At 71.2% G+C, this 57277-nt stretch carries 52 protein-coding genes, 1 tRNA gene and 1 pseudogene; 30 read left to right on the forward strand and 24 right to left on the reverse strand.

What is annotated here, in order from left to right:
* Positions 1 to 38: 38 nt before the first annotated feature.
* Entirely contained in the window at positions 39 to 407 is a 369-nt protein-coding gene (locus VNF07_13305; protein HVB07215.1) for a hypothetical protein, read from the reverse strand.
* An 84-nt stretch (positions 408 to 491) separates the two neighbouring features.
* On the reverse strand, positions 492 to 971 hold the full coding sequence (locus tag VNF07_13310; GenBank protein ID HVB07216.1) for a regulator of G-protein signaling domain-containing protein: 480 nt from the start codon (positions 969 to 971) through the stop codon (positions 492 to 494).
* Positions 972 to 1125: 154 nt separating this feature from the next.
* Here VNF07_13310 and VNF07_13315 point away from each other — a divergent pair, with 154 nt between their 5' ends.
* From VNF07_13315 to VNF07_13325, 3 genes are all read left to right on the forward strand, one after another.
* A complete protein-coding gene (locus VNF07_13315; GenBank protein HVB07217.1) occupies positions 1126 to 2628 on the forward strand; it encodes an MmgE/PrpD family protein in 1503 nt (500 codons plus the stop codon).
* 155 nt (positions 2629 to 2783) lie between these two features.
* Positions 2784 to 4121 carry a hypothetical protein gene (locus tag VNF07_13320; GenBank protein HVB07218.1) on the forward strand — a complete coding sequence of 446 codons (1338 nt, stop codon included), beginning with the start codon at positions 2784 to 2786 and terminating at the stop codon, positions 4119 to 4121.
* Between the two features lie 714 nt (positions 4122 to 4835).
* Positions 4836 to 6077: an ATP-binding protein gene (locus VNF07_13325; GenBank protein ID HVB07219.1), complete on the forward strand. Its 1242-nt coding sequence runs from the start codon at positions 4836 to 4838 to the stop codon at positions 6075 to 6077.
* Between the two features lie 178 nt (positions 6078 to 6255).
* Here the strand turns inward: VNF07_13325 and VNF07_13330 are convergent.
* The 7 genes from VNF07_13330 to dnaA all read right to left on the reverse strand — a co-directional run bounded on the left by VNF07_13330 (position 6256) and on the right by dnaA (position 15144).
* Positions 6256 to 6329, reverse strand: a tRNA-Ile gene (locus tag VNF07_13330).
* Between the two features lie 57 nt (positions 6330 to 6386).
* Positions 6387 to 8846: a DNA gyrase subunit A gene (gyrA, locus tag VNF07_13335; GenBank protein HVB07220.1), complete on the reverse strand. Its 2460-nt coding sequence runs from the start codon at positions 8844 to 8846 to the stop codon at positions 6387 to 6389.
* Between the two features lie 88 nt (positions 8847 to 8934).
* Entirely contained in the window at positions 8935 to 10878 is a 1944-nt protein-coding gene (gene gyrB / locus VNF07_13340; protein HVB07221.1) for a DNA topoisomerase (ATP-hydrolyzing) subunit B, read from the reverse strand.
* 80 nt (positions 10879 to 10958) lie between these two features.
* Positions 10959 to 11321: a DUF721 domain-containing protein gene (locus VNF07_13345; GenBank protein ID HVB07222.1), complete on the reverse strand. Its 363-nt coding sequence runs from the start codon at positions 11319 to 11321 to the stop codon at positions 10959 to 10961.
* Positions 11321 to 12397: a DNA replication/repair protein RecF gene (locus VNF07_13350; protein HVB07223.1), complete on the reverse strand. Its 1077-nt coding sequence runs from the start codon at positions 12395 to 12397 to the stop codon at positions 11321 to 11323. The genes VNF07_13345 and VNF07_13350 overlap by 1 nt, the downstream gene beginning before the upstream one ends.
* Positions 12394 to 13518 carry a DNA polymerase III subunit beta gene (gene dnaN, locus VNF07_13355; GenBank protein HVB07224.1) on the reverse strand — a complete coding sequence of 375 codons (1125 nt, stop codon included), beginning with the start codon at positions 13516 to 13518 and terminating at the stop codon, positions 12394 to 12396. The genes VNF07_13350 and dnaN overlap by 4 nt, the downstream gene beginning before the upstream one ends.
* 249 nt (positions 13519 to 13767) lie before the next feature.
* Positions 13768 to 15144: a chromosomal replication initiator protein DnaA gene (gene dnaA / locus VNF07_13360; protein HVB07225.1), complete on the reverse strand. Its 1377-nt coding sequence runs from the start codon at positions 15142 to 15144 to the stop codon at positions 13768 to 13770.
* A 170-nt stretch (positions 15145 to 15314) separates the two neighbouring features.
* Here dnaA and rpmH point away from each other — a divergent pair, with 170 nt between their 5' ends.
* From rpmH to VNF07_13385, 5 genes are all read left to right on the forward strand, one after another.
* Positions 15315 to 15449, forward strand: a complete 135-nt coding sequence (rpmH, locus tag VNF07_13365; protein HVB07226.1) for a 50S ribosomal protein L34 — start codon at positions 15315 to 15317, stop codon at positions 15447 to 15449.
* A 337-nt stretch (positions 15450 to 15786) separates the two neighbouring features.
* On the forward strand, positions 15787 to 16017 hold the full coding sequence (gene yidD / locus VNF07_13370; protein HVB07227.1) for a membrane protein insertion efficiency factor YidD: 231 nt from the start codon (positions 15787 to 15789) through the stop codon (positions 16015 to 16017).
* A 10-nt stretch (positions 16018 to 16027) separates the two neighbouring features.
* On the forward strand, positions 16028 to 17104 hold the full coding sequence (locus tag VNF07_13375) for a YidC/Oxa1 family membrane protein insertase (GenBank protein ID HVB07228.1): 1077 nt from the start codon (positions 16028 to 16030) through the stop codon (positions 17102 to 17104).
* Between the two features lie 8 nt (positions 17105 to 17112).
* Positions 17113 to 18009 (forward strand): RNA-binding cell elongation regulator Jag/EloR, encoded by an 897-nt coding sequence (jag, locus tag VNF07_13380; GenBank protein HVB07229.1) that lies wholly within the window; start codon positions 17113 to 17115, stop codon positions 18007 to 18009.
* A gap of 94 nt (positions 18010 to 18103) precedes the next feature.
* Positions 18104 to 18640, forward strand: coding sequence for an RsmG family class I SAM-dependent methyltransferase (locus VNF07_13385; GenBank protein ID HVB07230.1), 537 nt, complete (start codon positions 18104 to 18106; stop codon positions 18638 to 18640).
* A gap of 16 nt (positions 18641 to 18656) precedes the next feature.
* Here VNF07_13385 and VNF07_13390 read toward each other — a convergent pair whose 3' ends face one another.
* The gene (locus VNF07_13390; GenBank protein ID HVB07231.1) at positions 18657 to 19142 is read right to left on the reverse strand and encodes a hypothetical protein; all 486 of its coding nucleotides are present in this window, start codon (positions 19140 to 19142) and stop codon (positions 18657 to 18659) included.
* A gap of 165 nt (positions 19143 to 19307) precedes the next feature.
* Between VNF07_13390 and VNF07_13395 the strand changes: the two genes are divergently transcribed.
* A complete protein-coding gene (locus VNF07_13395) occupies positions 19308 to 20135 on the forward strand; it encodes an AAA family ATPase (GenBank protein HVB07232.1) in 828 nt (275 codons plus the stop codon).
* Positions 20122 to 21039, forward strand: coding sequence for a ParB/RepB/Spo0J family partition protein (locus VNF07_13400; protein ID HVB07233.1), 918 nt, complete (start codon positions 20122 to 20124; stop codon positions 21037 to 21039). The genes VNF07_13395 and VNF07_13400 overlap by 14 nt, the downstream gene beginning before the upstream one ends.
* A 306-nt stretch (positions 21040 to 21345) precedes the next feature.
* On the opposite strand, the gene VNF07_13405 is transcribed toward VNF07_13400, so the two are convergent.
* From VNF07_13405 to VNF07_13435, 7 genes are all read right to left on the reverse strand, one after another.
* On the reverse strand, positions 21346 to 22359 hold the full coding sequence (locus VNF07_13405) for a peptidoglycan-binding protein (protein ID HVB07234.1): 1014 nt from the start codon (positions 22357 to 22359) through the stop codon (positions 21346 to 21348).
* A gap of 35 nt (positions 22360 to 22394) precedes the next feature.
* Positions 22395 to 22718, reverse strand: a complete 324-nt coding sequence (gene trxA / locus VNF07_13410) for a thioredoxin (protein HVB07235.1) — start codon at positions 22716 to 22718, stop codon at positions 22395 to 22397.
* Positions 22719 to 22819: 101 nt separating this feature from the next.
* Entirely contained in the window at positions 22820 to 23812 is a 993-nt protein-coding gene (gene trxB / locus VNF07_13415; GenBank protein ID HVB07236.1) for a thioredoxin-disulfide reductase, read from the reverse strand.
* Entirely contained in the window at positions 23799 to 24128 is a 330-nt protein-coding gene (locus tag VNF07_13420; GenBank protein HVB07237.1) for a hypothetical protein, read from the reverse strand. The genes trxB and VNF07_13420 overlap by 14 nt, the downstream gene beginning before the upstream one ends.
* Before the next feature lie 24 nt (positions 24129 to 24152).
* Positions 24153 to 24992 (reverse strand): DegV family protein, encoded by an 840-nt coding sequence (locus tag VNF07_13425; GenBank protein HVB07238.1) that lies wholly within the window; start codon positions 24990 to 24992, stop codon positions 24153 to 24155.
* 12 nt (positions 24993 to 25004) lie between these two features.
* Entirely contained in the window at positions 25005 to 26615 is a 1611-nt protein-coding gene (gene murJ / locus VNF07_13430) for a murein biosynthesis integral membrane protein MurJ (protein ID HVB07239.1), read from the reverse strand.
* On the reverse strand, positions 26612 to 28741 hold the full coding sequence (locus tag VNF07_13435) for a hypothetical protein (protein HVB07240.1): 2130 nt from the start codon (positions 28739 to 28741) through the stop codon (positions 26612 to 26614). The genes murJ and VNF07_13435 overlap by 4 nt, the downstream gene beginning before the upstream one ends.
* 59 nt (positions 28742 to 28800) lie before the next feature.
* Here VNF07_13435 and VNF07_13440 point away from each other — a divergent pair, with 59 nt between their 5' ends.
* Together VNF07_13440 and VNF07_13445 are read left to right on the forward strand one after the other, a co-directional pair.
* Entirely contained in the window at positions 28801 to 29841 is a 1041-nt protein-coding gene (locus tag VNF07_13440; protein HVB07241.1) for a histone deacetylase, read from the forward strand.
* Between the two features lie 31 nt (positions 29842 to 29872).
* Positions 29873 to 31285, forward strand: coding sequence for a CCA tRNA nucleotidyltransferase (locus VNF07_13445; GenBank protein ID HVB07242.1), 1413 nt, complete (start codon positions 29873 to 29875; stop codon positions 31283 to 31285).
* Positions 31286 to 31292: 7 nt separating this feature from the next.
* Here the strand turns inward: VNF07_13445 and VNF07_13450 are convergent, their stop codons facing one another.
* Both VNF07_13450 and VNF07_13455 read right to left on the reverse strand, forming a co-directional pair.
* Entirely contained in the window at positions 31293 to 32369 is a 1077-nt protein-coding gene (locus VNF07_13450) for an inositol-3-phosphate synthase (protein HVB07243.1), read from the reverse strand.
* A 22-nt stretch (positions 32370 to 32391) separates the two neighbouring features.
* Positions 32392 to 33096, reverse strand: coding sequence for a PadR family transcriptional regulator (locus VNF07_13455; protein ID HVB07244.1), 705 nt, complete (start codon positions 33094 to 33096; stop codon positions 32392 to 32394).
* Positions 33097 to 33230: 134 nt separating this feature from the next.
* On the opposite strand from VNF07_13455, the gene VNF07_13460 reads away from it, so the two are divergent.
* Entirely contained in the window at positions 33231 to 33644 is a 414-nt protein-coding gene (locus tag VNF07_13460) for a DUF5318 family protein (protein HVB07245.1), read from the forward strand.
* Between the two features lie 61 nt (positions 33645 to 33705).
* Entirely contained in the window at positions 33706 to 34527 is an 822-nt protein-coding gene (gene panB, locus VNF07_13465; GenBank protein HVB07246.1) for a 3-methyl-2-oxobutanoate hydroxymethyltransferase, read from the forward strand.
* A gap of 21 nt (positions 34528 to 34548) precedes the next feature.
* Here the strand turns inward: panB and VNF07_13470 are convergent, their stop codons facing one another.
* Positions 34549 to 37107 (reverse strand): hypothetical protein, encoded by a 2559-nt coding sequence (locus VNF07_13470; protein HVB07247.1) that lies wholly within the window; start codon positions 37105 to 37107, stop codon positions 34549 to 34551.
* Between the two features lie 251 nt (positions 37108 to 37358).
* On the opposite strand from VNF07_13470, the gene rpsF reads away from it, so the two are divergent.
* The 10 genes and pseudogenes from rpsF to VNF07_13520 all read left to right on the forward strand — a co-directional run bounded on the left by rpsF (position 37359) and on the right by VNF07_13520 (position 47450).
* A complete protein-coding gene (gene rpsF / locus VNF07_13475) occupies positions 37359 to 37712 on the forward strand; it encodes a 30S ribosomal protein S6 (GenBank protein HVB07248.1) in 354 nt (117 codons plus the stop codon).
* 18 nt (positions 37713 to 37730) lie between these two features.
* On the forward strand, positions 37731 to 38192 hold the full coding sequence (gene ssb / locus VNF07_13480; protein ID HVB07249.1) for a single-stranded DNA-binding protein: 462 nt from the start codon (positions 37731 to 37733) through the stop codon (positions 38190 to 38192).
* Positions 38193 to 38450: pseudogene (gene rpsR, locus VNF07_13485) on the forward strand (30S ribosomal protein S18).
* Between the two features lie 221 nt (positions 38451 to 38671).
* Positions 38672 to 39118 carry a 50S ribosomal protein L9 gene (gene rplI, locus VNF07_13490; GenBank protein HVB07250.1) on the forward strand — a complete coding sequence of 149 codons (447 nt, stop codon included), beginning with the start codon at positions 38672 to 38674 and terminating at the stop codon, positions 39116 to 39118.
* 198 nt (positions 39119 to 39316) lie between these two features.
* Positions 39317 to 40705, forward strand: a complete 1389-nt coding sequence (dnaB, locus tag VNF07_13495) for a replicative DNA helicase (protein HVB07251.1) — start codon at positions 39317 to 39319, stop codon at positions 40703 to 40705.
* A 114-nt stretch (positions 40706 to 40819) separates the two neighbouring features.
* Positions 40820 to 41848: a potassium channel protein gene (locus tag VNF07_13500; GenBank protein ID HVB07252.1), complete on the forward strand. Its 1029-nt coding sequence runs from the start codon at positions 40820 to 40822 to the stop codon at positions 41846 to 41848.
* A 98-nt stretch (positions 41849 to 41946) separates the two neighbouring features.
* A complete protein-coding gene (locus VNF07_13505; protein HVB07253.1) occupies positions 41947 to 42939 on the forward strand; it encodes a glycosyltransferase family 4 protein in 993 nt (330 codons plus the stop codon).
* Complete coding sequence (locus tag VNF07_13510; protein ID HVB07254.1) at positions 42936 to 45065, forward strand: glycogen debranching N-terminal domain-containing protein; 2130 nt, start codon at positions 42936 to 42938, stop codon at positions 45063 to 45065. Before VNF07_13505 ends, VNF07_13510 begins: the two co-directional genes overlap by 4 nt.
* A gap of 67 nt (positions 45066 to 45132) precedes the next feature.
* On the forward strand, positions 45133 to 45831 hold the full coding sequence (locus VNF07_13515; protein ID HVB07255.1) for a response regulator transcription factor: 699 nt from the start codon (positions 45133 to 45135) through the stop codon (positions 45829 to 45831).
* A 41-nt stretch (positions 45832 to 45872) separates the two neighbouring features.
* Positions 45873 to 47450 (forward strand): HAMP domain-containing sensor histidine kinase, encoded by a 1578-nt coding sequence (locus VNF07_13520; GenBank protein HVB07256.1) that lies wholly within the window; start codon positions 45873 to 45875, stop codon positions 47448 to 47450.
* Here VNF07_13520 and VNF07_13525 read toward each other — a convergent pair.
* Positions 47405 to 50182 (reverse strand): hypothetical protein, encoded by a 2778-nt coding sequence (locus tag VNF07_13525; GenBank protein HVB07257.1) that lies wholly within the window; start codon positions 50180 to 50182, stop codon positions 47405 to 47407. The genes VNF07_13520 and VNF07_13525 overlap by 46 nt on opposite strands.
* A 292-nt stretch (positions 50183 to 50474) precedes the next feature.
* Between VNF07_13525 and VNF07_13530 the strand changes: the two genes are divergently transcribed.
* Both VNF07_13530 and VNF07_13535 read left to right on the forward strand, forming a co-directional pair.
* Positions 50475 to 51086: a transposase gene (locus tag VNF07_13530; GenBank protein ID HVB07258.1), complete on the forward strand. Its 612-nt coding sequence runs from the start codon at positions 50475 to 50477 to the stop codon at positions 51084 to 51086.
* Positions 51087 to 51346: 260 nt separating this feature from the next.
* On the forward strand, positions 51347 to 52429 hold the full coding sequence (locus tag VNF07_13535) for a Gfo/Idh/MocA family oxidoreductase (GenBank protein ID HVB07259.1): 1083 nt from the start codon (positions 51347 to 51349) through the stop codon (positions 52427 to 52429).
* Positions 52430 to 52440: 11 nt separating this feature from the next.
* Here the strand turns inward: VNF07_13535 and VNF07_13540 are convergent, their stop codons facing one another.
* A complete protein-coding gene (locus tag VNF07_13540; GenBank protein HVB07260.1) occupies positions 52441 to 53433 on the reverse strand; it encodes a hypothetical protein in 993 nt (330 codons plus the stop codon).
* Positions 53434 to 53607: 174 nt separating this feature from the next.
* On the opposite strand from VNF07_13540, the gene VNF07_13545 reads away from it, so the two are divergent.
* The 4 genes from VNF07_13545 to VNF07_13560 all read left to right on the forward strand — a co-directional run bounded on the left by VNF07_13545 (position 53608) and on the right by VNF07_13560 (position 55448).
* Positions 53608 to 54246, forward strand: a complete 639-nt coding sequence (locus VNF07_13545) for a PhoU domain-containing protein (protein HVB07261.1) — start codon at positions 53608 to 53610, stop codon at positions 54244 to 54246.
* A gap of 70 nt (positions 54247 to 54316) precedes the next feature.
* The gene (locus tag VNF07_13550; protein HVB07262.1) at positions 54317 to 54715 is read left to right on the forward strand and encodes a hypothetical protein; all 399 of its coding nucleotides are present in this window, start codon (positions 54317 to 54319) and stop codon (positions 54713 to 54715) included.
* Positions 54712 to 55092, forward strand: coding sequence for a DUF3817 domain-containing protein (locus VNF07_13555; protein ID HVB07263.1), 381 nt, complete (start codon positions 54712 to 54714; stop codon positions 55090 to 55092). Before VNF07_13550 ends, VNF07_13555 begins: the two co-directional genes overlap by 4 nt.
* The gene (locus tag VNF07_13560) at positions 55092 to 55448 is read left to right on the forward strand and encodes a DUF952 domain-containing protein (GenBank protein HVB07264.1); all 357 of its coding nucleotides are present in this window, start codon (positions 55092 to 55094) and stop codon (positions 55446 to 55448) included. Before VNF07_13555 ends, VNF07_13560 begins: the two co-directional genes overlap by 1 nt.
* Here VNF07_13560 and VNF07_13565 read toward each other — a convergent pair.
* Together VNF07_13565 and VNF07_13570 are read right to left on the reverse strand one after the other, a co-directional pair.
* On the reverse strand, positions 55445 to 56218 hold the full coding sequence (locus VNF07_13565; GenBank protein ID HVB07265.1) for an ABC transporter ATP-binding protein: 774 nt from the start codon (positions 56216 to 56218) through the stop codon (positions 55445 to 55447). The two genes, VNF07_13560 and VNF07_13565, sit on opposite strands and share 4 nt — an antisense overlap.
* Positions 56218 to 57277: iron ABC transporter permease (locus VNF07_13570; protein ID HVB07266.1), on the reverse strand; the 1060-nt coding region annotated here is incomplete at its 5' end. The genes VNF07_13570 and VNF07_13565, both read right to left, overlap by 1 nt.

Below are 57277 nucleotides of genomic sequence, written 5' to 3' on the forward strand. Positions count from 1 at the left end.
TTTCCGAGGACTCTGCCCCGGGGGTTCCCGGGGGACGGCTACTTCTTCTTCTTGTACCAGGCCTCGGTCGCCGAGGCGATCTTGAGGACGACCTCCTCGCGGCGGGCGTCCTCCTTGTTCACCTTGTCGACGAGGTCGGTGAGGGCGTCGAAGATCTCCTTCACCTTCGCGTCGACGTCCTTCGCGTCCATGTCGGAGAGGATGATCGAGCCGACAGCCGCAGTGCCCCCCTGCACCGCACGGAGGTCGTGGGTGAGCCCGACCTCGAAGGGGAACTCGGCGGCCTTCGCGGTCTGGTCGTAGATCTCACGCCAGGACTTCTCGACGGGGCCGTCGAGGGGGATGATGAGCATCGCGAGGTTGTTCTCTCGACGGATCAGCGGTTCGGTGTCAACAATGTTCGCCATCGCACTTCCTTCCTAGCCAGGGTATTCGCCAAACACAGCGGGGGACGCAGCTCGCCGCGTGGTCCGAGCCTGCGTCGCGAGCGGTCAACGTCCTTCGACGTTGTCCCAGTCGATCTCCGCGGCCAGCTCGGTCTGGACGGTGCCGCAGATGCCGACAAAGCGCTTGTACGAGTCGTTGTTCGTCATCGAGTAGATCTCCGCGTAGGCGGCGTCGTAGAGGTTCGGCGGGCCGATCGGCTCGTCCTCGTCGTCGAAGATCTCGGCGAGTGCGGACCGGTTGGTGGAGCTGAGGTTGACCTCCTGGGGGGAGCCGGCCTTGCCGTGCTGCTCGTAGATCTGCTTGGCGAGATCCATGCTTCCGTTGCTCTGGAAGGCCTGGACCTTCGCGAGGAAGTCGAGGTTCTCGGTGACGTAGTTGTTGGCCGCGAAGAACTGGTAGACGCCGGCCCAGCCTTCGTCAGCGAGGCACCCGGAGAGCTCGCCGGGAGGGTTCACGTCGCGGATCCGCTCCACCATCCACTCGGGGGCCTCGGCCTTCCATTGCTCTGCCTTCTCCAGCGGCACGGGGTCATCACCTTTCGTTCGGCGGCTTCGCGTGGACTGTAGCGGGAGGGCCGAGGATGCGATAGGGGTGCGGGAGGCGATCCGCGCCGTTGTTTTTGCCACCCCCACGCCGCTACCTGCCCCCGTTGACCTGGCGCTCTAGGGTCGACCGTTGATGATCGAACACGAGCTTCGGGTGCACCGCAGCAGCGAGGATCTCCCACGGGAGCGCCAGCTCGCGTGGCGGATCGCGGAGATCGCCGCGGATCGCGTGCCGCTCGACAGCGACGTGGCGGAGGCGGTGGTCAACCGGCTGATCGATGACGCCGCGGTGGCCGCGGCGTCGCTCGGCTACCGGCCCGTCGTCACCGCCCGCAGCCAAGCGCGCTGCTACCCCTCGCGGCGGGGGTCGACGATCTACGGCTGCCCGCTCGAGGAGCACGTCGCGCCGGAGTGGGCAGCGTGGGCGAACGGCGTGGCGGTGCGCGAGCTCGACTTCCACGACACCTTCCTCGCGAAGGAGTTCTCCCATCCCGGCGACAACATCCCCGCCCTCCTCGCCACCGCCCAGCACTGCCGGGCGACCGGGGAGGATCTCGTGCGCGCGATCGCGACCGCCTACGAGATCCAGATCGACCTGGCGCGCAGCATCTCGCTGCACGCCCACAAGATCGACCACGTCGCGCACCTCGCCCCCGCGGTCGCAGCGGGCCTCGGCACGCTGCTGCACCAGCCGGTCGAGGTGATCTACCAGGCGGTCCAGCAGACCCTCCATCTCGCCACCGCGACGCGCCAGGTCCGCAAGGGCGAGATCTCGAGCTGGAAGGCCTACGCCCCGGCCTTCATCGGCAAGACCGCGATCGAGGCGATGGACCGGGCGATGCGGGGGGAGACCTCGCCCTCACCCATCTACGAGGGCGAGGACGGGATCATCGCCTGGATGCTCGACGGTCCCGAGGCGCGCTACTCGGTGATCATCCCCGACGCGGGCGAGCCGAAGCGGGCGATCCTCGAGAGCTACACCAAAGAGCACGCCGCTGCGTACCACGCGCAGGCGCTCATCGACCTCGCCCGCAGGATGCGCCCACGCATCGCGGAGCTCTCCGAGATCACCGAGATCACGATCCGCACCAACGACTACTCGCACACCGTCATCGGCACGGGATCCAACGACCCGCAGAAGCTGAGCCCGGACGCGAGCCGCGAGACCCTCGACCACTCGAGCATGTACATCTTCGCGGTCGCTCTCGAGGACGGCAGCTGGCACCACGAGCGTTCCTACGCCGCCGAGCGCGCGCACCGGCCGGAGACGATCGCCCTCTGGCACAAGATCCGGACCGTCGAGGACCCGGAGTGGACCCGCCGCTTCCTCGCCACCGAGCGCCCCGAGAACGCCTACGGAGGCCGCGTCGTGATCTCCTTCGCGGACGGTACCTCGCTCTCCGACGAGATCGCCGTGGCCGACGCGCACCCGCTCGGGGCGACTCCCTTTGACCGTTCGCAGTTCCTCGCGAAGTTCCGGCGCCTCGCGGAGGAGGTCGTCCCCGAGCAGGAGATCGTGCGGTTCCTCTCTCGTGCGGAGGCGGCCGAGAGCCTCCCCGAGGGAGCGACCGGCGTGCTCAGCTTCGCGGTCGACCCCGCCCTGCTCGCGGATGCCCCCGGGGGGTTGCTCGGCTGACCCGGTGACAGCGGCGGCCCCACAGCCGATGGCGGGCGCGGAGGGCTCGGCCGCTCGCGCGCCAAACCGCCGATCGCGCGCTCGCTCGACTTACTGTCTCACTCACTGCAGCTTTCATCTCTGTCGCGAGTCGGCGTCAAGCGAGGCGGGTGTAGATGCGAACCACAGTCCGGATCGCGATGTTCACAGCGACCCTGCTCGCCGTCCCGGTGGCGCTTTGCGGCGTCGCCGGCGCGCAGTCCCGCGCCGCGGTGCGTGTCGGCCACAACCCGAGGCCCCTTCCCTGTTCCAGCTCGGCGCCCGTCGCGATCAGGCTGAGCATCTCGGCGGGGGCGTCCCTGCAGATCGCCGCCGGCCAGACGCTCGGCACGGCCGGGGCCACACAGCTCGCCCAGCAGTTCGAGGTCGGCATTGGCGATCTCTGCACGGCGCACGCACCCGCCAAGGCCAGCGCCGAGTTCGCCGTCATCAGGACGATCTACGCGACCAACAAGAACGCCGCGGTGGCCGACCTCCTGCAGTGGGCGAAGAACCCCAACGGCCCGACCACGAGCCCGCCGCGCCGCGCCGGGCACGCCATCGCCCACCGCGCCGTCGCGCACACGACCGGACCCTGTCCTTCCCTCAGCCCCACGATCGACGTCAGCTCGGCCTCCGGGGTGACGAGCGACCTCGCCGCGCTGCAGTTCCTGCAGGCGCTCGGCTTCGACGACAACAACGACTTCAGCGACCTCGTGAAAGACACCCAGCAGCAGCTCGAGCAGTGGGTCAACGGGGCCAACCCGACCACCGTCGGCGACTGGCTCGGCATCGCCGAGGCCGCGCAGCTGCTCGGGGACGACTCCCTTGCCAACTCGGCGATCGGAAAGGCTCAGGGCCTCGCCGCGAGCGCGCTCAAGAAGGCGACCCCCTCGGACCCCTGCTCGGCCTCCCAGCAGGAGCTCGACTGCTATCAGCAGGCGGCCGCCCTCTCGCAGATGCTCGGCGACTCCGACGTCACGAGCCCGGCCGCGCTGGTCGCCAAGTGCCAGGCGCGCTGGTCGATCGAGGTCACGATCTCCGGTGGCTCCGCCGGCTCGACCTCGACGATCCACTACTCGACCGGCGAGTTCGTGGTTTCGAAGACCGGCCTCATCTCGCCCCCGCCGAACGCCGGCAAGAGCTGGCCGGGGACCTTCACCGGCGCCTTCAGCACCGGCAACTGTCCCGGCCAGCTGCACGCCTTCCCGACGGCCTTCACCTACAGCGTCACCGGCCAGGTGCACGGGACCGCGTACGTGCTGGTCCTGAACGCGCCGAACCTGCACATCTCGCTCGAGAAGACGGGGAGCTCGATCTGCATCAATGCCGCCTACGGGATCATCAAGCTGATCCTGCCGATCTTCCAGAAGTGGCCGGTGGAGGTGAACGTCCCCGCCGGGCAGACCTCGGCGACCTCGACGATGTCGAGCGGCGGCACCACCATCACCACCTCGCTGAAGAAGCTCACCTGAGGGTGCCGGCCGGCCGGCCGGCGGGCTAGCGGCCGGAGACGTCCAAGCGCTGCGCCGGCGAGCGCTCGGCGGGCGGCGGCGGGGAGGGCGCGGTCGCAGTTGCCTGCTGGGCCTGCTCCACCGGCGCCCCGAAGCGCAGCAGCAGCCCGCCGAAGGCGATCGAGCAGAGGGGCGAACCATGCCCAACCGAGCGCCAGCCCGGCGATCACGCCGGTGAGCCAGTGCACGTCGAGGAAGACCCGCGTGCAGGCGATGCCGATCGCGAGCGCTACCGCGGCGGCGAGGCCCGCCTGTGCGCGCGGGGACCGGCCGATGCCCGCCAGCAGTGCGAAGGCCGCGAAACTCGCCGCTGCCGCGGCGGCGTGCCCGCAGGGGAACGACCCGCCGCTGAACACACCGGAATGACACTCGAACGTTGTCGCGCGGGATAGACGCGGGACAAGGATGCGGTGGCTCGGCCGGCGTCCGACGCCGTTAAGTCTGTGAACTGGGAATCGTTCGGTGGCGTGTTCGCAGTTTGTGCTCTGACGACTAGGACTTTTTGTCCGGCTCTCCCATCCAGGGATCCCACACGCTATCCGCGGAGGCTCCACATCTCTCGCGTGTTTGTCCAGGTCAGGATGCCCGGACCCGACAATCGCCACGCGGCCCCCTTTCCACGAGGGAGCTATAGATTCCTATACAACGACTCGTTTATAGGGTAATATAGCCGCCATGAGGGATAGCCCCTATACGCCTGGTGCCGGACATAGCCCACTTGTGCTGGCCGGCCGTGACAATCTGATTGTCGATTGGCGGTCGATGCTCACCGATCTCCAGATCGATGGGCGCAAGCGGGCCAAGGATCTGATTCTTTCCGGACCTCGCGGCATCGGGAAGACCGTCCTGCTCACAAAATTCGAATCACTAGCAGCCGAACAGGGTTTTGACGCCATCCCGATCCAGGCCGTCGCCAGTGGACGGCTGATCGCCAGTCTCATGTCGCGCGCTGATGAGCAGATCCGTGCGCAGCGGGGGCCCTGGGAGCGGGCGAAGAGCGCACTGGAGCGGCTCGGGGGAGTCACTCTCGGAGCGGCGGGATTCAGCGCCGGCGTCACGTTGAATCCCTCACCTCAACAACCACTGCCGGATCCGGGGATGTTTGCAGCAGCTCTCGCCCTGCTTGCCAACGGACTCAAGTCCGAGAGGGGCAACGGCGGACTTCTCATCACCATCGACGAATTGCAGGTGGCTCGCGGAGAAGACCTCGCCCTTCTTGCCGCGACACTTCAACGTCTGAACGTCGAACATCCCGAAGCGCCCGTTGCCTTTGCTGGCTGCGGCCTTCCGAATACTTCCGAAGCGCTTCGCGAGGCAGGCGTGACCCATCCGGACCGCCTCTTTGATTTGCAGCCATTGACTGTCGACCTCGACGAGTCGTCTGCGCGATTCGCGATTGTGGAACCTGCACGGCAGCGTGACGTCATCTGGGCCCCGTCAGCGGTTGATGCGATTGTTCATGCCACGCACGGCTATCCGGCACATTTGCAGTTGCTCGCAGACCAGACGTGGCTTCAAGCAGATGGACCCGACATCGCCGAGGCGGATGCGCTCGTCGGAGTCTCATTGGGCGAGAACGAGATCAAGCGCCGTACGCTCGACCCGCGTTGGCTGCGTGCGACCGACCGGCAGGCAGAGCTGCTGGCTGCGATTGCCGTATCCCAAGAAAGCGGCGGAGTGGGTACCGCAACGACACAAGACGTCTCTCGCTCGCTTGGCAAAGCTCAGAGCGAATGGTCAACGGTACGCGCCGACCTCGTCACCGAAGGTGATATCTACGCTCCGCGCCGTGGACGGCTCTCGTTTACCGTCCCGACATTCGCAAAATACGTACTGGAGAACTACGAAGACCGTCGACTTGATGCGACTGTTGAAATGCTCACACTCAACGAGATGCGGAACAATAACGCCCCCTGACGCCGGGTGATCGTGGTCCGACTGCCCTGATCGGCCGGGCTCTCCGATCGCCCAGGGTCATCGCACGCCGCTGGCATCGGTCAAACCGGACATGATCGTCGCTCGCCAGCGTCGCATTCTGCCTGGCCAGAGGTACAACTGCGAAGACAAGGCGTGCGAACTGCGAACACGCCTTCGGTGGGGCTAGCTGGAATCGAACCAGCGACCTCAGCATTATCAGTGCTGCGCTCTAACCGACTGAGCTATAGCCCCTACAGCCCCAGTTGGGAGTTCACAACCTACACCAGGGGCCCGGCCTTCCTCCTGGGCTCACTCGTCGTCGTCGCTCGAAGCGAGCGGCGCGACAGCGGCGACCGAAGCCCCCTCGTCGAGGTTCATCACCCGCACCCCGGTGGCATCCCGGCCCTGCGCGGCGATGTCCCGGACGGTGATGCGGATCACCACGCCGGCACTGGAAGCGAGCAGTAGCTCGTCGTCCAACCCCGCCATCAGCGCGCCCACGACGTAGCCACGGCGCTGGGTGAGCTTGATCCCCCGCACCCCCTGGCCGCCGCGGCCCTGCACGTTGAAGTGGTCGAGCTTGGTCCGCTTCCCGTACCCGGCATCGGTGACGAGGAGGAGGTCGCTCTCGGGGGCCGCGACGTCACAGGAGACGACCTCGTCCCCGGCGCGCAGCCGCATGCCGCGCACCCCGCCGGCGCTCCGTCCCATCGCCCGCACGTCGGCCTCGTTGAAGCGGATCGTCATGCCGTTCTTCGAGACGATGAAGACGTCGTCACCTCCGCCGGTCGCGACGACCCGCACGAGCTCGTCCCCGGCGGAGAGGTTGATGGCGATGAAGCCCTCGCGTCGCGACTTGTCGTACTCGCTGAAGGGGGTCTTCTTCACCGTCCCGGCCTTCGTCGCGAAGAGCAGGTAGCGGTCCGGATCGAAGGCGCGGGTCTCGACGATCGCCTGGATCTTCTCCTCCCCCTCGAGCGAGATGAGGTTGACGACCGGGGTGCCGCGCGCGGCGCGCTCCTTCACGGGGACCTCGTAGGCGCGCAGCCGGTAGACCTTGCCGCGGTTGGAGAACAAGAGGAGGTGCGCGAGCGCCGAGGTGTGGACGATCTCGGTGACGAGGTCCTCCTCCTTGAGGCGCGCACCTTGCACGCCGCGGCCGCCGCGGGACTGGGTCCGGAAGGCGTCCGCGGCGACCGCCTTGATGTAACCGGCGCGGGTGAGGGTGACGACGATCGGCTCGTCCTCGATCAGGTCCTCGGCGCCGAGCTCTCCCGGGTCGTGCACGATCTGGGTGCGGCGCTCGTTGGCGAACTTGTCGCGCACGAGGGCGAGCTCGGTGGCGATCACGTCGCGCAGCCGGGCGTCGTCGCCGAGGATCGCCCGCAGCTCCGCGATGGTCGCCTGCAGCTCCGCCATCTCCTCCTCGAGCTCGGAACGGCCGAGGCGGGTGAGGCGGCCGAGGGTCATGTCGAGAATGTGGTTGGCCTGGTCCTCGCTGAAGGAGAAGGGCTCGGCCATCAGCCGGGTGCGGGCGTCGCCGCGGTCGTCCGAGGCGCGGATGGTGGCGATCACCGCGTCGAGCATGTCGATCGCGCGCAGCAGCCCCTCGACGATGTGCGCCCGCTCCTCGGCCCGGTCGAGCCGGTACTGCGAGCGGCGCGTCACCACCTCGACCTGGTGGGCGACGTAGGCGCGCAGCGCCTGGTCGAGGGTCACGAGGCGGGGGACCCCGTCGTCGAGGGCGAGCATGTGGATGCCGAAGCTCGTCTGCAGCTGGGTGTGCTTGTAAAGGTTGTTGAGGACGACGTTGGCATTGGCGTCGCGCTTCAAGGTGATCACGAAGCGCGTCGCATGGCCGGCGGAATCGTCCTGGGTGGCGCTGATCCCGGAGAGGTCGCCGCGCTCGATCGCCTCGGCGACCTGCTTCTCGATCGATTCGACGGCCGTCTGGTAAGGGATCTCGGTGACGACGATCTGCGCCGTGCCCCGCTCCTCTTGGATCTCGGCGACGGCGCGCAGCTTCACCGAGCCGCGCCCGGTGCGGTAGGCGTCGAGGATCCCGGAGCGCCCGAGGATCTGCGCCCCCGTCGGGAAGTCCGGCCCCTTCACGAAGGCCATCAGGTCCTCGGTGGTCGCCTCGGGGTGGGTGAGGAGGTGCTGGGTGGCGTCGATGACCTCACCCAGGTTGTGGGGCGGGATGTTCGTCGCCATCCCGACGGCGATCCCCTGCGAGCCGTTCACGAGCAGGTTCGGGAAGCGGGCCGGGAGGACGACCGGCTGGTCGTCCGAGCCGGAGAAGTTCGGGATGAAGTCGACCGTCCGCTCGTCGATCCCCTCGAGGAGGTGCATCGCGAGCGGGGCGAGGCGGCACTCGGTGTAGCGCATCGCCGCCGGGCCGTCGTTCGGGCTCGGGGAGCCGAACTCGCCGTGGCCGTCGATCAGCGGGTGGCGGAGGCTGAAGTCCTGGACCATGCGGGCCAGCGCGTCGTAGATCGCGGTGTCGCCGTGCGGGTGGAACCGCGCCATCACGTCGCCGACGACCGTCGCGCACTTCACGTGCGGTCGGTCGGGCCGGCGCCCCGAGTCCCACATCGCGTAGAGGATCCGGCGGTGGACCGGCTTCAGTCCGTCGCGCAGGTCGGGCAGCGCGCGCGAGACGATGACCGACATCGAGTACTCCAGGAACGAGCGCTCCATCTCGAGCTGGATGTCGACCGGCTCGACGCTGCCGCCGTCGCCGGGGGGCGGTGTGCTCACGAGGGACATGGCCCGCGTCGCCTCCTCACTGCGTTGAGTTGGTTCGTGTCAGGGAGCCGCACGACCTCAGCGGTTCCCGGCGCGCCCGTGGGGCGCGTCAGAAGTCGAGGAATCGGACATCCTTCGCGTTCGTCTGGATGAACCGTCTCCGCACCTCGACGTCGTCGCCCATGAGCACCGAGCAGACGTCGTCGGCGACGATCGCGTCCTCCATCGTCACCTGCAGCAGCGAGCGGTGCGAGGCGGACATCGTGGTGTCGCGCAGTTCGTCCCAGTCCATCTCGCCGAGCCCCTTCAACCGCTGGAACTCCTTGTTGTGGTTGGGATGCTCGGCGAGGAAGCCGTTCCGCGCGACGTCGTCCTTCAGGTAGATCTTCGAGTTGCCGACGAGCGTCGAGTACAGCGGCGGCTGCGCGACGTAGACGTGGCCGCTCTCCACGAGGGGGCGCATCTGGCGGAGGAAGAGGGTGAGCAGGAGCGTGCGGATGTGGGAGCCGTCCACGTCGGCGTCGGCGAGGATGATCACCTTGTGGTAGCGGATCTTCGCGACGTCGAACTCGTCGGCGAGGCCCGCGCCGATCGCCATGATCAACGCCTGGATCTCGAGGTTCTTCAGCATCTTGTCGACGCGCGCCTTCTCGACGTTCAGGATCTTGCCGCGGATCGGGAGGATCGCCTGGGTGCGCGGGTCGCGGCCGCGCTTGGCCGAGCCGGCCGCGGAGTTTCCCTCGACGATGAAGATCTCCGAGTCCCGCGGGTCGCGCGAGGAGCAGTCGACGAGCTTGCCCGGTAGCCCCGCGCCGTCGAGTGCCGACTTGCGGCGGGTGAGGTCGCGGGCCTGGCGCGCCGCGAGGCGGGCGCGCGCCGCGAGGAGCGACTTCTGCACGACCTGGTTCGCCTCACGGGGGTTCTCCTCGAACCACTCGGCGAGCTTCTCGTTGGTCGCCCGCTCGACGAGGGAGCGGATGGAGACGTTGCCCAGCTTGGCCTTGGTCTGACCCTCGAACTGCGGGTCCACGAGGCGGACCGAGATGATCGCGGTGAGCCCTTCGCGGATGTCCTCGCCCTGCAGGTTCTGGTCGGAGTCCTTCAGCGCGTTCTTCGAGCGGGCGTAGCGGTTGACGATGTTCGTCAGCGCCTTCTTGAAGCCCTCTTCGTGCATCCCTCCCTCGATCGTGGCGATGCCGTTCGCGAAGGAGTAGAGGCTCTCGTAGTAGGTGGTGTTCCACTGCAGCGCGATCTCGACCTGCTGGTCGGCCTCGGTCTGCTCGAGGAAGGCGACGCGCCGGAAGAGGGCGTCCTTGGACTCGTTGAGGTGGCGGACGAAGTCCTCGATCCCCCCCGAGTACTTGAAGGTCACCTGCTGCTCGTGGCCGGCGCGCTCGTCGGCGAAGCGGATCTCTAGCCCGCGGTTGAGGAACGCCATCATCTGCAGCCGCTCGGTCACGGTCTGCGCGCGGAACTCGGTCTCGTCGAAGATCGAGCCGTCGGGCCAGAAGGTCACCGTCGTGCCCGTGCGGTCACGCGGTGACGGGCCGACGTCGGTGAGCGGTCCGCTCGGGGTGCCCCCGTCGACGAAGGTCATCGCGTGGTGCCGACCGCCGCGGTCGATCTCGAGCTCGAGGCGGGTGGAGAGGGCGTTCACCACCGAGACGCCGACGCCGTGCAGGCCACCGGACATTTTGTAGCCCGAGCCGCCGAACTTCCCCCCGGCGTGCAGCACCGTGAGGACGACCTCGGCCGCCGACTTCGAGGGATCGCCAGGAAGGGGGTCGGTGGGGATGCCACGGCCGTCGTCGGCGACGCGACAGCCCCCGTCCGCGAGCAACGTGACGTCGATGCGGGTGCAGTGCCCCTGCATCGCCTCGTCGACCGAGTTGTCGACGACCTCCCAGATGAGGTGGTGGAGACCCGACGTCGACGTCGAACCGATGTACATCCCGGGACGCAGGCGCACCGGCTCCAGACCCTCGAGTACCTGGATGTCGCTCGCTTCGTACGAGGGCGTGACCCCGTCCTCGTCGTCGCGCTTTGCTACCACAGACGCGTCTCCTCAAGTGGCCGATGTCCGGAGCGCCAGCGGCCGATTCCGTCGGGCGGAAGCCGTGGCGAATGCAGCACTCAGTCTACGGCAAATCCCCCTCGGACATGGACCTTTAGGGCGCGAACTCCACAATCCGGAAAGGCCTTCCGCAGCCCTTCGACGAGCGGTTTCTCGAGGAAGGCGAGCTTGGTCGACCATGCCGGATGGTCGACCTGGAGGGTGAGCACCCCGTCGCGCACCGCCGACGGCCGGCAGTGCGTCGCGACCTCCTCGCCGGCGATCGTCACCCACTGCTGGGTGAGCGCGGCGATGAGCCGCGCTCCCTCGAGCGGGCTCGCCGAGAGGTAGGCGTCGATCGCCTCACCGAGGCGGCGGGGAGGAGGCCCTCCTTCTTCGGGGAGCGGGCGCATGCCGCCGCTCCGGGGGGGCTTGGGCGCCATCAGAGGAGCTTCCCCGCGCGTAGCTCGACGAGGGTGGCCGCTTCCGCCTGCGCCGGGAGTGGGCCCGCGGTCGTGAGCACCGCTTGACCCTCGGGGAGCTCGGAGAAGAGCGCGCTCGCCGTCTGGGAGTCGAGCTCGGAGAAGGCGTCGTCGAGGAGGAGGATCGGGCGCGAGCCGACGTGCTCGGTGACGACCTCGTGTGCCGCGAGCCGCAGCGCGAGGGTGCTCGCCCGTTGGCGGCCCTGGCTGAGGCGCGAGCGCGCGTCGAGCTCACCGAGGCTGATCTGCAGCTCGTCGCGGTGCGGCCCGATGGTCGTCGCCCCTCGGCGGAGATCCTCGGCGCGAGAGCGCCCGATCGCTTCAGCGAGGGTCCCCTCGAAGGAGCGGTGGTAGCCGAGGCGCAGCTCCCCGGGCAGACCGGTCAGCCGGGAGAAGGCCGCGCTGGCAAAGGGCTGGAGCTCGGCGACGAGTGTCTCGCGCGCCTCGACGACGATCGTCCCGGTCGTCGCGAGCTGCTCGTCCCAGACGTCGAGGGTGTGGGCGCTCTGTTCGTCGAGGCGCCCTCCCACCTGCTTCAGCAGCGTGGCCCGCTGGCGCAGCACGCGATCGAGTGCCTGACAGGTCGCCGCGAGGCGCGGGTGCGCCATCACGAGCACACCGTCCAGGTAGTCGCGGCGCTCATGGGGCCCCCCTTTCACGAGCACGAGATCGTCAGGGGTGAAGATCGTGACCTGTAAGGCCTCCAAGAGCTCGGCGGCGCGCTGCACGCGCTGACGGTTGAGATAGGCCTGGTCGCGTCGCGGCGGCGCGATCTCGATCTCGACGAGCGTGCGTCGGCCCGACTCTTCAATCTCCGAGCGGAGGATCGCCCGCGCTGCGCCGTTCTGCACCAGCGCCTCGCGCGGGCTACCGCGGAAGGACTGCTGGGTGGAGCAGTAGCTGATCGCCTCGAGGATGCTCGTCTTGCCGGCACCGTTCTCCCCGGTCACGACGGTGAGGCCGCTCGGGTCGGGGACGAAGTCCAGCTCGCTCAGGTTGCGGAAATCCCGCACCTCCAGCCACTGCAGCTGGCTCAGGAGACCCGCACCGGCATGAGGAGGTAGCGGTAGTCGTTCTCACCGAGACCGCGCACCGTGGCCGGCTTGCTCGAGTCGATGACCTCGACGATGACGGTGTCGGAGCGGATCGCCTCGATCCCCTCGAGGAGGTAGTTCGGGTTGAACGCGACCGTGAGCTCCTCACCGGCGAAGCGCCCGTCGATCTGCTCGGCCGCTCGGCCGCTCTCCGCGGTGAGCACGGTGAGCTCCGCCCCTCCCTCGCTGAACGCCATGCGGACCGGAGTAGTTGCATCTTTCGTGTCACGAACCATAAGGCGGACGCGGCGCAGCGCGGAGGCGAGCTCCTCGCGCCCCACCTCGAGGGAATGCGGATAGCTCGGGGGGAGGAGGCGCTCGTAGTCGGGAAAGGGCCCCTTCAAGAGGCGGGTAGTGAGTTTCACCTCGCCCATCTCGAACACGGCGTCGAGTTCGCTGTGGCGGAAGACGAGGGGCGTCTCGGTGTCGTCGCCGGCGCTGCCGACGAGGCGTTGGATCTCGGCCAGTGCCCGCGCCGGGATCAGCACTTCCGAGCCGGGGGCGAGCGCGCTGATCCCCTCGAGATCACAAAAGGCCAGCCGGTAGGAGTCGGTGGCGACAAGCCGCAGGCCGGCGTCAGTGGCGACCATGAGGACACCGGTCAGCTGGGGCGCACGGGTGTCATCGGTGAGCGCGGCCCTCACGACCTGCCGCAAGCCCTCGGCGAAGCGGCCCGCGGGGAGGGTGATCCCCTCCGCCATCGGAGAGGAGAGGCGCGTGATCTCCGCGCCGAGGGGCACCCGGATCACGAACTCCGCGCGGCCCGAGGTGATCCGCACCTCCTCCTCGCCCCCGTCGACGCTCACCGCCCCGGGCTCGAAGGCGCGGATGATGTCGCCCACGAGACGCGACGGAACGAGCGTGTTCCCGTCGGACTCGCCAGCCACGGTGATACGGGACTCGATCACCAGGTCCGGGTCCGATCCGGTCACCTCGAGGCGGTTGCCGTGCAACACGAGCTGGATGCTCGGCGACCCCATCCCGAGCGTGCTGCGAGGCGACACCGCGCGACCGGTGGTCGTCAGTGCTTCAAGGAGTCCGTCTCGCTCGGTGCGGAACTTCACGGTGTGTGGATGTCCTTCCTCAAGAAGGGTTATAGAAATCTAGTAGTGGTAGTAGTGCTGTGGATTGTGGACGACCACTGATCGTCGCAGGTCGTTGGGTAATTATCGATCCCCAACGTCGCGTACGTCGTCCGCAGGGGTCAGTTGGTGGCCCGGGGGGACTGTGGTTATCGCGGCCTGTGTCCCCCGCGCGCAGGGTCCGTGTCCCCAGGAAGGTCGCAAGGTGGTCCACCGGTTTCCCTACCGCGGTCAGCTGCCGTTGCGGATCTTCGTGATCAGCTCGGTGACCTGCTCGTAGATCTGACGCCGCTCGCGCATCAGCCCGCTGATCTTGTCGACGGCGTGGATCACGGTGGTGTGGTCACGCCCGCCGAACTCGCGGGCGATCGCCGGATAGGAGAAGTCGGTGAGGTCGCGGAAGACGTACATGCTCACCTGACGGGCGTTGACGAGCGGTCGGCGCCTGCTCGGGCCACAGATCTCCTCGATGTCGAAGCCGAAGTGCTCGGAGGTCGCGGCCAGGATGTGCTGGGCGGTGATGCGCCGGGGCTGATGGCCCGCGATCACGTCGGCGAGGACGTTCTCCGCGAGCTCGCGGGTGAGCGGCTGGTGCGTGAGGTTCGCGTAGGCGATGACGCGATTCAGCGCGCCCTCGAGCTCGCGGATGTTGTCCTTGATGTTCGAGGCGATGAACTCGAGCACGTCGTCGGGAACGATCACCCGCTCGTGCTCGGACTTGGAGCGGAGGATCGCGATGCGCGTCTCCAGCTCGGGCGGCTGCACGTCGGCGGTGAGGCCCGAGAGGAAGCGGCTGCGGAGACGGCTCTCGAGCGTGGCGATCGAGCCCGGCGGCCGGTCCGAGGTGAGCACGAGCTGCTTCGAGGCGTCGTGCAGCGAGTTGAAGGTGTGGAAGAACTCCTCCTGGAGCGACTCCTTGCCCTCCAGGAACTGGATGTCGTCGATCAGCAGGACGTCGCACTGGCGGTAGTGGCGCTTGAAGGCCCCGGTCGTGTTGTTCCGGATCGCCTCGACAAACTCGTTCATGAATGTCTCGGTGGAGACGTAGCGGACGTGCAGTCGGGGGAAGTTCTCCGTCACGTAGTTCCGGATCGCCTGCAGGAGATGGGTCTTGCCGAGGCCGGTGGCGCCGATGATGAACAGCGGGTTGTACGCCCGCGCCGGCGCCTCCGCGACCGACAACGCCGCGGCGTGCGCGAAGCGGTTGGAAGCGCCGATCACGAAGCCGTCGAAGCTGTAGCGGGGGTTCAGCGAAGAGCCGCCGTCGGTCGGTGAGGCCAGCGCCTCGTCGGCGATCTCCGGGCTCACCCGCCCCGAGGGGCTGAACATCTTCCCCCCGTCGGCGACCTCCTTCTCGTCGTCGGCTTGGATCTCGAAGCGGACCGAGATGTCGGTCCCGCCAACGTCGACGAGCGCCTCGCGCAGCAGCCCGGAGAAGCGGCTCTCCAGCCGGTCCCGCACGAGGGTGTTCGGCACGGCGAGGACCAGGGTGTTGTTCACCACTCCGAGCGGCCGCACGCCGGCGAACCACGTCTTCCAAGTCGCCTCGGTGAGCTGCGTGCGGATGGCGGTGCCGCAGCTCTCCCATAATTCCTGCACATCGGTCACGACAACTCGCCCTCCGGGCCGGGGTAGTTCTCCACAAGGGGGTCCACATCTGTGGACTACGGGGCGAATCTCGGAGAGCGACATCGTACCGTTTCGCCCGCCCCGACGCCCTGGGCCGAAGGCCCCCGTTCGCGCTATAGTTCTCGCCTCTTACTCAGGGGATTTGTCGGATGAAGCGGACGTTCCAGCCCAACAACCGCCGTCGTGCGAAGCGCCACGGTTTTCGTCACCGGATGGCGACGCGCGCCGGCCGGGCGGTGCTCCAGGCGCGCCGCCGGCGCGGTCGGGTGCGGCTCTCGGCTTGAGCAGCCGCCCCGGCGCCGTCCGGGGGCACCGCATCTACCAGGCACTCGCCCGCAGCTCACGACGGGCGTCGCTGCCACCCGTGCGGGTACACTTCCTGCCGTCGAACGACGACGGTGCCGCGGTCCGGGTTGCCTACTCCATCAGCCGCAAGGTCGGTGGGGCCGTCGTCAGGAACCGCTGGCGGCGGCGCCTTCGCGCGATCGTCGCCGAGGCGTCACCCCGGCTGACACCCGGGGCGTACCTCATCGGCGTTGCGCCGCAGAGCGCGGAACTCACCTACAGCGAGCTAAGAGACCGAGTGATCGACAGCATGACGAGGGCAAGCGGGTCTCCGCGATGAACGCTCGAGGCCCGCTCCCGAGGAGACTCCTCATCGGCGCGATCCACGGCTATCAGGCCGTGCGCGCCGGGAAGCCCTCCCCCTGCCGCTTCGTCCCCACCTGCTCGGCGTACGCGATCGAGGCGATCGAACGCCACGGCGTGCTTCGCGGAGGCCTGCTCGCGGCTGGCCGCATCGGCCGCTGTCACCCCTTCGGGAAGCGGGGCTTCGACCCCGTGCCCGGTTAGGAGCTCCCCCATGTTCCTCGCCTCCACGATCGGCCAGATCGGCCATCCCTTCTACGAGATCTTCGCCTGGATCCTCGCGACGGCCTACTCGCTCATCCCGAACTACGCCGTTGCGATCGCGCTGCTCACGATCGTGGTGATGCTCGCGATGTTCCCGATCAACGTCCGCGGCCAGCGCGGGATGATGAAGATGCAGCTCCTCGGGCCGGAGATGAAGAAACTCCAGGCCAAGTACAAGGCCTCGCCGGGTCTCACGGTCGGCGAGAAGCAGGAGCTCCGGCAGCGCCAGCAGGAAGAGATGATGGCGCTCTACAAGGAGCACAACGTCAGCCCCACCGGTGGCTGCCTGCCGATGGTCCTGCAGATGCCGGTCTTCCTTATCCTCTACGGGACGATCCGCGGCCTCATCCACACCGTGAAGGGCGTCCCGCTCCCCCTCTACGTCGCCCACACCTCCCGCATCTACCAGGCGGTGCGGGCGGACCACGGCCACCTCAACGCCTTCGGGGTCAACCTCGCCGACTCCGTGCGCTCGGGCGGCCTCTCCTTCGCGCAGAAGCTGCCCTTCATCGCGCTGATCCTCGTGGCGATTGCGTTGCAGTACATCCAGATGAAGCAGCTCTCGGGGCGCAACGCGGCCGCCGCGGCCGCCAACCCGCAGATGCAGCAGATGCAGAAGATCTTCCCCCTCATCTTCGCGGTCATCTACATCTCGATCCCTGCTGGGGTGAACGTCTACTTCATCGTTTCTGCGCTCTTCCGCATCGGCCAGCAGGAGCTCATCTACCGCCGGGACCCACACATCCAGAGCGCCGTCGCGCAGCTGCGCGAGCGCGGCAACGGCAAGCCAGACCAGGGTCGTTCCAACGTGGTCGCGCCGCAGGCGAAGAGCCCCGGCCTTCTCTCGCGCTTCACCGGGATGGGGCAGCTGACGCCGGCCGCGGAGGGGGGCACCGCGCCCTCCCCCTCCCCGCGCAACGCGACCGGCGGCCCACGCGGCCGCGGCGGGAAGCCCTCCCCGAAGACCAACCCGGGGCCGAAGGCCCACCCCCGCGCCCAGGGCAAGCGCCCCCGGCGGGCCCGCTGATGGAATGGGTGGAGACCACGGGACGCACCGTCGCGGAGGCGACGGAGAGCGCCCTGGACGAGCTCGGGGTCGACGAGGCGGACGCGGAGATCGTCGTCGTCGAGGACGGCCGGGCAGGGATCTTCGGCCTGCTGAGAGCCGACGCACGCGTGCGGGCACGCGTCCGCCCCGCCCCGCCCCGCCCGAAGCGCACGCAGCGGAACCGGCGGCGCTCCGGCCGCGAGGGCGGACGCGACGCCAACCGGCCGCCCTCCGCGCCGGCCGAGCGGGGCTCCGGCCCCGCGGCACCGCGCCACGAGGACGGCGAGGTGACCGCGGGAGCGGCTTCCTCGCGACGTCGCAGGCGGGGCGGTGGAGGCGGCGGGCAGTCGACGCTGCGCCCCCCGCGCCCCCCGAGTGAGAATCGACCCGCAGGAGAGGAACCCGAGATGACGATCGAACAGCAGGCGGAGTTGGCCCAGTCCTTTGTGAGCGGCCTCGTGGAGCGCTTCGGCCTCGCAGCCGGCGTGACGGTGGCGACCGAGGAGGGCGAGATCACGGTCGAGGTGACCGGAGAGGACCTCGGCCTGCTGGTCGGCCAGCGCGGCGCGACCCTCGACGCGCTGCAGGAGCTGACGCGAACGGTCGTCCAGCGGCGCACCGACGAGCACACGGCGCGCCTCACCGTCGATGTCGCCGGCTTCCGCCAGAAGCGGGCGGCCGCGTTGGAACAGTTCGCACGCCAGATCGCAACCGGGGTGCTCGAGAGTGGAGAGGCCTACGCCCTCGAGGCGATGTCGGCCGCGGACCGCAAGATCGTCCACGACGCGATCAACGACGTCGAGGGGGTCTCGACGACCTCCGAGGGCGTCGAGCCACGCCGCTACGTCGTCATCCGTCCTGACGGCGCGCACAGCGACGAGTGATCCCGCCGGGTGGACGGCCCCGAAGGGGCTGACCGCCGAGCTTGTAGCAGCGCAGCGGGTCGGCGCGATCGGCCCCGGTTCCCTCGCCGCGCATATCGAGCACGCGCTCGGTTTCCTCGCCGCGCTCTCCCCCCTCGACGAGGGGAGTGCGCTCCTCGACCTCGGGAGCGGCGGCGGATTGCCCGGGCTGGTGATCGCGCGGGCGCGTCCCGACCTGAGGGTGACGTTGCTCGACGGCCGCACCGAGCGCGCTTCCCAGCTGCAGAGCGCCGTTGGACGCCTCGGCCTCGGCGAACAGGTGCGCGTGCTCGCCGCACGGGCCGAGGAGGCCGCGCACACCGCCGAGCGCGCCGCTTTCGACGCGGTCGTCGCCCGCAGTTTCGGCCCTCCGCCCGTCACCGCGGAGTGCGCTGCCGGGTTCCTTCGCATCGGTGGGCGACTGGTGGTCTCGGAGCCACCGGAGGAGGCGCCGGCCGGCCGGTGGCCCGTCGGCCCGCTCGCCGAGCTCGGGCTCGAGATGACGACGACCTCCGCGGAGCGCTTCCACTACGCGGTGCTGCGCGCCGTGGCCGCCTGCCCGAAGCGTTACCCGCGTCGCACCGGCGTGCCGCGCAAGCGCCCGCTGTACTGAGGCGAGCGATGCGGGCTCACGACGCACCGTCCGGGAGCGCCCCACGGAGCCCGGCGAAGATGGCGTCGAGGCTCGCGGGGAGCGGGCCGCGGGTGGTCCCGGAGGGACGGCCCTGCGGCTCTCCTTGCGGGGGCGCCGCCCCGGCCTCGGGCGCCGCCCCCCCGTCGTCGGTGGCGCCACCGATCCCGTAGCGCTCGCACATCTCCCGGAAACGCCCGAAGCTGTAGCCGTCGAGCTCCGGCGTGAGCCAGCGGACGAGCAACGGGAAGAGGTCGTCGCGGAGGAAGCGGCCGCGCGCCATCCACTGGAAGTAGTCGCGGCCGCCGTGGTGATACGGGCCGTACAGACGTCCTCCGGGGAAGGTGCGGTCGATCCACCGGAACAGATCCTCGTGGCGGAGGTGCATGCGCAACGTGACCTGGGGCTGGCGGCCGTCACCGCCGAAATGCCCTTCACCGACGAGCAGCCCCGTGAGCAGGGCTTCCTCTGCGGCGGTCGCCATGCGCGCTCTCCCTTCTTGTTTCACCGTCAGGTTACACGTGAAACGTCGGGGGCGGCGGATGCCTGGGTAGCGCGGCCACCGGCGAATTCCGCTTGACCGTTGGGACGACGAAAGGGAGGATGGTGCGATGTCTCGCGCCAGCCGCCCCCGCGGCTCCCCTCGTCGATGACGTCCACCGATGCATCCCTCGCCTCCGACGCAGAGCCCGCTCCCGTGGAGCGTCGCCGAGGCGCCCGTGTCTTCGCCGTCGCGAACCAGAAGGGTGGCGTCGGCAAGACAACCACCACGGTCAATCTTGGCGCGGCGCTCGCTGATCTCGGCCACCGGGTCCTGATCATCGACCTCGACCCCCAGGGGAACGCGACCACCGGCCTCGGTATCGAGGCCCGCAACTTCGACAACTCGATGTACGACGTGCTGCTGCACGATGTGGCCCTCGAGGACTGCATCGAGCCGACCAGCATCCGCAACCTCTTCGTCGCGCCCGCGACGATCGATCTGGCCGGGGCGGAGATCGAGCTCGTGCCCGCCTTCAGCCGTGAACTCCGCCTGCGGAAGGCGATCGAGGTCGTCGCCGACGACTTCGCCTACGTGTTGATGGACTGCCCGCCTTCGCTCGGGCTGATCACCGTGAACGGTCTCGCCGCCGCATCGGAGGTGCTCGTCCCGATCCAGTGCGAGTACTACGCGCTGGAGGGGCTGGGACAGCTGCTGCGCAACGTGGAGCTGATCCGCTCCAACCTCAACCCGACCCTTAACGTCTCCACGATCGTGCTCACGATGTACGACGCCCGCACCAAGCTCGCCGAGCAGGTCGCGACGGAGGTCCGGAACCACTTCGGGGACACGGTCTGCCGCACGGTGATCCCCCGCTCCGTCCGCATCTCCGAGGCGCCGAGCTTCGGCGAGCCGGTGACAGTCCACGATCCGTCCTCGCGGGGCGCGATCGCCTACCGCGAGCTGGCGAAGGAGGTCAGCGGTGGTCCGGCGTAGCGGTCTCGGGAGAGGGCTCGGGGCGCTCATCCCGCCGGAGTCCTCCACCCGTTCGGAGAGCGCGACCCTCCAAGAGGTACCCCTCGCGCTGATCCGGGTGAACCAGTACCAGCCCCGCAAGCACTTCGACGAGGAGGCGCTCTCCTCCCTCGTTGACTCGATCCGCGCCGTCGGGGTGCTGCAGCCGGTCCTCCTCCGCAGGGCCTCGGACGAGGAGTTCGAGCTGATCGCCGGCGAGCGGCGCTGCCGCGCGGCCCGTCGCGCCGGCCTGCAGACGATCCCGGCCCTGGTCCAGGTGGTGACCGACGCAGCGAGCCTCGAGCGGGCGCTCGTCGAGAACCTGCACCGCGAGGACCTCAACCCGATCGACGAGGCCGCCGCGTACCAGCAGCTCATCGAGGACTTCAACTTCACCCACGACGAGGTCTCGCGACGGGTCGGCCGCTCGCGGGCGGCTGTGAGCAACGCGCTGCGCCTCTTCCAGCTACCGGCGACCGTGCAGCGGCTCGTGCGCGACGGGACGCTGAGCGCCGGCCACGCCCGCGCCCTGTTGATGACGCCCGACCGCGAGGTCCAGGAGCGCCTCGCCGCCGAGGCGGTGGCCAACGGGACCTCGGTCCGGGCCCTCGAGGAGACGGTGCGCGAGCACGTGCGCGCCGTGGAGGCCGCCGAGGCCGAGGGCGCGGCCGCCGAGGCCGAGGACGCGCGCCCGCGGCCGCTGCGCTCGGCACTCCGCCCGCCAGGGGTGGTGGAGCTCGAGGCGCTGCTCGCCGACCACCTCTCGACCCGCGTCAAGGTCGACATGGGCGGCCGCCGAGGTCGGATCGTGGTCGAGTTCGCGACCCTCGACGACCTCGAGCGCATCTATAGGGCGATGCTCGGCGAAGCCTCCACTACAGGCTGAGCGTCGGGCGCGGCGACGCCCGCCCAGGTCGCTGAACTGGACCTCCGCTCCACGCGATGCAAAGTGCGACGGCAGGATGACCGGCCGAGCGCGCGAACGCGACCAATGCTGAGTCAACCGCTAGTGCACCTTGATCCACAACCTCATGCACAGGTTGTGGATTGTCGCTCTGCCGTTACCTGCGCGTGGCCGAGAAGATATAAAGACGCGCGCAGCACGACGCCGCGTCACTACCCAAGGCAGTTTCTGCCTAAACATCGCGACTTCCGCGCGACATCGCTGGCGCTTCACGCGGAACGAGAGGTCTCAGGCGGAGGCGGCGAGCCAGTCGGTGAGGCAGTCGACGACGCCGCGTGCGAGCGCGCTCACCCGTTGCACGACGACCGTCGGCCGGCCGAGCTGGAGCTCGACCGCCGGCATGCGGGTCTCGCGCAAGATGGGCAGTGCGATCCCGCAGGTGCCGCCGTCGTCGAGGTCGAGGATCCCCGGCAGCACCGCCTGCAGTCGCTCGGCCAGGGAGCGACTCGTAACTGATTCGTAATGGAATCCCCGGTAGTAAGCGGAGGTGCAGCTCGCGCGGTCCGGGTGGATCCGCAGGCTCACGAAGCAGTCGGCACCGGCGGCGTTCGCCGTCGCCGCCTGGCGGGTGGGGTCGGGGTCGTGGAGCTCGAGGGCGGTGGCGCCCCGCTCGCGAAGCGCTCGGGAGAGCGAGAGCGCGCCCACCATGAACCCCCCGTCTTCGCCGACCGCGACGCGGTGTCCGGCGAGGGTCACCTTCCCGGAGTGGACGCGCAGCCGCTCGCTGATCGGACTCACGAGGTCCGCCCCGCCGACGGGAGGCTGGAACCGCCGGAGGTCGGCGACGGTCTCCCGTCCGCAGGTGCCGTCGACGGGGAGGCCGGCGTTGCGCTGGAAGTTCTGCACGGCCTCGGTGGTGTCATCGCCGAAGATGCCGTCGATGCGACCGGGGTCGAAGCCGAGTGCGGAGAGGCGGCGCTGCAGCTCGGCAACGTCGTCGCCACGCAGCATCGGCGCCTGGCGGTAGAGGAGGCGGTCGCCGAGGCGGTAGCCGGCCTCGACGAGGGCGGACCACGTCACCGGCTCGCAGACACCCGAGGCGGCGAGGCCCCGCCCTCGCTGGAAGGTCGCGACGGCCTCGGTGGTCGCCGCCGCGTAGACGCCGGGCGGGTCGGTGGCGGGGAGGTCGAGCTCGGCGAGTCGCGACTGCAGGTCCAGCACCGCCGAGCCGCGGTCGCCCGTGCGCAACGGCAGCGCCGCCGATCCCTGCTCGAGCTGGGTCGAGGTGATCGGGGGCCGCACGGCCTCATGGTAGAGGCCGCGGGCCCCGTCGTTTCTTACAGCAGGGGTTCCAAATCGGCGAGCAGCGCCGTCTTGGACTTCGCCCCGACGATGCGCAGCGCCGGCTCACCGTCCTTGAACAGGATCAGCGTCGGGATGCTCATCACCTCGAAGCGCTGGGCCGTCTTCACGTTGTCGTCCACGTTGAGCTTCATGACGCGGATCGAGCCGCTCTTCTCCGTGGCGATCTCGTCGAGGATCGGCGCCACCATCTTGCAGGGTCCGCACCACTCGGCCCAGAAGTCGACCAGGATCGGCGTCTCCGACGCCCGGATCTCCTCGTCGAAGGTGCTGTCCGTGATTGCTGACGCTTGTGACACCGTTCCTCCTTGTCCTTCGGTCGACGGTCGCGCTGCACCTGTTGCCGCCGACCTACTGCATAGAACGCCGTTGCCGGCGCGCGCATTCCTCGATGTGGGGCTCAGCCCCCGAGCCGGTCGTGCTCGTCCTCGAGGAAGCGCTCGACGTCGATCGCCGCCATGCACCCCGAGCCGGCAGCGGTGATCGCCTGGCGGTAGACGTGGTCCTGGACGTCGCCGCAGGCGAAGACGCCTTCGACGCTGGTCCTCGTCCCGTCGTGGGTCACGAGGTAGCCGTTCTCGTCCATGTCGAGCTGCCCGGCGAACAGTGAGGTGTTCGGGGCGTGGCCGATCGCGACGAAGACGCCGGAGAGGGCGATCTCCTCCTGCGCGCCGGTGACGACGTCGCGCACGCGCAGGCCTTCGAGCTTCTGCTCGCCGAGCACCTCGGTCACCACCGAGTCCCAGCGGAAGGAGATCTTCGGGTTGGCGAGCGCCCGGTCCTGCATGATCTTCGAGGCGCGGAGCTCCTTGCGGCGGTGGATGACGAGCACCGAGCTCGCGAACTTCGTGAGGAAGATCGCCTCCTCGAGGGCGGAGTCGCCACCGCCCACGACGCCGATCGGGAGGTCCCGGAAGAAGAAGCCGTCACAGGTCGCGCAGGTGGACAGGCCGTGACCGAGCAGCCGGCTCTCGCCCTCGACGTTCAGCAGGAGCGAGCGTGCGCCGGTGGCGACGATGACCGAACGGGCGCGGTAGTCGGGCTCGTCGCTCTGCGAGCCCTCCTTCCAGATGGCAAAGGGACGCGCCGAGAGGTCGATCTTGCCCGCCCGCTCGGTGCGGATCTCCGCGCCGAAGCGCTCCGCCTGCCCGCGAAAGCCCCGCATGAGTTCGGGCCCCATGATCCCCTCGGGGAAGCCGGGGAAGTTCTCGACCTCGGTGGTGAGCATCAGCTGGCCGCCGGGCTGGTCCGACCCGGAGGAGGGCTCGCCCTCGAGGGCGAGCGGCGCGAGGTCGGCACGCGCCGCGTAGATGGCGGCGGTGAGCCCCGCCGGCCCGGAACCGAGGACGACCACCTCCCGGACTTCGCCCTCGCGGTCCTCAGTTGACGACATCGTCCCTCCTCACCTTCGCACTCATGCGCAGGAGGAACAGCCCGCCGGCACCGAGCATTCCCCCGATGAGGAAGTCACCCGCCCAGACCCGCCCCCGGAAGATGTCCTGGTCAACGAGGTGGAGGAGGCCGACCCCGATCGCGAGCAGGACGCCGAGGGCGATCACGAGCGCGGCGAGGGCGCTGATGGCCGTCGTCGACACCTTGAGCAGCGGCCGCAGTGAATGGTCGCGGATGAGGTCGACCAGCTCCTCGACGCGGTGCGCCAGCTGATTGGCCAGATCCTGGTGGTTCCCGGTCGGTTCCTCGCTTGCCATGGGGGAAGGTTACGGCGGCCGGCGCTAGGCCCGGCGGTAGCAGAGGCCGATCGTCCCCGAGCCCGTGTGCGCACCGATCACCGGGCCGATGGCCGTCACGATCGTGTCGGCCCGCGGGAAGACCTCGGCGAGGGGGTCGAGGATCTCGTCGAGGTCGCCGGCGGCGGCGTGCACCACGGCGAGCGCGGCGAGGGGGCCCGCGGCGGCGGCCTTGTCGACGAGGTAGCGGAGCGACCGGGCGCGGGTGCGTTGCTTGGACTCACCCTCGACGGCGCCGTCACGCACCTCGATTACCGGCTTGATCGAGAGCAGGGAGCCGATCAGCGCTTGTGCCGAGCCAATCCGCCCGCCGCGGCGGAGCGTCTCGAGGTTCTCGAGGGTGCCGAAGACCGAGATCGATTCAACCGCCCGCTCCGTCGCCCCGACGAGGGCGCCGAGGTCGGCGCCCTCGGCCGCGAGCGCTGACGCGTGCAGCACGAGCAACCCCTCGCCCATCGTCGCGAGCCGCGAGTCGACGACCGAGACGGGGATCTCCGCGGCGACCTCGGTCGCGCCGGCCCGTGCCGCCTGGAAGGTGGCCGACAACCGGGAGGAGATGGTGACGCACAAGACGCCGCTCGCGCCGTCGGCGGCCGCGGCGCGGAAGGCCTCGGCGAAGAGCCCGGGCGAGGGCGCCGCCGTCTCCGCGAGCGAGTCGGTGGCGTTCGCCAGCTTCCAGAACTCCTCGCCCGGGAGCTCCGCCAGTTCGGCGGGGTCATGGTCGCCGAGGCGCACCTCGAGGGGGACGGTGCGGATTCCGGCGCGCTCGCTCAGCTCCTTCGGGAGGTCGCTCGCGCTGTCGGTGACGATCTGCACTCCGGCCACGGTCTTCTCCCCTCAGCGGCGCGGTCGGCGGGAAGTCTGCCAGCCGGCCATCGAGGCCGCTACGCCCGCGCCGCCGAGGTAGACGAGGCCGCCGACGGTGACGCTCACGAGGAGGCGCAGCCAGCCGAGCAGGCCGCTCCCGCTCCCGAGCACCGCCGAGGTAAAGGCGACGGCGAGCGCCATCAGCAGGCTGAGCACGACCGCACGCAGGCAGGAGAGGGCGGTCGCCCTCCCGCCGATCGTGCCGAGGCGTCGGCGCAGCACGGCGAGCGCCACCCCCGCGCCGACGGTGTAGGCGAGGGCGTAGGCGAGGGCCAGGCCCTTCACTCCGAGGGGGCGGTAGAAGGCGAAGGCGAGGGCGATGTTGGCCCCGTTCTCGAGGACGTAGCACCAAAAGGCGGTGCGGGTGTCCTGCATCGCCTGGAAGGTCCTGATCGCGAGCACCCAGATGCAGAAGGCGGGGAGGCCAAGCGCGAAAAGCGCGAGCGTCGAGGCGGTCTGCACCGCGTCGGCGGCCACGAAGCGGCCGTGGTCGAGGACGAGGGCGATGAGCGGCTTGGCGAGGACGAGGTAGCCGATCGCCGCCGGGAGGATGAGCGCGAGCACCTGGCGGCCCGCCGAGCCGAAGGTGCGGCCGAGCGCGACGCGGTCGCCCGCCGCGTGGGCGCGCGCGAGCGCGGGGGTGGCGACGTTCACGATCGAGACGGCGACCACGGCGTAGGGGAAGAGGAAGAACTGGTACGCGTAGGAGTAGTCGGCGACCTTATTGAGGTGGTACTCGAGCGCCTGCACGACGAAGACGGCGAGCTGGTTGGCCGCCACGAAGCCGAGGGTCCACCCTGAGAGGCGCCAGATCGCGCCGAGCGCCGGGTCGTGCGGCCGCCAGATGAGCCGCAGGCGGGCGCCCGAGCGCGCGAGCGACGGGAGGAGCGCGGCTGCCTGCAGGACGACGCCCGCGGTCGTGCCGATCCCGAGCATCGCGACGTGGGCACCGCTCAGCCGGCCCGAGGTCACCTCTACGGCGCTCGCCATGCGCGAGAAGAGCAGCAGGATGGCGATGCCGACGACGTTGTTCACCACGGGGACGATCCCGACGGCAACGAAGCGGTCGCGGGTCGCGAGCACCGCGCCGAGGAGGCTGATCAGCCCGTAGGCGAGGACCTGCGGCGCGAAGTAGCGGAGGAACTCGACGGCCAGCGCCCGTTGCTGGGCGTTGCCCGAGGTGGTGGGGGTGCCGAGCGAGTAGAGGTCGATGATCGCCGGCGCGAGCACGACGAGCAGCACCGTGCTCACCGCGAGCACGAGCACCGACATGCTGAACACGGCCGAGATCGAGCGCTCCGCCTCGCGGCGGGGACGGTGGGCGAGGCGGTCGACGAAGACCGGGACGAAGCTCGCCGTGAGGATGCCGCCGAGGACGAGGTCGTGGACGATGTTCGGGGTGTTGTTCGCGAGGTTGTAGGCGTTCGCGCTGTTGCTCTTGCTCCCGCCGAGCGCGTAGACGACCGCGACCAGGCGCAGCAGCCCGGTGACGCGCGAGGCGATGGTCCCCGCGCCCGTCCGCAGCGACGCGCCCGCCCGTCGGCTCGCGGCGAGCTGCGGGCTCTCCTCCGGTGCTGTCACTCCGGCGCGAGCACGCCCGCCGGCAAGGCCCGGCGCCGCCGGCTCCGCAGGATCGAGCGGATCCACCACGCGAGGAGCACGGCGAGCGCCGCCACCGAGAGGGCGATGGCCTCGCCGGAGATCGCCGTCGAGCGCACCGAGAAGTCGCTCGAGCGGAAGAGCACCACCGAGCCGCGGGGCGAGACGAGCTCGAGCGCGAGGTCGAAGGCGCCGGAGGTGCGCGCCGTCACGGTGATGTTCTCGCTGTTGTCGCCGGCCTGCAGAGAGAGCGGCTCGGAACGGTTGGCGGTCCCGGGAAAGGAGAGCGCGTCCTCGGCCGAGGAGAGGCGGAGCACCACGCGCAGGGGCCCGGGCGCGGGCCATGCCACCTTGATCGTCACGGGGATCTTGCCGCGCAGCGAGGTGAGGGCGACCCGGCGGCTGCTCGAGATGCTGAGGGAGCGGCGGAACTCGGGGAGGATCCCGTTCACGGCTGCGGTGAAGCGCAGCCGTGCCCGCTCGGAGAGGTCTGCTCCCTCGGAGACGAGGATGTCGTCCTCGAGGACGTTCTCGCGCGTCGTGTCCAGTCGGGCGATGGAGTGGTACACGGCTAGCGCACTGTGGGCGCTGTCGATCGCCCTCGCCGGGAGCGCGTCGAGGGTGCCGGACGGTTGCAGGGGGGCGCTGCTCGCGTTCCATGTCGCGCCATTCGAGCCGGTAGGGACCTCGTCGAAGAGCGAGGTCAGCGTCGAGGTGGAGAGGATCGGGTTGGCGCTGAGACCACCGAGCACCGTGTCGAGCAGCGACTTCACCGTCGACGCACCGCTCGGAAGGGAGCCCGGGGCGACGACGACGGCGCGGGGCTGAGTGAGGGCGGGGTCGTCGAAGTAGATCTGGGCGAGCTCGGCGAGCAACTCGTGGCCGGCGAGCACCGGGTCGTCACCTGGTGCGGAGAGCTCGTCATCGAGCGCGGGGTAGCTCGGAAGCGCCAGCGGTGCCGAGCCGGCGGGGTTCTTCCGCTCCGAAAACAACGAGAAGGGCGCGGTCTGCAAGTGCGGGAGGGAGAAATCGATGTCAGCTGCGGGTACGACGAGCGTCCCGACTCCCGCGGCCGCGAGCAGACCTAGACCCGCATCGCTGAGCCGACCGGTAGTGACATAGGGGGCGGTGGGGTCGATGGCGATGCCCGGGAAGGCGACTCCGGCGGCGCCCGCGGCACGCGAGAGCTGCGCGGCGAGGTCGCCGCCGAGACCGGCCGCGGCGAGCGCCGAGACGTTCGTGGGCGTGAAGGTCGTCCGTAGAAGCTCGACGTTGCCGTTGTTGCTCCCGCGGGTGAGCACGCCGCGCAGCATCGTGAGGCGACCGCGCGCCGCGCGCCGGGTGGCGGCCGCCTCTTCGAGGGCGACGAGGAGCTGCGGGTAGAGCGCGACCGAGACGGTGGTACGCGTGTGGCTGTTGAGCGCCGAGATCTCCGCGCCGAGCGTAGCGAGGGAGCCGCCCGAGAGCGCCGCCGCGTGCGCGGGGTTGAGCGCGGGGCTGGTGCCGATCGGCAGGGCGAGGCCGACGCGGAGCGGGACCGTCGCGGCCCCCGAGATGTAGATCACGTGGGTGGTGAGTCGGGTGAGCACCGTGCCCTCGGCGCGGGTGACGAGGGCGACGGTGAGGGGGTAGACGCCGGCCCCCCCATTGAGGACAAGCGTTGGGAGCACACCCGGGGCGGCGGGCGCGCTCGTGGCGATGTTGAGGGCGAGCGAGGCCGCGACCTCAGTCGGTGCCGTGTCATTCTTCGCGAGCGGGAGCGATCCGCCCACGACCCCAGGCGACGCGGGGAGCGTGGGGAGCGTGCCAAAGGAGTTGACAGTCTTGATGCTCGGATAGAGGAAGAGCTCAAAGCCGAGGTCGGTCGCGGGGAGTGGTGACTGCACCGAGAGGTCGACGGTGAGGGTGCCGCCCGCTTGCACCACGGTCGGGCTCTGGGAGGTGAGGCGGAGCGTGCTCGTGGTGATCGCGGCGCTCAGGTGGCCGCGCCGTGCCGCCGTAGCCGGCACGGCGGCGGTGACGAGGGCGACGAGGGCCGCGACGGTGAGGAGGGCGCCACGGCGTGCTCTACGCGACGCGCTCGGCGCGGCTGACCCCGTTCCGTCCACCTCGGGGCGAGAGCCTATCGACGGGCAGGCCGTTGATCAGGGCGAGTACGTTGCGGGCGATGGGCGTCCTGTTCGGCGCGCACGACGCCTACCTCCTGCACGACCCCGGGGCGGGTCATCCGGAGTCCCCCCGCCGGTTGCGGGCGGTCGCCGAGGGGATCGCCGCCGCCGGCTTCGCCGAGGGGGTGGTGCCCTTCGAGCCGCGGCGGGCGACCGACGTCGAGCTCGACCGCGTCCATCACCCGCGCTACGTCGCCGCGCTGGCACGCCTCTGCTCGGCCGGCGGTGGGAGGCTCGACCCGGACACCGCTGTGGTCGCTGCCTCCGAGGAGGCGGCGCGCCGCGCCGCGGGGGCGGGGCCGGACGCCATCGCCCGGCTCCGCGCCGGAGAGGCCGACGCTGCGTTCCTCGCGCTGCGCCCCCCCGGTCACCACGCCCGGCCTTCCGGGGCGATGGGCTTCTGCCTCTTCAACAACGTCGCCGTCGCCGCCGCGGCACTCGTCGCGGAGGGCGAGCGGGTGCTGATCCTCGACTGGGACGCGCACCACGGGAACGGCACCCAGGAGGCCTTCTACGAGGAGCCGGAGGTGCTCTTCTTCTCCCTCCACCAGTACCCCTACTACCCGGGGACGGGGGCTCTCGACGAGGTGGGCGCCGGAGCCGGCGAGGGGCGGACGATCAACCTCCCCTTCCCCGCCGGGACGTCTGGGGACGCCTACCGGGCCGCCTTCGACGAGGTGCTGGCGCCGGCGGCGGAGCAGTTCGCGCCCACCTGGCTGCTCGTGTCGGCGGGTTTCGACGCGCACCGGGCTGACCCGCTGACCGACCTCGGCCTCACCTCGGGGGACTTCGCCGACCTCGCGGCGCGCGCCGCGCGCCTCGTCCCGCCGGGGCGACGGCTGTTCTTCCTCGAGGGCGGGTACGACCTCGAGGCCCTCGGCCGTTCGGCGGCGGCGACCCTCGGCGCCCTCCTCGGGGTCGACTACCGCCCCGAGCCCCCTACCGCGGGCGGCCCCGAGGGGGGTCCGACCCTCGCCGCGCAGGCGGTGGCGCGCGCCGCCGGTCAGCTGCACGAACGCTCCGAGCGCCGCCGGTCTTGAGCGTCGCGCGGGGCGGGTAGCTTCGCGGCCCGTGGTTCCCGAGCGCCTCCGGCTGGTCATCGAGGAGTGCGCGCCGCTCGCCGAGCGCTTCTCATCGGCGGGTCACCGTCTCTACCTGGTCGGCGGCACGGTGCGCGACGCGATCGCCGGACGCCCCGGGGAGATCGACGAGAGCCTCGACGAGGTCGACTTCGACCTCACCACCGAGGCGCTCCCCGACGAGATCGAGCGCCTCCTCTCGGGGTGGGCGGACGCGCTGTGGACCCAGGGCAAGCGCTTCGGCACGATCGGCGGGGCGAAGGGCGCGCGTCGCTACGAGGTCACGACGCACCGCGCCGAGGCCTATTCCCCCGACTCGCGCAAGCCCGAGGTGCGCTTCGGGAGCGACATCCGCACCGACCTCTCCCGCCGGGACTTCACGGTGAACGCGATGGCGCTGCGCGTCGACGGCGGCGTCCCCGAGCTCATCGACCCCTTCGACGGCCTCGGCGACCTGATGAGCGCCCACCGCCTGCGGACCCCGCTCGATCCCGCGGTCTCCTTCTCCGACGACCCGCTGCGGATGCTGCGCGCCGCCCGCTTCCTCGCCGGCTACGGCCTCGCCCCCGAGACCGAGCTCCGCGAGGCCGTCGTCGCGATGCACGATCGCCTGTCGATCGTCTCCGCGGAGCGCGTCCGCGACGAGCTGAACAAGCTCGTCGAGCTGCCCGACCCCGAGGCGGGGCTGTGGTTCGTCGTCGAGACGGGACTCGCCGACGAGTTCCTCCCCGAGCTCCCGGGCCTCGCCCTTGAGCAGGACCCGATCCACCGCCACAAGGACGTGCTCGCGCACACGATCGCGGTCGTGGGGAAGACCGCCCCCGACCGCATCCTCCGCCTCGCCGCCCTGCTGCACGACATCGGCAAGCCGCGCACCCGCGCCTACGGCCCCGGCGGGGTCTCGTTCCACCACCACGACGTCGTCGGGGCGCGCATGGCGCAGCGGCGCCTCGTGGCCCTCAAGTACTCGGGCGCCGAGGTCGAGGAGATCACCCGCCTCGTCGAGCTCCACCTCCGCTTCCACACCTACAAGATGGGCTGGACCGACGCCGCGGTCCGGCGTTACGCGAACGACGCCGGCCCGCTGCTCGACCGGCTGAACGCGCTCACCCGCGCCGACTGCACGACGCGCGACGCGCGCCGTGTCCGGGAGCTCGAGCAGCGGATGGACGAGCTCGAAGAGCGCCTCGCGGAGCTGCGCGAGCGGGAGGCGCTGGAGGCGATTCGCCCCGAGCTCGACGGCGCGCAGGTAATGGCGCACCTCGGCGTCGCCCCCGGCCCCGTCGTCGGCCGCGCCCTCGCCGCCCTGCTGGAGGTGCGGCTGAACGACGGCCTGCTCGGCGAGGAGGAGGCCTACCGGCGCCTCGAGGAGTGGTGGCGGGAGCAGCCCGAGTCGACGGGCTGAGCGGGGATCAGCGCCCGGCGGCGAAGTCCTCGACCATCTGGTGCGCCTGCTCGTCGCGGTACTGCACCGGCGGCGACTTCATGAAGTACGCGGCGGGGCCAAGCAGCGGGCCGCCGAGGCCGCGGTCAAGGGCGATGCGCGCGCAGCGCAGCGCGTCGATGATCACGCCCGCCGAGTTCGGAGAGTCCCAGACCTCGAGCTTCAGCTCGATGCTGAGCGGCACGTCGCCGAAGTTGCGACCCTCGAGGCGGATGTAGGCCCACTTGCGGTCGTCGAGCCATGCGACATGGTCAGAGGGGCCGATGTGCACCGCGTCCGCGGCGATGCCGTTGTCGATCTGGCTCGTCACCGACTGGGTCTTGGAGATCTTCTTCGACTCGAGGCGCTCGCGCTCGAGCATGTTCTTGAAGTCCATGTTGCCGCCGACGTTCAGCTGGTAGGTGCGGTCGAGGACGGTGCCGCGGTCCTCGAAGAGGCGGGCGAGCAGGCGGTGCAGGATCGTCGCCCCGACCTGGCTCTTGATGTCGTCGCCGATGATCGGCACGCCGGCGTCGGTGAAGCGTTTGGCCCAGACCGGGTCGCTCGCGATGAAGACCGGGATCGCGTTGACGAAGGCCACGCCGGCCTCGAGTGCGGCGCTCGCGTAGAACTTCTGCGCCTCCTCCGAACCGACGGGGAGGTAGGAGACGAGGACGTCGACGGCGCGCTCGGTGAGGATGCGGGCGACGTCGACCGGCGCCGCGGGGGACTCCTCGATCGCCTCCCGGTAGTACTTGCCGAGACCGTCGAGGGTCGGGCCGCGGTCGACGTTCACGCCGAGGGCGGGGACGTCGGAGAAGCGGATCGTGTTGTTGTGGCCGGCGAAGATCGCCTTGCCGAGGTCGAGGCCGACCTTCTCGGAATCGACGTCGAAGGCGGCCACGAACTCGATGTCGCGGACGTGGTAGCCGCCGAGCTCGACGTGCATCAGCCCCGGCACCATCTCGGTCGGGTCGGCGGCGCGGTAGTACTCGACTCCCTGCAGCAACGAGCAGGCGCAGTTGCCCACGCCCGCGATCGCCACCCGGATCTTCTCGCTCCTCATCAGTGCATCCTCCTGTTGGTGTTCATCGTTCCTGTGCGGCAGCCGACGGCTGCGCGCCTCGGGTCGGGGCGCCGCTGAGGGCGCCGTCTAACGGGGTGCTCGGTTCGGGATCGGTGAGCCGCTCGGCTTCGAGGAGACGCTCGATCCAGGAGAGGTCGCTCGCCGTGGCGTCGCGGGCGTGCTCCGCGATCGCCTGCTCGTAGCGGTCGAGGGGGCGGAGGGGGTGGGCGAGGGAGCGCTCGGCGCGCGTCAGGCGGTCGTTCAGCTCCACCCGCCGGCGCTCGAGGAGGCGCACCCTGCTCGCCGGGGGGAGATGGCGCGCGAAGGCGAGGCGTACCGAGAAGCCCCGCGCGTCACCGTCGTTGGAGGGCGGGGATTCGAGGAGCTGCGCGAAGAGCTCCTCGCCGCGCTCGGTGATCTCGTAGACCTTGCGGGCGCGCGTCCCCCGGCCACCGAGGGCCGCCGCGGCCTTGGCGGTCGCCCGACGCGCCACCGTCGCGGCGCGCTCCCCACCGAGCGAGCCGGTGAGGGGGAGTTCCACGACCGCGCCAGTGTCGGGGGCGAGGGTGCGGATCGCGCCGGAGCGCTCGAGGCGGGCGAGCGCCGGGTAGAGCGAGCCGAACGAGAGATTGGCGAGCGCGCCGAAGTCGTCGCGGAGGCGCTTGCGGAGGTCGTAGCCGTGCATCGGGCGCTCCTTGAGCAGTCCCAGCAGGGCGAACTCGATCACCAAAACAGGATAACAGATGTATCGATTCGATATAAGGATCCGCGACGGCAGGAGTCTCGCGCCGGCGGTCGCCGTCTGTTGGGTCAGCGGGGGAGTACCGGTCGAGGAGGGCCCACCGGCTACCCTTCGCTCCAGTGCGCAGCCGAGGAGAGCTCACCGCGGAACGGCCGGTCACCGGCCTCGGGCAGATCGAGTATCGCCTTGCCCGCGACTCCCTCATCCGCGAGTACCGGCGAGGGCGCCTCTCGCGGGTCGACGTCTGCGACGCGCAGCCCGAGCTGCTGCGGGTTGCGACGAACCTCGGCAAGCCGACGGAGATCCCCTGCCCGATCTGCGAGGACCACGAGCTCGTTCAGGTCCTCTTCGCCTTCGGTCCCCGCCTCCCCGCGGCGGGGCGGGCGCTCGCCAGCCCGACGGAGATGCGCGGCCTCGCGCGGCGCGGCTCGGATGTCGCCTTCTACCTCGTCGAGGTGTGCACCGAGTGCCGGTGGAACCATCTGCTGCGGATGTTCAACGCCTCCGCGGCACGCCAGCGCGTCGCACGCTGATCCCGTTACGCTCGCGGGTGCCGCCGGCAGCTACCGGGCACCGGACGGCGAGGAGGCGGAGATGAGCGAGAAGGTCACCGCGCCGGCGATCGCTGCCAGGAAGCGCCGGGACGGCGCCCGGCCGATCGTCATGGTCACCGCCTACGACACACCCTTCGCCGGCATCGTCGACCGCGCCGGAGTGGACGCGATCCTCGTCGGGGACTCGGTCGCGAACAACGTCCTCGGCCTCGAGACGACCCTCCAGGTCGGCGTCCCCGAGATCCGCCACCACGTCGGGGCGGTGGCGCGAGCCAAGCCCAACGCCCTCGTCGTCGCCGACCTCCCGTGGATGAGCTACCACGTCGACATCGCGGACAGCCTCCGCAACGCCGCCGAGCTCGTGCACGCGGGCGCGGAGGCCGTGAAGCTCGAAGGCGGTCGCCGCCGGCTGCCCGTGATCCGCGCCCTCCTCGACGCGGAGATCCCGGTGATGGGCCACCTCGGTCTCACGCCGCAGTCGGTGCACTCCCTCGGGGGGATGCGCGTGCAGGCCCGCGACGCCGAGGCCGCCGAGGCCCTCGAGCTCGACGCCAAGGCGCTCGCCGACGCGGGGTGCTTCGCGATCGTCCTCGAGGGCGTTCCCGACGTCGTCGGCGCGCGGGTCACCGAGGCGATCGAGGTCCCGACGATCGGGATCGGCGCCGGCCCGGGCTGCGACGGGCAGGTGCTCGTCCTTCACGACCTCGTCGGCCTCAACCGTGGCCCCGTCCCGAAGTTCGTCCGTCGCTACGCCGACCTCGCGACCCTCGCCGAGGAAGCGGTAGCGGCCTTCGCCCGCGACGTGGCCTCCGGCGCCTATCCCGACGACAGCGAGAGCTACCACTCCTCGCGCCTCGACTGACTGCGCCGCGCCGGCGCCGGCTCAGCTCCCGGTGGCCGCGATCGCGGCGCTCGCCGTGGCCGTCGTGTAGTCGGCGCTGTCGGTCGGGGTGAAGGTGACCTGCAGGGTGTGGCTCCCGGCGGTGAGGAGGCTCCCTGCGGCCGGGGAGTAGCTGAAGGTCCCGGCGACGCTCGCCGTGGCGTCGAGCTGGGTGCTCGAGAGCGAGCTCCCGGCGGCGACGGCGGCCGGTGCCGGCCAGCTGATCACGGGGCTTGCCTGGGTCGCCACGAGGGTCGTCGCGGCCGTGGCCGTGGTGTAGTCGGCGCCGTCGGTCGGGGTGAAGGTGACCTGCAGGGTGTGGCTCCCGGCGGTGAGGAAGCTCCCTGCGGCCGGGGAGTAGCTGAAGGTCCCGGCGACGCTCGCCGTCGCGTCGAGCTGGGTGCTCGAGAGCGCGCTCCCGGCGGCGAGGGCGGTCGGCGCCGGCCAGTTGAGCGCGGGCGTCGCCGCCGCGACGGCGAGCGTGACGCTCTCGGTGATGCTCGCGAACGCGGCGGTGTTCGTCGGCGTGAAGGTGACCTGCAGGGTGTGGGCCCCGGCGCCGAGCACACTGCCTGCGGGCGGGCTGTAGGCGAAGGTCCCCGGCACGGGTGAGCGGGCGTCCAGCTGCGCGGAGGAGAGTGCGCTCCCGTAGGTGATCGGATGGGGGGCGCTCCAGCTGACGGTCGGTGTGAGCGGGTTGGCGACGACGATCGGCGTGGTCGCGGTGACCGGCTCGTAGGCCGCGGCGTCGGTCGGAGTGAAGGTCACCGAGAGGGTGTCGGTGCCCGGCGCGGGGAGGCTGCCGAGCGGCGGGTCGTAGCTGTAGGTGCCGGCGACCGAGGTCCTCGCGTCGAGCTGACTGGCGGTCAGCGCGGACCCGGCGGCGATCTCGTGCGGCGCCGGCCAGGTGATCTCCGGGGTCGAGCGGCTCGCGGTGAGCGGGACCGTTTGGGAGGCGGTCGTGTAGTCGACCGAGTTCGCGGGGGTGAAAATGACCGACACGTCCTGGGTCCCCGCGAGGAGCGGGGTGCCGAGCGGCGGCGAGTAGCTGAAGCTCCCCGGGGCCGAGGCCTTGCCGGCGAGCTCGCTCGCCCTGAGCGTGCTGCCCGGGAGCACGCCCGCCGCCGGGTTGAAGGAGATCGTCGGCTTCGCCGGGGTGACCGAGAGCGTGGTCGAGACCTGCGCGCTCGCGTAGTCGTTGCCGTCGGAGGGGGTGAAGGTGGCGCTCAATGTGTTGCTGCCGGCGTTGAGGACGGTGCCGGCGGCCGCGGGCCAGTGGTAGCTGAACGAGCCGTGCACCGAGGCTGAGGCGCCGAGCTCGTCGGAGTCGAGGGCGGTGCCGTAGGTGAGGGAGCCCGGCGAGGGCCACGAGAGCGACGGCGTCGCACGCCCGACGGTGAGGACGGCCGTGGCGTGCACGGGGCGGTAGTCCAGCTTGTCGCGCGGGGTGAAGAGCACCGAGAGCGAGCGCTCGCCGGCCGCGAGGAGCGTGCCGGGAGCGGGTGAGTAGCTGAAGGTGCCGCGTACCGAGGCGGTCGCGTCGAGCTGGCCCACGCCGAGGGGGGTGCCGTAGGTGATCGCGGTGGGGCCCACCCAGCTGACCTCCGGCGCGGCCGTGCCGTAGACGATCGGCGCGGCCAGGCGGTAGCGCCGGTCGCCGCAGTTCTCCTTACAGCGCAGGTCGATCACGGTCGCCGCCGCGGCCTCCGGCGAGGCCCTGCGGCGTGCCGCGGCGTGGTAGTAGGCGGGGGCGATGCCACCCTCGGCGAAGCCGCAGTCGGTGAGGCGCAGGCGGACCTCCGCCTCGGGGACCCAGGAGAGGCGGAAGCTCCCGTCCGCGGCGGTCAGCGTGCCGACGGCGAGGCCGCCCTCAGGGACCGCGGCGACGCAGACGTCGGAGAGTGGGTGGCCGAGCGGATTGACGACCGCCCCACGGACGACGACGGTCGTCGGCCCCCAACCGGCCCGCGCTCCCGAGGAATCACCACCGGCGGGAGCGTTCTCCGTCGCGCCCGGCCCCTGCGGCCCGACCGGGCCGGCGGGAGCGCCGGCGACGACGCTCGCATAGCCGCTCTCGGTGGAGGAGAGCTGGCCGTAACCCGTCCAGTTCGAGGAGGCGAGCGCGTGGGCGAGGCCGTCCCGGGTGGACTTCGGGTTGCGCAGGGCGGCGAGGATCGGCGCGTCGAAGCTCTGCTGCATCGTGCTCAGCGTCGCCCGGTAGCCGACCGACAGGGAGGGGTAGGTGCGCACACCGGCGCTGTTCCACAGCCCCGCCCCCGGTGCGGGCAGCTCGGTGTCGAGGGGGTTGTAGACGTTGCCGAGGTAGAAGGTCCCCTCGACGGTCGCCCAGCGCTCGAGGAAGACCACCCGCGCCTCGCCCGCGCCGCTCGCAGGCACGCCGAGATAGGAGAGGTATCCGGCGGCCCACTGCTCGAACGAGAGCGTGCTCGCCGCCGCACCCCCCGCGGTGCCGGCGAGCGTCGCAGCGGCCATCGCGGCCGCGCCGGCGATGCGGGCGAGGGCGCGAGCGCGCCGGTGGCGAGGTTTGAAGATACGGGACACGGGGTAAGTCTCTCTGGCCAGTTGAGCGCGCCCATACTGTCGGAGATCCCCCACTCCGGTCGAGGGTTTTCCGGAGTTTGATCAGGGAATTTGGGCAACCCGCCGTTGCGAGACGGCAACGGGCAACCCCCCGACAGCGCACGGCCGGCTCGGGAGGGGCTGTCACGATCGTCGGCTACGCTGCGAGAGCCATATTCACCCCTGCCCCGCTGACGGGGCCCCGCCGCACCGTCGGCGGGTCCGGAGGAGGTGTGCCGCTCGTGCGGCCATACGAAGTAGTCATCATCTTCGACGCGACTCTTGACGAGACCGTCATTCGGGAAACCACCGATGCGGTCGTGGAGTTCGTCCGTTCTCGTGGCGGATCACCTGGTCATGTCGACCGGTGGGGACGTCGCCCCTTCGCCTATGAGCTCAAGCACCGCACTGAGGGCTATTACGTGTTCATCGAGGTAAACGGCGAGCCCGCACTGCTCGCCGAGGTGGACCGGATGCTCTCGCTCAGCGACGACGTGCTCCGCCACCGGGTGCTCCGCCGCCCGGAGGGCCGTCAGCCCGCCGCCGCTGCCGCGGCCGCCGAGCCAAAGGGCGCAACGGCTGAGTAGTCGAGGATTGGAGATCACATGCCAGGCAACAGCGTCACGCTCGTAGGGAACGTCACCCGAGACCCGGAACTGCGCTTCACGCCCACCGGTCAGGCGACCGCGACCTTCGGGCTCGCCGTCAACCGCCGCTGGCAGAACCGCCAGACCCAGGAGTGGGAAGAGGCCACCAGCTTCTTCGACGTCGTCTGCTGGCGGGAGATGGCAGAGAACGTGAGCGAGAGCCTGACCCGCGGGGCGCGGGTGATCGTCTCGGGGCGGCTCGAGCAGCGCTCCTGGGAGACCGCCGAGGGCGAGAAGCGCTCGCGGATCGAGGTCATCGCCGACGAGCTCGGGCCCAGCCTCCGCTGGGCGAGCGCGCAGGTCGTGAAGAACGAGCGCCGCACCCCTGGCGAGGGCGGTCCCCAGGGTCAGCCCCGACCCCCCGCCGCCGCGCCGGAGCGCCCGGCGCCAGAACCGTACGAGGACGAGGAGCCTTTCTAGATGGCACGGAACAACGACCGGGAGCGGTCGACGCGGCGCGCACCGAAGGACAACGGCCGCCGCACGAAGAAGAAGGTCTGCATCTTCTGCAAGGACCACCTGGACCACGTCGAGTACAAGGACGTGAACCTGCTCCGCAAGTTCATGTCCGACCGGGGGAAGATCCGCGCCCGCCGTGTCTCTGGCAACTGCGCCCAGCACCAGCGGGCCGTGGCGATCGCCATCAAGACGGCGCGCGAACTCGCGCTGCTGCCGTACACGCAGCGCACGACGACTGAGCGCCCCGGCGGCCGTGGCCCCGGACGTGGTCGGCCGTCCTACGGTGGCGACCGCGCCCCCGCCGCGCCTGTCGACGGCCCCGCCGCCGAGACCGACGGCCCCGCCGGCCCCGAGGTCGAGGAGGCGCCGGATGTCGAGGACGAGGTCGGCTCGGACGCTGAGGTCGAGCTCGTCGGCGCCGTCGACGAGGGTGGTGAGGCGTGAGGGTCGTCCTGAGGGCGGACGTCCCCACCGTCGGCAAGCGCGGCGACATCGTCGACGTGAGCGACGGCTTCGCGCGCAACAACCTTGTCCCGTCGGGGCGAGCGATCGTCGCCTCGGACGGCATTGCCGCGCAGGCTGCGTCGATGCGCCGCTCGCGTGACCTGAAGGACTCGAAGGACCGCGAGGCCGCGGAGGCCATCGCCCAGCGGCTCGTCCCGCTCGCGATCACCATCCCGGCGCGTGCCGGTCGCGAGGGGAAGCTGTTCGGCTCGGTGACGCCGGGGGACATCCTCGACGCGGTCGAGGCGCAGTCGGGGATCGCGCTCGACCGGCACCGTCTCGTGAGTCATGAGCCGATCAAGACGCTCGGCACCCACGAGGTGGCGGTCCGCCTGCACAGCGACGTCGAGTTCCCGTTGCACATCGAGGTCGTCGCCGGCTGATTCCCTATCCACCGACGATCGTGACTTTGGGCCGCCCCTCGTGGGCGGCCCAATCGCTGATACAACCGGGCTTTACCCTGCGGCCATGGCCGTGCCGTCGAAGGGGTGCCCAGCGCCGAACCCCACAGGTACCCCCGCTTCGTCCCCCGGAAATGCACAGGAACCGCTCCTAGCGGTACCCAAGGCGGACGGGCCAAGGTGAGCGCCACCATGCTGCAGCCCCTCGACGAGAGTCGCCGCCGCCCCCGCGCGACGCCACCGGAGCGGGCGACGGGCGGGCGGGTCCCGCCGCACAACCTCGAGGCCGAGGAGTCCCTCCTCGGAGCGATGCTCCTCTCGCGCGACGCGATCGCCACCGCGATCGAGCGTTGCTCGGCGAGCGACTTCTACCGTCCGTCGCACGCCCAGATCTTCCACGCCATCACCGCCCTCTATGGCCAGGGCGAGCCCGCCGACGCCGTCACCGTCGCCGAGGAGCTACGGCGGGCAGGGGCGCTCGAGGAGGTCGGCGACACCGCCGCGCTCGTCTCACTGCAGTCGAACACCCCGGCGATCTCCTCGGCCGGCCGTTACGCCCGGATCATCGAGGAGCACGCCCTTCTGCGCCGCCTGATCGGGGTGTCGAGCGAGATAGCCGAGCTCGCCTTCGAACTCCCCGAGGACGTCAGCGAGGCGGTGGACCGCGCCGAGTCGATGGTCTTCGAGGTCGCGCAGCGCCGGACGACCGACACGGTGATGTCGCTCGAGGAGCTGCTCTCCCAGAGCCTCGACCGTCTCGAGGAGCTCTACGGTCGCGGCGAGTCGATCACCGGGGTGCCCACCGGCTTCCACGACCTGGACGAGCACCTCGCCGGCCTGCAGCCCTCCAACCTGCTCGTCGTCGGCGCCCGTCCCTCGATGGGCAAGACCGCCTTCGCCCTCGGGATCGCGGCGAACGCCGCGGTGCAGGGGATCCCGGTGCTCTTCTTCTCGCTCGAGATGAGCCACCTCGAGATCGCCCAGCGCGTGCTCTGCGCGGAGGCGCGCGTCGACGCGGCGCGGATGCGCAACGGCCGCCTGCTCGAGGGCGACTGGCCGAAGATCTCGAACGCCATCGGCCGCATCGGCAACGCTCCCCTCCACATCGACGACAACCCGAACGTCACGGTGATGGACATCCGCGCCCGCGCCCGCAGGATGAAAGCCCGCGAAGGGCTCGGCCTTGTGGTCGTCGACTACCTCCAGCTGATGACGGGGCGGAGCCACGCCGAGAACCGCCAGGTCGAGATCTCCGAGATCAGTCGAGGGCTGAAGATCCTCGCCCGCGAGCTCGAGATCCCGGTGCTCGCCCTCAGCCAGCTCTCCCGAAACCTCGAGAGCCGCTCGGACAAGCGACCGATGCTCGCCGACCTGCGCGAGTCCGGCGCCATCGAGCAGGACGCGGATGTCGTGATGTTCATCTATCGCGACGAGGTGTACAACAGCGAGTCCTCGGACCGGGGGAGCGCCGAGATCATCGTCGCCAAGCACCGCAACGGCCCGACTGGCACCGTGGAGCTCGCCTTCGTCGGGAACTACGCCCGCTTCGCCAACATGGCGCGGGTCTGACCGCTCGTCGAAAAGCCCTGGTCGAAAGGGCCGCCCGCGTAAGCTCGAGGCGCTCGCCGGCGACAGCGCGGCCGCGGCGGGGCCCGGGCGGCAGGACTCCCGAGGAAGGGCACCGTGGCGCGACTGCAGGAGCGGTGGAACAAGCGGACGGCCGACCCGGGGCTGGTGCTGTTCCTCGCTGCGCGGCTGCGCCCGGCACTCGCCGCCGTCGCCCTCGTCTTCGTGGGCTCGACCCTCGGCTACCTGGTGCTCGAGCGCTACAGCGTGCTCGACGCGATGTTCATGTCGATGATCACGCTCTCGACCGTCGGCTACAGCGAGGTGCACCCCCTCGACAGCGGGGGTCGGATCTTCACGATGGGTGTCATCGCGGCGGGCTTCGCGACCCTCGTCTACGCGGCCGCGACGCTCACGAACCTGTTCACCTCCGGTGAGGCGGGCAGCTACCTACGGCTGAGGAGGGGAAGACGGATGCGCGAGCAGCTGAGCGACCACGTCATCGTGGTCGGCTTCGGACGGGTCGGGCAGGCGGCGAGCCTCGGCGTCACCGAGTTCGGCTTCCCCTGCCTCGTGATCGAGCGCAACGCGGAGCGGGAACAGGCGATCCTCGACGCTGGCTGCGTCCCGATGATCGGCGACGCGACCTCCGAGAGCGACCTCGTGGAGGCCGGGATCCACCGCGCGCGGGCGCTCATCGCCGGGGCGGAGGACGACGCGATCAACCTCATCATCACGCTGACGGCGCGCGCCGTGCGCGGCGACCTGCGGATCATCTCGCGGGTGAACGAGATGGCCTGGCAGGGCCGTATCGAGAGCGCTGGGGCGAACGTCGCCCGCTCGCCCTACCGCAGCTATGGCATCTCCCTCGCCGCGCAGGCGGTGACTCCGGGCCTCCTCGAGCTGCACGCCGTGCCCTCCCTCGGCCTCTCGACCGAGGAGGTGGAGGTCTCGCCCACCTCGCAGCTCATTGGCCGCCCCCTCGAGGAGCTCTCCGGCCACGGCCACGGCATCTTCGTCCTCGGCCTGCGCCGCCACGAGCAGTTCCGGAGCTGGCACGACCTCGACGGGCCGATCGAGGCCGGCGACGTGCTCGTCGCCCTCGGCCCGAACGAGGAACTGCGCGAACTCGCGGCCCTGTGCTGAGGCGCGGCGCGGACCCTCGATAGGGTGGGCTGAGCGCGGCCGGAGCGCTGCCAGCCGAGGAGGCCTCCATTCGCGTCGGGATCATTGCGCCGCCCTGGGTGCGGGTTCCGCCGCTCGCCTACGGCGGCACCGAGACGGTGATCGACGTGCTCGCGCGCGGCCTGCAACGGGCGGGTCACGAGGTGCTGCTGTTCGCCTCGGGCGACAGCACGAGCGAGGTCCCCCGCGCCTCGGTGATCCCCGTGGCACCGGGCATCGACGCCGGGAGCGCGCTCGAGGTGGAACACGTCACCCACGCCTACGCCGCGCTCGCGGGGATGGACGTGGTGCACGACCACAGCACTCTCGGGCCGCTGCTGCACGGGGTGCGGGGCGCGCCGCCGACGGTGACCACCAACCACAACCCCTTCGTCGAGCCCTTCCTCTCCGTCTACCGCCTCCTGCAGGGCACGGTGCCGGTGATCGCGATCTCCGAGCACCATCGCCGCAGCGCCGCGCCACTCGAGATCGCGGCGGTGATCCATCACGGCCTCTTCCCCGAGGAGTTCCCAGTTGGCGACGGCGACGGCGGCTACGCGCTCTTCCTCGGGCGGATGACGCCCGACAAGGGTGCGCACCGCGCCCTCGAGCTCGCGCACCGCGCCGGCATCCGCCTGCTGCTCGCTGGCAAGCAGCACACCGACCTCGAGCGGCGCTACTTCGCGGAGTCGGTCGTTCCTCTCCTCGACAGCGAGCGGCGCTACCTCGGCGAGGTGAACCAGGAGGACAAGCTCGAGCTGCTCACCGGCGCGCGCTGCCTGCTCAACCCGATCGCCTGGCCCGAGCCCTTCGGGATGGTGATGATCGAGGCGCTCGCCTGCGGGACCCCCGTGATCACGACGGGTCACGGCGCCTCGGCCGAGATCGTGGACGACGGCACGACGGGCTTCGTCGTCGACGACGCCGACGGCCTCCTCAAGGCCCTCCGCAAGGTGGAGGCGATCGACCGCGGCGCCTGCCGGGCGGCGGTGGAGGGCCACTTCTCCGCGGAGCGGATGGTCGCCGAGCACGTTGCGCTCTACGAGCGCGTGCGGGCCGAGGCGGGACGGTGAGCGACAGCTGGGTCGTCGGGGGCGAGCCGCCGACGGGGGGGGACGCGCCCGGCACCACGACGCTCATCGACGGCACGACCTTCTGCATCTCCTCGATCACCGGGGACATCGACCCGGCACTCACCGAGGGCCTCTTCGTGCGCGACACCCGCTTCCTCTCCCGCTGGCGGATGCTCGTCGACGGCAGCCCGACCCAGCCCGTCTCGGTGGTCACCGAGGAGCCGTTCCGCGCCGCCTTCGTCTCCCGGCCGCGCCCGAGCGTCCGACGCCCCGACCCCGGCCTGCTCGTCGCCCGCCGCCGCATCGTCGGCGACGGGATGACCGAGGAGCTCGAGCTGCGCAACCTCTCCGCCGAGGCGCTGACCGTCGAGGTCACCTTCGAGGTCGACGCCGACTTCGCGCACCTCTTCGAGGTGAAGGCCGACCAGGTCCGCCCCCGCGGCTTCCACTCGGTCGAGGTCGCGAAGAACGAGATGCTCTACGCCTTCCGGGAGGACGGCCGGAGCCGCCGCCTCCGCCTCTCGATGCCCCCTGAGGTCGACGCCGGCCCCGGCGAGATCCGCCTCACGGTCGTGCTCGCGCCGCGCGAGCGGTGGCAGCGCCGCTTCGAGTTCCGCGTCGAGGTCGACGGGCGCATGGTCGCGCTTGCGCATGGCGAGTTCGCCGCCGGCGAACGCCGCCCCGCCGGTTGGCGCCGCCTCGAGGTACCGCTGCTGTACGTCGCCGACGAGCGCCTCGCGGGCGCCTGGAACGCCGCGGCGGACGATCTCGCGGCGCTGCGGATCTACGACCCCGACCACCCCGAGGAGGTCGTCGTCGCGGCCGGCGCGCCGTGGTTCATGGCGCTGTTCGGACGCGACTCGCTGCTCACGTCGTGGATGATCCTGCACGTCGAGCCGGCCGTCGCGACGGGGACGCTGCAGGCCCTCGCCCGCCGCCAGGGGAGCCGCGTCGACACCTCCTCCGAGGAGCAGCCCGGGCGGATCCTGCACGAGGTGCGCTTCCGTCTCGAGGGCCCGGGGGCCGGCGTCGCCTCGGCGTACTACGGCTCGATCGACTCGACACCGCTCTTCGTCGTGCTCCTCGACGAGGCGCGGCGCTTCGGGGCCCCGCCCGAGCTCGTCGCCGCCTTGCTCCCGAACGCTGACCGGGCCCTCGCCTGGGTCGACGAGTTCGGGGACCGCGACGGCGACGGCTTCGTCGAGTACGCCCGCCCCTTCACCCACCGCGGCCTCGTGAACCAGGGGTGGAAGGACTCGCCCGATAGCGTCTCGTTCGCCGACGGCCGCATCGCCGAGGCCCCGGTCGCCCTCTGCGAGGTGCAGGGCTACGTCTACGCCGCCTTCACTGCGCGCGCCCGGCTCGCCGCGGCGGCCGGCGACGACGCCCTCGCCAAGCACTGGGAAGGCCGCGCGGAGGCGCTGAAGGCGCAGTTCAACGAGGCGTTCTTCCTCGCCGACCGGGGCTACTTCGCGCTCGCCCTCGACGGCCACAAGCGACCGGTCGACGGCCTCGCGTCGAACATGGGCCACCTCTTATGGAGCGGCATCGTCACCGACGCGGCGGCGCCCGCCGTCGCCGAGCACCTCCGCTCGGCGGAGCTGTTCAGCGGCTGGGGTGTGCGCACCCTCGCGACCTCGATGCGTCGCTACCACCCGATGAGCTACCACAACGGCTCGGTCTGGCCGCACGACAATGCGCTCATCGCCGCCGGGCTGATGCGCTACGGCTTCACCGACGACGCCCGGCGGATCGCGGCCGGCCTCTTCGAGGCGTCGGAGGCCTTCGGCGGCCACCTCCCCGAGCTCTTCTGCGGCTTCGACCGCGCCGACTTCGCTGCTCCCATCGCCTACCCCGCGGCCTGCACCCCGCAGGCCTGGGCCTCGGCGACGGCGCTCAGCCTGTTGCGCACCCTGCTCGACCTCGAGCCCGACCTCCCCGCCGGCAGGGTCGCCTTCGCGCCGGCCCCCCTCGACAGCTGGGCGGGCCTCCGTCTCGAGGGCCTCGCCCTCGGTGACGCGCGCGCCCGCCTCGAGCTCCTCAACGGGGAGGCCGTCCTCTCCGGCCTGCCCGAGGGCCTCTCGCTGACGGGGGCCCGGCGCGCGTCGCACCCGTCGCAGGGTTGAGGCGCCCTCCGGTTCCCTGACAGGGATTCCACAGCACCGTCACAGCGGGCGGAGCGAAACTTTCTCCATGGAGCGAACGACGAACCGTGTCCTTGTCGTCGACGACGAGCCGAACATCAGCGACCTCATCTCGACGGCGATCCGCTACGAGGGCTTCGAGGTGGCGACCGCGCCGACCGGACGCGCCGCGCTCGACCAGGTGCTCTCCTTCCGGCCGGACCTCGTGATCCTCGACGTGATGCTGCCCGACCTCGACGGCTTCGAGGTCGCCCGCCGCCTGCGCCAGGAGGCGCGGCGGGTGCCGATCCTCTTCCTCACCGCTCGCGACGCCACCGAGGACAAGGTGCGCGGCCTCACCCTCGGCGGGGACGACTACGTCACCAAGCCCTTCAGCCTCGAGGAGCTGCTGGCGCGGGTGCGCGCCGTGCTGCGCCGCGTCAGCGACTCGGGGGAGGGCGCGTCGCGCCTCGTCTTCGCTGACCTCGAGCTCGACGAGGAGACCCGCGAGGTCTTCCGCGGCGAGAGCGCCATCGAGCTCACGCCGACGGAGTTCAAGCTCCTCCGCTACCTGATGATGAACCCGCGCCGCGTGCTCTCCAAGGCCCAGATCCTCGACCACGTCTGGGAGTACGACTTCGGCGGCGACGCGAACGTCGTCGAGACCTACATCAGCTATCTCCGCAAGAAGGTCGACTCCCTCGGGCCGCCGCTCATCCACACGCTCCGCGGCGCGGGATACAGCCTGCGGGTGCCCGTCTCGGTGTAGCGGTGGCGGACGCATCTGGGGCGCCGCCCCGTCGGCGGGGCTTGGCTCGCTCGCTCCACCGCCTCTCCATCCGCTCCCGCCTGGCGCTCGGCGTGATCCTCGTCGCCACCGCGGGCCTGGTCGTCGCCGACGTCGTCGTCTACCAGGAGATCTCCTCCTACCTGAACACCCAGGTGGACATCGAGCTGCAGGCCGGAGCCTCCGCGCTCGTGAGCCCCCAGAACCACATCGACATCGGCCGGGCGCAGTCGACGACCCCCCTCGGCACCGCCGCCGAGGTGATCTCCGAGACCGGCCAGGTGCTCAACTCCTCACCGGCGAGCTTCAAGGTGGCGCTCCCGCCCGGGCTGCTGGGCTCGCTCGTCCGCCAGATCAACGCCAACGTCAACGCCGACCTCGCGCTCTTCGACGCGCAGGCGCACTTCGGCAGCTCCTCCGCCTCGTACCGGGTGCTCCCCGAGTCCGCGAGCATCACCCTCCCGGCCTCCCTCAGCGTCGTGCCGGTGATCGTGCTCGTCGCGATCCCCCTCGGCCCGCTGTCGGGGACGCTGCACCGCCTCGTCGTCATCGACCTGCTCGCGACGGCGGCCCTCGTGGTCGCGCTCGGCCTCCTCGGCTACGCCGCGGTGCGCGTCGGGCTGCGGCCGCTGCGCTCGATCGAGGAGACGGCGGGGGAGATCGCCGCCGGCGACCTCTCGCGGCGCGTCGAGGCCGACGAGCTCCCGGCCGAGGTCGGCCGGCTCGGCACCTCGCTGAACGAGATGCTCGGTCAGATCGAGCACGCCTTCTCCGAGCAGCAGGCCTCCGAGGCGCGCCTGCGCCAGTTCATCGCCGACGCCTCCCACGAACTGCGCACGCCGGTGACCTCGATCCGCGGCTACGCCGAGCTCTTCCGCCGCGGCGCGGCGAGCCGCCCCGAGGACCTCGCCCGATCGATGCAGCGCATCGAGGACGAGTCGGTCCGCATGGGTGGACTCATCGACGACCTGCTCCTCCTCGCCCGCCTCGGGAGCGGCCGGCCGCTCGTGCTCGAGCCCGTCGACCTCGCCGGGATCGTCGCCGACACCGCCGCCGACGCGCAGGTGCAGGAGCCCGACCGCGTCGTCGTGGTCGACCTCATCCCGAGCGCCGTGATCCGCGGCGACGATCCCCGGCTGCGCCAGCTCCTCGGCAACCTGCTGCAGAACGCCCTCCGCTACAGCCCGGCGGCCTCGGCGGTGGAGGTGGCGCTGCGGGTCGAGGGCGAGGAGGCGGTCGTCACCGTCACCGACCACGGGACGGGGATCGACCCCGAGCACCTGCCGCACATCTTCGACCGCTTCTACCGCGCCGACCCCTCGCGGGCCCGTGACCGCGGCGGCACCGGCCTCGGCCTCTCGATCGTCTCCTCGATCGCGGAGGCCCACGGAGGGAGCGTCGCAGTCGCCTCCGCCCCGGGCAACGGGTCGACCTTCACGGTCCGCCTCCCGCTCGCGCCCATCGCCCCCGAGGACGACGAGGGGGTCTCGGGGGCTCCCAAGGTGCCGGAACCGGCCCTCCCTGCAGAGATCGTGGCGGCGAGCCCGGAGGGCGGTCAGGGGATCAGCGAGAGCGAAGTCGGAGTCCCCGGCCCCTTGTAACGGAGGAAGAGGGTGTTCGAGAAGCCGTGCCACTGCAGGCATGCACCGCTCTCGACGGCCGTCGTCGCCCGCCCTGCGAGCACCGCCCAGGAGATGTCGCGCCGCGAGCGGGCCCGCAGGTTGGAGAGGACGAACGAGCCGGCGACGGCGCTCTGCGAGCGTGTCACCTCGACGTAGCGGTAGCGGCTCGGGAGCGCGGGGAGGACGAAGCGGAAGACGCGGCCCTGGTGCGGCGGGGCAGGGACCTCGGTGAGCGCCACCGCGACCGCCCCGGTGCCCGCCGGGGCGGGGAGGAAGTCGGGGATGTAGCCGAAGGCGCAGGCGCCACCGCTGTCGTAGAGCTTGGTGGTCACCGGCGGGTGGACGAGGCGCGGCAGCCCGGCGGGGTGTCGCACGGTGTCGCGGAGCAGCACGAGCTCACCGTCGACGCTCGCCAGCGGGCGGTAGTGGTCGAGGAGGTAGACCGAGACGATGTGGTCGCGCACCTCGTTGTCGAGGTAGTCCCAGCGCGGCAGGCCGGTGACGCCGCCGAAGACGACGAGCGGCGGCCGGACGGCCTCGAGGTCGCGCACCGCCTGTTGCTGCGCCGCCTCGGTGATCGTGAGGTTGATGTCGTAAAAGCGCGAGGCCGGCGGGGCGGCGAGGAGGAAGTCGAACAGGCCGGGCGCGTTGGTGAAGTCGAAGACGGCCCGCTGGCGTCCGCCGTAGGTGGCGATGACCGTCGCGAGGTCCCGCACCAGGCCGTCGGGGAGCGCCCCGGCCTCGTAGCCGAGGCCACCCGCTCCGTTCACCGCCGGTGGCGGCGGCGCGTCGGCGGCGTTGCGGAAGTGTGCCGGCGCGGCGTCGATCGCGGAGAGCGGCGAGGAGGGGGCGACGGCGAGGACCGCGGCGACGAGCGCGAGGCCCGCCGGGCTCGCGAGGAGCAATGGGCGTCCGCCCCGCCCTAGCGCGCGGCGCAGCAGCCCGTCGAGCGCGACGACGCCGCGGTGGGCGAGGCAGCACAAGAGCGGCACCGCGACCGCGAAGCTCTCCCCGATGTGCCCGACGTCGGCGCGGCTGAGGGCCTTCGGGAAGTAGGCGAGGGTGACGAGCGCGGCGGCGACCGCCACCCAGTCCTCCAGGTAGAGCGCGCGACGTGCGCGCCACCGGACGCAGCACACGGCGAAGAGCACGAGGACCGCGGCCACCGGCAGTACGAGCTCGAGGGAGTAGCGGGTGAACCAGCCCGGGTCGCTGACGGTGAGGTGGAGGACGCCCAGCGCGTCGCGCCGCGCCGGGATCGCGTAGTTCGTGAACAGCGGGATGCCCCCCGAGAGGCTGTGCGCGCTCGCGAAGTCCCGGAAGTAGCCGATGAACCCCGAGGTCGCCCCGGCGGCGACGAGCCAGAGCGCGAAGGCGGCGGCACCGAGGAGGGCGGCGGCCGCCGCGCCCAGGCTGCGGGGGAAGTCGGCGATCCGGGGGCGGCGCTCGCGGCGGAGGCTGAACTCGACGACCACGAGCGTGACGCCGACGGCGGCCGCGGCGTAGAGCATCTCGGGGATGAGCAGGAACTGCACGAGCGCGGCGAGACCGAGGAGTGCTCCCACGCGCCAGCTCCGGCGCCGCAGGGTGGCCGCGAAGAGCGCGAGCAAGAGGGGCCAGAAGAGGTAACGGACGTCCCAGTCGGCGAAGACCCCGAGCGCCACCGCGCCACCGGCGGCCGCCGCTGCGAACCAGCGCCGTCCGAAGACGACGGTCGCGAACAGGTAGGTGGCGATCCAGTAGGCGGGCGCCCAGAGGAAGCTCAGCCCGGCCGAGGCCCCCCAGCGGGTCATCCCGAAGAGGGCGAAGCCGACGAGGGGCTTCAGCCCGTCGTCGAGGAGGCCGTGGATGAGGTACAGGTCGCGCCAGGGGAGCGCGCCGTGCAGGAGGAGGTAGCTCCCACCGAGGTACTCGCCCTCGCCGAAGGTGTCCATCCTCCCCCCCGGCCCCGGGAGGGAGGCGAGCAGCAGGAACAGCAGGAGCGGGGCGCTCACGTAGGCGACGAGACCACGGGCGATCGAGGCGAGGCTCCGCCCGCGGCGCCGCGAGCGCTCGGCGAGGAGGGCGGCGCACGCGAGCAGCACGAGCGCGAGCCACCAGGGGAAGAAGCGGTAGTGCACGGTCACCGCCCCCGGGGAGATGGTGACGACAGTCACCGCGGAGACGGTGACGAGCAGGGCGACCTGCAGGGCGACGCCCCCGAGGAGCACGCCCGCCGCGGCCGCGGGGCCGCCGATCCTCCACACCAGGACGCCGAGGAGGGCGACGAGAGCCGCGCCGCCGGCGCACCACCAGCAGGGGAGCGCGCCACCGGCGTTCGTCGCGACGGCGAGCTCGAGGCCGGCGACCCCCCCGACGAGGGCCGCGGCGGCGACCGCGCCGGCCAACGGCCGGCCTCGCTCCGCGGGAGCTCCGAGCTCGGCGAGGGTCGTCACCCGCGGCGGCCGCGCTCGGCGCGCCACCCGCAGCGGACCGAGGCGCGCGGCGAGCAGGTAGAGGCCGAGGGAGCCGAGCGGGAAGACGAGGCCGACGAAGTAGAACGCGACGAGGTAGCGGTTCGGGTCGAAGTCCGCGTAGATCGGATAGCCGACGATCGTGAGCGGAGCGCGCAGCGTCCCCCCCGACCCGGTGGCGCCGAGCGCGGCGACGGCGCCGGCGAGCAGTACCGCGAACAAGAGGCGGAGCGCCGTGCGCCCCCGCGCGTCGCTCACGGCCAGGCGAGGGCCCGGTGGCTCGGCGGTCGTGGAAGGCGGTGGCAGATCGATGGTGCGCTCCACAGAGCCGACGGCCGGGGACGGCTCACCCTACCAATGATGTTTTCCGGAGCGAACCGTTATCCACCCGGCTGGAAGGTCGCAGAAATATGGCCTGACGTGCACCGACAGGGACGGACACGCCCGCGCGGAGGGTGGGAGCCCTTGTAGACGCAAGAGCTCCTCACCGGTTCTCCGTCACGGGATGGCCGGCCACCCCTTGACCATCTGAGAAGAGAAGGGATGGACGATGACCATCGTAGAGACGCGCCCCCGTATCGTCGGGAGCGTCGACACCCACCTCGACGGCCACGTCGCTGCCGCCCTCGATCCGCTCGGTCGACTGCTCGGCACCGAGTCCTTTCCCGCGACACGCGCCGGCGAGACGGCGCTGTTCAGCTGGCTCGGCTCCTTCGGCCTGCCCGAGGTGGTCGGGGTGGAGGGCACCGGCGCCTATGGTGCCGGCCTCCTGCGCTCCCTCGTCGCCGCCGGCGTCGAGGAGACCGCACCGGGTCTCGTCGCCCTCGTCGGCGTCGGCACCGTGACCGGGGCGATGCTCCTCGCCGCCGCCGGGGACAACCCCGAACGCCTCCGCTCCGAGGCCGCCTTCGCCCACCTCTGCGGCGTGGCGCCGCTCGAGGCGTCCTCGGGGCGCTCCGCTCGTCACCGCCTGGACCGCGGTGGGGACCGTCAGGCGAACAGCGCGCTCTGGCGGATCGTGGTCGTGCGCTCGACCTGTCACCCGAGGGCCCGCGCCTATCTCGAGCGACGAGTGAAAGAGGGCCGCTCCAAGCGCGAGGTCGTCCGGTCGCTCAAGCGCTACGTTGCCCGCGAGGTCTACAAGCAGCTGCCTCGCGCCTGAGATCCGGGGCCGAGGAGCTGACTCTCAGCCTACCTGTCGCCGTCGGGCTGACTGGATGGCGACCTGTCGATCCCGGCCCCGCCCTTCTCTGGAGACCGTGGCCTCATAAGAGCCTGTCGCACCTGACCGATCATTGGTTTGCCCGGCGTCTCCACTTGACGGCTACCGATAGGAGGGTCAATGAGCTGGTGCGCGGCCGTGGCGCGCGCGCGCCACCCCCTCCCTAAGCTGCGCCGACACGATGAGCGGAGGTAGGGGCGATGGCGGTGCGAATCGGCGTGGTCGGGGTCGGCTTCGGAGTCACGGTGCACGTCCCGGCCTTCCAGTCCGAGGGGCTGGAGGTCGTCGCGATCTGCGCCCGGCACGCCGGGCGGGCCGAGGCCGCAGCGAAGCAGTTCGGCATCCCGCAGGTCTTCACCGACTGGCGGGAGCTCGTGGCCTCGCCGGACCTCGACGCGGTGAGCGTCGTCACGCCGACGGCGCTCCACCACCCGATCGCCCTCTCCGCCCTCGAGGCGGGCAAGCACGTGCTGCTCGAGAAGCCCTTCACCCTCAACCTCGACGAGGCCCGCAGCCTCGCCGAGGCCGCCGCGGCGAGCGACCGGACGACAATGATCGCCCACGAGTTCCGCTACGCCTCGGCACGCATGCGCGCGAAGGAGCTCATCGCCGAGGGCTACCTGGGCGACCTCCGCCTCGCGCTCGTGCGCCTCTTCCGCGACCCGGGGCCGCAGGGGACGCTCGCTGCCTTTCGCGGCGACCGGGACATGGCGGCGAGCAAGCTCGGCTTCCTGCACTCGCTCGGCTCGCACTACATCGACGGTCTCCGCCACCTCTTCGGCGAGGTCACCGCGGCCTCGGGGGAGATGATCACCTTCCAGCCGGACCGCCTCGGCGAGAACGGCGAGATCGTGAAGGTCGACGCCGACGACACCTTCCTGTTCCGGCTCTTCTTCGAGGGGGGCGGGGTCGCGGAGATGGTCGCCTCCCGCCAGACGCCCTTCGGGGACGTGGCGACGATGGAGTTCTACGGCTCGGCGGGGACCCTCCTCACGCCACAGACGGGGATGAACCCGCCGGCGCACGGCACCCTGATCGGCGGCCGCCGCGGTGACGCGGCGCTCGCCGAGCTCGAGATCCCCGAGCGGCTGCAGCCCTTCGTCGACGACCGCGACGACCGGCTGATGCCCTTCCGTCTCCTCACCCGCGACTTCCTCCGCGGGATCGAGAGCGGCACCTCCCCGGCGCCCAACTTCGACGACGGCTACGCCTGCCAGCAGATCCTCGACGCCCTCGAGGAGTCGAGCCGCAGCGGCGGGCGCGTCGCGATCCCGTCGCGCTGAGCTGCGAGGGGCTAGAGGACCGAGTAGGCGAAGGCGGCGCCGACGGGCGAGGCGTAGATCGGGATGTAGTCGATGACCACCGAGGGGTGGCCCTCGATCGCCGCTGAGGCGGCGATCCAGTTGCAGGTCTCGCGCGTCCCGCCCTGCGGCCCGCCCGGCGTCGGCAGGCCGGTGATCCCCCGACGCGGCGTCGAGACGTCCTGGCTGACGTCGCCGGGCTGCACGACGTAGGCGTCGAAGTGCTGCGCCCAGGCCTTCACGTCCCCCTCTTCGAGGTAGCTGAGGGCCTGCTGGTCGAACGCCTCGTCGAGGTAGGAGCCCTTCTGCCCGGGCGTGTGCCAGAGGCCGCCTGAGCCGATGATCACGACGCGCAGGTCCTCGGGGTAGGCGTCAATCATCTCGCGAACGGCCTTGCCGATCTCGTAACAGCGAGTCGCCGTGAGCTGCGGGGCGTAGTAGGCGTTCAGCAGCAGCGGCACCGTCGGGATGTCGAGGTTGGTGAGCGACTCGAGGGGTCGGATGATGGCGTGGCCCATGCCGCGCTCGGTGTCGGGTACCTCCATCATGAACGCCGGGTCGAAGCCGCTGTCGAGCAGCCCGGTGAGCAGCGCCGTGGCGAGGCCGGGGTGGCCGTCGCACTCCGTGCGCGGGATGCTCGGGTCGGGCTCGCGCGTGCCGAGCATGTTGTTCGCCGCCGTCGCCTGCCCGGAGAAGTGTTCGCCGACGAAGACGGCGATCGCCGGGTGGTTGTTGAAGTCGAAGAGCTCCTCCTGGTCGTCGCCGAAGACGACGAGGACGTCGGGGCGCAGCTCGGCGAGCTTGTCGCGCAGCGTCGAGAAGCCAGCCTCGACGCGCGCCCGCTTGGCGACGGACTCCTCGTGGCTGTCGATCGGCACGTCCTCGCGCAGCGACGCCCGCTTCTCGCGGACGACCTCCCAGCTGTCCACGTCCATGTAGCAGAACGGGGTGTGGGCGGTGTTCAGGACCCCGACCAGTTGCGCCATGGGAGCCTCCTCGAGGGTCAGGAGGCCGCATCCGCATGCCCCCCAGCTGGGGCGAGTGTAGTGCCGGGCCGCCCGCCGCTCCGGGGCGGAGGCGGGGGCGGGGTCATCGCAAGGTAAACAGAAGGTGAACAAATTGCATCAATCGCGGTGACCGCAGATAGCTTTCCAAAGGAGATGGCCGCGAGCCCCGATTCCCCCGTCCATGTCAACCAGCGCATCGCCCAGCTGTTCGCGCTGGTGACCGAGGCGCTGGCGGGGGCGACCGACGCGCTGCTGCGCACTGACGTGCTTCACGCCGAGGCGATCATCGCCGCGGACCGTTCCGTCGACGAGCTCACCGAGGAGCTGGTGCAGATCGTCTGGGGGGAGATCGCCCGCAGCGCCGGCGACCTCCCCGAGCTGCGCCGTCTCGTCTCGGTGCTCCTCATCCTCCCTGAGCTCGAACGCAGCGCCGACCTCGCCGAGCACATCGCGCAGCGAGCGGTCACCCGCCTCGGTTCGGAGATGACCGCCGTGAGCCGTGGCATCGTGCAGCGGATGTCGGACGTCGCGGTCGACATGTGGCAGGCCACGGGGGACGCCTACGCCAGCAGGGCGCTCGCCGGGGTGGCGCTCGACGCCGCCGACGAGGAGCTCGACCTGCTCCGGGACCGCCTCGTCGCCGAGGTCGCCGCCGGGGCGATGACGAGCATGGTGAGCGGGCAGGTGACCCTCCTCGGCCGCTTCTACGAGCGCCTCGGCGACCACGCCGTGAACCTCGCCCGCCGCATCGAGTCCTTCGCCGATCCGGGAGGGCCGCGTACCGCCGACTGAGCGCGCGTGGTCCATGCCGGCGGCGCGCCAAGATGGAGTGGTGCGCGCCGGTGCCGACAGCAAGGAGGCTTTGCCCACCTCGGCGCGGCGGCGTTCGCGCTGGCTCACCCGCCGCGCCCTGCTCGCGCACCTCGCGATCCTGATCTGGTTCCCGGGCTGTCTGGTCGCCGGCCGCTGGCAGGTCTCGGTAGCCCTCGCCGGTGACCACCTCGCCTACCTCTACTCGGTGGAGTGGCCAGTCTTCGCCCTCTTCGGGCTCGTCGTCTGGTGGCACCTCGTCCACGACGACCCCGAGAGCGTCGGCGGGCGCGCGCTGCTGCGCCTGCGCGCCACCCGCCCCGCCGAGACGGGCCCGGGGGCACCGGTCACCCGCCGGCCGGACGAGGAGGACGAGCGCCTCGCCGCCTACAACGACTTCCTCGAGGAGCTCGCCGCGAAGGACCGCCCGAAGTCCTGGCGCCGCTCGTGAGCGGCTCGCTCGCCCGCTACCGGGTGATGGCCTACCTCGTCGGAAGCGGGCTGCTCGTGCTGTGCCTGGTCGGTATCCCGCTCCAGTACCTCGGGAACGCGCCGGGCGTGGTGCAGGTCGTCGGGCCGATCCACGGCTTCTTGTACATCGCCTACCTGGTCGCCGCCTACGACCTCGCGCGGCGCGCCCGCTTCACCCTCCTGCAGCTCGCGGCGATGGTCGGGGCGGGGCTCGTCCCCGGCCTCGCCTTCGTGCTGGAGCGGCGCGTGGTGCGCCGCGTCCACGAGGAGGAGGCGGCGGGGCTCGTGGGCTCCCACCTCGTCCCGCGCGTCGCGCTGCGGTCGACCCCGGCGGCGCCGACCGAGGAGGGCGGGTAGTGGAGCTCCTCTACCACCTGGCGCTCCGCGCCAACTGGGAGGCGGCGCTCGCCGCCGGCAGCTACCGGATCTCCTCGATCGACAGCACCCTCGAGGAGGAGGGCTTCATCCACTGTTCCTTCGCGGGGCAGGTGCAGGGGACGGCCGACCGCTTCTACGGCGGGCGCGACGACGTCCTCCTCCTCGAGATCGACCCCGAGCGCCTCGAAGCCGAGGTGCGCGTCGAGGCGGCCAAGCCCGACGCCCGCGGCTTTCCCCACATCTACGGCCCGCTGCCGACCGGGGCGGTGCGCTCGGCCACCTCGGTCGCGCTCGGTGACGACGGGCTGCTGCGCACCGGGCTCGCCCCCGGCTAACCCCGCGGCGGACGGACTGGGCGGACCGCCCAGCCGTCGGGGCCGTCGCTCACCGCGACCCGCGCCCCGAAGCGCTCGGAGATCGCCTCCTCGGTGAGGATCTCGGCGGGCCGGCCGCAGCCGATCGCCTCGCCGCCGTCGAGGAGCAGGACCTCGTCCGCGTACTGCGCGGCGAGGGAGAGGTCGTGCAGCGCGCTCACCACGCAGAGCGCGCGCTCGTGGCGGAGCAGGTCGGCGAGCTCGAGGAAGCGCTGGCTGTGCCCGAGATCGAGCGAGGAGGTCGGCTCGTCGAGCACGAGGACCGGTGCCTGCTGCGCGAAGGCGCGCGCGAGCACGGCGCGCTGCCCCTCGCCGCCCGAGAGGGTGCCGAGGGTGCGCCCGGCGAGCGCGCCGAGCTCGAGGCGCTCGATCGCCTCGCTGACGACGACGCGGTCGCGCGGCCCCTCGCCCCCGAGCAGGGACTGGTAGGGGGTGCGTCCGAGCAGGACGTAGTCGGCCACCGTCATCGTCCCCGGCAGCACGGGGCGCTGCGGCACGTAGGCGACGAGGCGGGCCGCGGCGCGGCGGTCGCTCAACGGGCGGGGCGAGCCGTCGAAGGTGACGCTCCCCTCGTGGGGGACGAGACCGGTGATCGCCCGCAGCAGCGTCGACTTGCCGGCGCCGTTCGGGCCGACGAGGCACAGCCATCCGCCGCGCGCGACCGAGAGGGCGATGCCCGAGAGGATGCGCCGCCCGCCGAGCTCCACGCCGAGGCCCTCGGCGGTGAGCATCAGCCCATCCTCCGGCTCTGGCGCAGTACGACGAGGAAGAAGGGGGCCCCGAGGAAGGCGGTGACGACGCCGAGGGGGATCGTGCCCGGGGCGAGCACGTTCTGCGCGAGGAGGTCGCAGAGGACGAGGAAGCCCCCTCCGCACAGGAGCGAGAGCGGCAGGATCCGCCGGTAGCTCGGCCCGAGGAAGAGACGGACCGTGTGCGGGACGATGATCCCGACGAAGCCGATCAGCCCGCTCACCGAGACCGCCGCTGCGGTGCCGAGGGTGGCGGCGGCGACGACGACGAGGCGCAGGCGCGCCGAGCGCACCCCGAGGCTCTCCGCCTCCTCGTCCCCGACGCTCACCACGTCGAGGAGGCGGCGGCAGGCGAGCAGCACCACGGCGCTCACCGCCACGTAGGGGGCGATGAGCTCGACCTCGCCCCACCCGGCGGTGGCGAGGCCGCCGAGGATCCAGCTGTAGACGTTGGCGAGGACGAGCGTGTTGCGCTGCTGCAGGAAGGTCTGCGCGGCGGTGAAGAAGGTCCCCACCGCGACGCCCGAGAGCACGAGGGTCGAGGCCTCCCGGATCCGCCCCGCGCCGCGGCCCAAGGCGAAGGTCGCCGCCACGCTGAGCACCGCGCCGGCGAAGGCCGCGAGGGGGAGGGGGTTGACCCCCCAGCTCGGGGCGTCGGGGATCTCGACGAGGACCACCGTCGCGCCGAGGCCGGCGCCGGCGGCGACGCCGAGCAGGTAGGGGTCGGCGAGCGGGTTCTGGAAGACGCCCTGGTAGGAGGCGCCGGCGAGCGCGAGCATCCCGCCGACGAGCAGCCCGAGGACGACGCGCGGCAGGCGGAGCTGGAAGACGATCGCCGCGTCCGCCGCGGCGCGCGGCGCGTGCACCCCGAGGCCGGGGACCCTGCTCAACAGCTCGTGCAGGACCGTCGAGAGCGAGAGGTCCGAGGGACCGACGACGAGCGCAGCGAGCGCCGCGCCGACCAGGAAGACGACGCCGACGAGGAGCTGCCACGGCTCGAGGCGGGCCGGGCGCACCCCGTCGCGGGCGCGCGCCCGGCCC

It is taken from the genome of Acidimicrobiales bacterium (assembly GCA_035533595.1).
GTDB lineage: Bacteria > Actinomycetota > Acidimicrobiia > Acidimicrobiales > Bog-793 > DATLTN01.

Excerpts from the sequence above, each read along its gene's own strand:
- VNF07_13305 (HVB07215.1), bottom strand. The coding sequence starts at position 407 with ATGGCGAACATTGTTGACACCGAACCGCTGATCCGTCGAGAGAACAAC.
- VNF07_13315 (HVB07217.1), top strand. The coding sequence starts at position 1,126 with ATGATCGAACACGAGCTTCGGGTGCACCGCAGCAGCGAGGATCTCCCA.
- VNF07_13320 (HVB07218.1), top strand. The coding sequence starts at position 2,784 with ATGCGAACCACAGTCCGGATCGCGATGTTCACAGCGACCCTGCTCGCC.
- VNF07_13325 (HVB07219.1), top strand. The coding sequence starts at position 4,836 with ATGAGGGATAGCCCCTATACGCCTGGTGCCGGACATAGCCCACTTGTG.
- gyrA (HVB07220.1), bottom strand. The coding sequence starts at position 8,846 with ATGTCCCTCGTGAGCACACCGCCCCCCGGCGACGGCGGCAGCGTCGAG.
- VNF07_13345 (HVB07222.1), bottom strand. The coding sequence starts at position 11,321 with ATGGCGCCCAAGCCCCCCCGGAGCGGCGGCATGCGCCCGCTCCCCGAA.
- rpmH (HVB07226.1), top strand. The coding sequence starts at position 15,315 with ATGAAGCGGACGTTCCAGCCCAACAACCGCCGTCGTGCGAAGCGCCAC.
- yidD (HVB07227.1), top strand. The coding sequence starts at position 15,787 with ATGAACGCTCGAGGCCCGCTCCCGAGGAGACTCCTCATCGGCGCGATC.
- VNF07_13375 (HVB07228.1), top strand. The coding sequence starts at position 16,028 with ATGTTCCTCGCCTCCACGATCGGCCAGATCGGCCATCCCTTCTACGAG.
- VNF07_13390 (HVB07231.1), bottom strand. The coding sequence starts at position 19,142 with ATGGCGACCGCCGCAGAGGAAGCCCTGCTCACGGGGCTGCTCGTCGGT.
- VNF07_13395 (HVB07232.1), top strand. The coding sequence starts at position 19,308 with ATGACGTCCACCGATGCATCCCTCGCCTCCGACGCAGAGCCCGCTCCC.
- trxB (HVB07236.1), bottom strand. The coding sequence starts at position 23,812 with ATGTCGTCAACTGAGGACCGCGAGGGCGAAGTCCGGGAGGTGGTCGTC.
- VNF07_13420 (HVB07237.1), bottom strand. The coding sequence starts at position 24,128 with ATGGCAAGCGAGGAACCGACCGGGAACCACCAGGATCTGGCCAATCAG.
- VNF07_13440 (HVB07241.1), top strand. The coding sequence starts at position 28,801 with ATGGGCGTCCTGTTCGGCGCGCACGACGCCTACCTCCTGCACGACCCC.
- VNF07_13450 (HVB07243.1), bottom strand. The coding sequence starts at position 32,369 with ATGAGGAGCGAGAAGATCCGGGTGGCGATCGCGGGCGTGGGCAACTGC.
- panB (HVB07246.1), top strand. The coding sequence starts at position 33,706 with ATGAGCGAGAAGGTCACCGCGCCGGCGATCGCTGCCAGGAAGCGCCGG.
- ssb (HVB07249.1), top strand. The coding sequence starts at position 37,731 with ATGCCAGGCAACAGCGTCACGCTCGTAGGGAACGTCACCCGAGACCCG.
- VNF07_13515 (HVB07255.1), top strand. The coding sequence starts at position 45,133 with ATGGAGCGAACGACGAACCGTGTCCTTGTCGTCGACGACGAGCCGAAC.
- VNF07_13530 (HVB07258.1), top strand. The coding sequence starts at position 50,475 with ATGACCATCGTAGAGACGCGCCCCCGTATCGTCGGGAGCGTCGACACC.
- VNF07_13535 (HVB07259.1), top strand. The coding sequence starts at position 51,347 with ATGGCGGTGCGAATCGGCGTGGTCGGGGTCGGCTTCGGAGTCACGGTG.
- VNF07_13540 (HVB07260.1), bottom strand. The coding sequence starts at position 53,433 with ATGGCGCAACTGGTCGGGGTCCTGAACACCGCCCACACCCCGTTCTGC.
- VNF07_13545 (HVB07261.1), top strand. The coding sequence starts at position 53,608 with ATGGCCGCGAGCCCCGATTCCCCCGTCCATGTCAACCAGCGCATCGCC.
- VNF07_13565 (HVB07265.1), bottom strand. The coding sequence starts at position 56,218 with ATGCTCACCGCCGAGGGCCTCGGCGTGGAGCTCGGCGGGCGGCGCATC.